At 44.5% G+C, this 57,671-nt stretch carries 55 protein-coding genes, 1 tRNA gene and 1 pseudogene (1 of these 57 only partly in view); 30 read left to right on the top strand and 27 right to left on the bottom strand.

The features are described 5' to 3' along the window. The 12 genes from QUA56_RS02280 to QUA56_RS02225 all read left to right on the top strand — a co-directional run. A protein-coding gene (locus QUA56_RS02280; RefSeq protein ID WP_333032731.1) for a fasciclin domain-containing protein crosses the window boundary here: on the top strand, nt 1–191 show its 3' end. Its footprint begins 211 nt before the window's first position; 191 of the gene's 402 nt are visible here — the last part of the coding sequence; the start codon falls outside the window, past its left edge; its stop codon occupies nt 189–191. Between the two features lie 331 nt (nt 192–522). Then, on the top strand, nt 523–5,628 hold the full coding sequence (locus QUA56_RS02275) for a PAS domain S-box protein (protein WP_333352612.1): 5,106 nt from the start codon (nt 523–525) through the stop codon (nt 5,626–5,628). A 311-nt stretch (nt 5,629–5,939) separates the two neighbouring features. Then, on the top strand, nt 5,940–6,167 hold the full coding sequence (locus QUA56_RS02270; RefSeq protein WP_333352609.1) for a hypothetical protein: 228 nt from the start codon (nt 5,940–5,942) through the stop codon (nt 6,165–6,167). Nucleotides 6,168–6,463: 296 nt separating this feature from the next. Further along, nucleotides 6,464–7,549 (top strand): amino acid ABC transporter substrate-binding protein, encoded by a 1,086-nt coding sequence (locus QUA56_RS02265; RefSeq protein ID WP_333352606.1) that lies wholly within the window; start codon nt 6,464–6,466, stop codon nt 7,547–7,549. Between the two features lie 336 nt (nt 7,550–7,885). Next, nucleotides 7,886–9,046, top strand: a complete 1,161-nt coding sequence (locus QUA56_RS02260) for an ABC transporter permease subunit (RefSeq protein WP_333352603.1) — start codon at nt 7,886–7,888, stop codon at nt 9,044–9,046. Nucleotides 9,047–9,215: 169 nt separating this feature from the next. Continuing rightward, the gene (locus QUA56_RS02255; RefSeq protein WP_333352600.1) at nt 9,216–9,737 is read left to right on the top strand and encodes a DUF29 family protein; all 522 of its coding nucleotides are present in this window, start codon (nt 9,216–9,218) and stop codon (nt 9,735–9,737) included. 118 nt (nt 9,738–9,855) lie between these two features. Continuing rightward, nucleotides 9,856–11,055, top strand: a complete 1,200-nt coding sequence (locus QUA56_RS02250; RefSeq protein WP_333352597.1) for an amino acid ABC transporter permease — start codon at nt 9,856–9,858, stop codon at nt 11,053–11,055. Between the two features lie 54 nt (nt 11,056–11,109). Next, a complete protein-coding gene (locus QUA56_RS02245) occupies nt 11,110–11,862 on the top strand; it encodes an amino acid ABC transporter ATP-binding protein (protein ID WP_333352595.1) in 753 nt (250 codons plus the stop codon). A gap of 17 nt (nt 11,863–11,879) precedes the next feature. Next, nucleotides 11,880–12,242: a papain fold toxin domain-containing protein gene (locus QUA56_RS02240; RefSeq protein WP_333352592.1), complete on the top strand. Its 363-nt coding sequence runs from the start codon at nt 11,880–11,882 to the stop codon at nt 12,240–12,242. 30 nt (nt 12,243–12,272) lie between these two features. Further along, a complete protein-coding gene (locus QUA56_RS02235; RefSeq protein ID WP_333352589.1) occupies nt 12,273–12,626 on the top strand; it encodes a hypothetical protein in 354 nt (117 codons plus the stop codon). 169 nt (nt 12,627–12,795) lie between these two features. Beyond that, nucleotides 12,796–14,835 carry an excinuclease ABC subunit UvrC gene (uvrC, locus tag QUA56_RS02230; protein ID WP_333352586.1) on the top strand — a complete coding sequence of 680 codons (2,040 nt, stop codon included), beginning with the start codon at nt 12,796–12,798 and terminating at the stop codon, nt 14,833–14,835. Nucleotides 14,836–15,030: 195 nt separating this feature from the next. Beyond that, nucleotides 15,031–15,101: transfer RNA gene (locus QUA56_RS02225), tRNA-Gly, on the top strand. 213 nt (nt 15,102–15,314) lie between these two features. Here QUA56_RS02225 and QUA56_RS02220 read toward each other — a convergent pair. Next, complete coding sequence (locus QUA56_RS02220; RefSeq protein ID WP_333352583.1) at nt 15,315–15,617, bottom strand: flagellar alpha dynein; 303 nt, start codon at nt 15,615–15,617, stop codon at nt 15,315–15,317. Between the two features lie 602 nt (nt 15,618–16,219). Here QUA56_RS02220 and QUA56_RS36715 point away from each other — a divergent pair. The 3 genes and pseudogenes from QUA56_RS36715 (at nt 16,220) to QUA56_RS02215 (ending at nt 17,204) form a co-directional block, all read left to right on the top strand. Beyond that, nucleotides 16,220–16,354 (top strand): transposase family protein, encoded by a 135-nt coding sequence (locus QUA56_RS36715; protein WP_445242866.1) that lies wholly within the window; start codon nt 16,220–16,222, stop codon nt 16,352–16,354. A gap of 34 nt (nt 16,355–16,388) precedes the next feature. Continuing rightward, a complete protein-coding gene (locus QUA56_RS36710; RefSeq protein WP_445242868.1) occupies nt 16,389–16,472 on the top strand; it encodes a hypothetical protein in 84 nt (27 codons plus the stop codon). Nucleotides 16,473–16,487: 15 nt separating this feature from the next. Beyond that, nucleotides 16,488–17,204: pseudogene (locus QUA56_RS02215) on the top strand (ISL3 family transposase). A 452-nt stretch (nt 17,205–17,656) separates the two neighbouring features. Here the strand turns inward: QUA56_RS02215 and QUA56_RS02210 are convergent. From QUA56_RS02210 to QUA56_RS02180, 7 genes are all read right to left on the bottom strand, one after another. Beyond that, on the bottom strand, nt 17,657–18,334 hold the full coding sequence (locus tag QUA56_RS02210; RefSeq protein ID WP_333352580.1) for a cysteine hydrolase: 678 nt from the start codon (nt 18,332–18,334) through the stop codon (nt 17,657–17,659). Continuing rightward, nucleotides 18,325–18,687 carry a cupin domain-containing protein gene (locus tag QUA56_RS02205; RefSeq protein ID WP_333352577.1) on the bottom strand — a complete coding sequence of 121 codons (363 nt, stop codon included), beginning with the start codon at nt 18,685–18,687 and terminating at the stop codon, nt 18,325–18,327. The genes QUA56_RS02210 and QUA56_RS02205 overlap by 10 nt, the downstream gene beginning before the upstream one ends. Before the next feature lie 111 nt (nt 18,688–18,798). Further along, nucleotides 18,799–20,406: an ABC transporter ATP-binding protein gene (locus QUA56_RS02200; protein ID WP_333352574.1), complete on the bottom strand. Its 1,608-nt coding sequence runs from the start codon at nt 20,404–20,406 to the stop codon at nt 18,799–18,801. A 111-nt stretch (nt 20,407–20,517) separates the two neighbouring features. After that, a complete protein-coding gene (biuH, locus tag QUA56_RS02195; protein WP_333352571.1) occupies nt 20,518–21,207 on the bottom strand; it encodes a biuret amidohydrolase in 690 nt (229 codons plus the stop codon). A gap of 29 nt (nt 21,208–21,236) precedes the next feature. Beyond that, nucleotides 21,237–22,163: an ABC transporter permease gene (locus tag QUA56_RS02190; protein ID WP_333352568.1), complete on the bottom strand. Its 927-nt coding sequence runs from the start codon at nt 22,161–22,163 to the stop codon at nt 21,237–21,239. A gap of 41 nt (nt 22,164–22,204) precedes the next feature. Beyond that, entirely contained in the window at nt 22,205–23,314 is a 1,110-nt protein-coding gene (locus tag QUA56_RS02185; RefSeq protein WP_333352565.1) for an ABC transporter permease, read from the bottom strand. A gap of 192 nt (nt 23,315–23,506) precedes the next feature. Continuing rightward, complete coding sequence (locus tag QUA56_RS02180; RefSeq protein ID WP_333352562.1) at nt 23,507–24,688, bottom strand: BMP family ABC transporter substrate-binding protein; 1,182 nt, start codon at nt 24,686–24,688, stop codon at nt 23,507–23,509. Between the two features lie 1,138 nt (nt 24,689–25,826). Here QUA56_RS02180 and QUA56_RS02175 point away from each other — a divergent pair. The 3 genes from QUA56_RS02175 (at nt 25,827) to QUA56_RS02165 (ending at nt 26,948) form a co-directional block, all read left to right on the top strand. Further along, entirely contained in the window at nt 25,827–26,009 is a 183-nt protein-coding gene (locus tag QUA56_RS02175; protein WP_333352559.1) for a hypothetical protein, read from the top strand. 196 nt (nt 26,010–26,205) lie between these two features. After that, nucleotides 26,206–26,406 (top strand): hypothetical protein, encoded by a 201-nt coding sequence (locus QUA56_RS02170; protein WP_333352556.1) that lies wholly within the window; start codon nt 26,206–26,208, stop codon nt 26,404–26,406. Between the two features lie 95 nt (nt 26,407–26,501). Further along, nucleotides 26,502–26,948, top strand: a complete 447-nt coding sequence (locus tag QUA56_RS02165) for a hypothetical protein (protein ID WP_333352553.1) — start codon at nt 26,502–26,504, stop codon at nt 26,946–26,948. Between the two features lie 358 nt (nt 26,949–27,306). Here the strand turns inward: QUA56_RS02165 and QUA56_RS02160 are convergent, their stop codons facing one another. Then, a complete protein-coding gene (locus QUA56_RS02160) occupies nt 27,307–27,483 on the bottom strand; it encodes a hypothetical protein (RefSeq protein WP_333352551.1) in 177 nt (58 codons plus the stop codon). On the opposite strand from QUA56_RS02160, the gene QUA56_RS02155 reads away from it, so the two are divergent. The 5 genes from QUA56_RS02155 (at nt 27,474) to QUA56_RS02135 (ending at nt 32,793) form a co-directional block, all read left to right on the top strand. Then, nucleotides 27,474–28,652, top strand: coding sequence for a pirin family protein (locus QUA56_RS02155; protein ID WP_333352547.1), 1,179 nt, complete (start codon nt 27,474–27,476; stop codon nt 28,650–28,652). The genes QUA56_RS02160 and QUA56_RS02155 overlap by 10 nt on opposite strands. Nucleotides 28,653–29,407: 755 nt before the next feature. After that, the gene (locus QUA56_RS02150) at nt 29,408–30,481 is read left to right on the top strand and encodes an IS630 family transposase (RefSeq protein WP_333352544.1); all 1,074 of its coding nucleotides are present in this window, start codon (nt 29,408–29,410) and stop codon (nt 30,479–30,481) included. 154 nt (nt 30,482–30,635) lie between these two features. Next, complete coding sequence (locus QUA56_RS02145; RefSeq protein ID WP_333352542.1) at nt 30,636–31,811, top strand: DNA cytosine methyltransferase; 1,176 nt, start codon at nt 30,636–30,638, stop codon at nt 31,809–31,811. A 34-nt stretch (nt 31,812–31,845) separates the two neighbouring features. Continuing rightward, on the top strand, nt 31,846–32,472 hold the full coding sequence (locus QUA56_RS02140; protein WP_333352539.1) for a PmeII family type II restriction endonuclease: 627 nt from the start codon (nt 31,846–31,848) through the stop codon (nt 32,470–32,472). A gap of 96 nt (nt 32,473–32,568) precedes the next feature. Continuing rightward, entirely contained in the window at nt 32,569–32,793 is a 225-nt protein-coding gene (locus QUA56_RS02135) for a hypothetical protein (RefSeq protein WP_333352537.1), read from the top strand. Nucleotides 32,794–32,838: 45 nt separating this feature from the next. Here QUA56_RS02135 and hisB read toward each other — a convergent pair whose 3' ends face one another. Both hisB and fabI read right to left on the bottom strand, forming a co-directional pair. Beyond that, nucleotides 32,839–33,477: an imidazoleglycerol-phosphate dehydratase HisB gene (hisB, locus tag QUA56_RS02130; RefSeq protein WP_242725824.1), complete on the bottom strand. Its 639-nt coding sequence runs from the start codon at nt 33,475–33,477 to the stop codon at nt 32,839–32,841. A gap of 271 nt (nt 33,478–33,748) precedes the next feature. After that, nucleotides 33,749–34,525, bottom strand: coding sequence for an enoyl-ACP reductase FabI (fabI, locus tag QUA56_RS02125; protein ID WP_333352535.1), 777 nt, complete (start codon nt 34,523–34,525; stop codon nt 33,749–33,751). A 337-nt stretch (nt 34,526–34,862) separates the two neighbouring features. Here fabI and ntcA point away from each other — a divergent pair, with 337 nt between their 5' ends. Both ntcA and QUA56_RS02115 read left to right on the top strand, forming a co-directional pair. Continuing rightward, a complete protein-coding gene (ntcA, locus tag QUA56_RS02120; protein WP_006634020.1) occupies nt 34,863–35,528 on the top strand; it encodes a global nitrogen regulator NtcA in 666 nt (221 codons plus the stop codon). 77 nt (nt 35,529–35,605) lie between these two features. Continuing rightward, nucleotides 35,606–37,318: a DUF3084 domain-containing protein gene (locus QUA56_RS02115; RefSeq protein ID WP_333352532.1), complete on the top strand. Its 1,713-nt coding sequence runs from the start codon at nt 35,606–35,608 to the stop codon at nt 37,316–37,318. Nucleotides 37,319–37,995: 677 nt separating this feature from the next. Here QUA56_RS02115 and QUA56_RS02110 read toward each other — a convergent pair. From QUA56_RS02110 to QUA56_RS02100, 3 genes are all read right to left on the bottom strand, one after another. Next, a complete protein-coding gene (locus tag QUA56_RS02110) occupies nt 37,996–38,838 on the bottom strand; it encodes a hypothetical protein (protein WP_194068178.1) in 843 nt (280 codons plus the stop codon). 1 nt (nt 38,839) lies between these two features. Then, on the bottom strand, nt 38,840–39,868 hold the full coding sequence (locus tag QUA56_RS02105) for a hypothetical protein (protein WP_333352529.1): 1,029 nt from the start codon (nt 39,866–39,868) through the stop codon (nt 38,840–38,842). A 114-nt stretch (nt 39,869–39,982) separates the two neighbouring features. Further along, the gene (locus QUA56_RS02100) at nt 39,983–40,300 is read right to left on the bottom strand and encodes a hypothetical protein (RefSeq protein ID WP_194068180.1); all 318 of its coding nucleotides are present in this window, start codon (nt 40,298–40,300) and stop codon (nt 39,983–39,985) included. Between the two features lie 365 nt (nt 40,301–40,665). Between QUA56_RS02100 and QUA56_RS02095 the strand changes: the two genes are divergently transcribed. Next, on the top strand, nt 40,666–41,061 hold the full coding sequence (locus QUA56_RS02095) for a pre-16S rRNA-processing nuclease YqgF (protein ID WP_333352525.1): 396 nt from the start codon (nt 40,666–40,668) through the stop codon (nt 41,059–41,061). A gap of 133 nt (nt 41,062–41,194) precedes the next feature. On the opposite strand, the gene QUA56_RS02090 is transcribed toward QUA56_RS02095, so the two are convergent. Together QUA56_RS02090 and QUA56_RS02085 are read right to left on the bottom strand one after the other, a co-directional pair. Beyond that, a complete protein-coding gene (locus QUA56_RS02090) occupies nt 41,195–41,665 on the bottom strand; it encodes a hypothetical protein (protein WP_333352522.1) in 471 nt (156 codons plus the stop codon). 425 nt (nt 41,666–42,090) lie between these two features. Beyond that, nucleotides 42,091–43,671 carry a photosystem II high light acclimation radical SAM protein gene (locus tag QUA56_RS02085; protein ID WP_333352519.1) on the bottom strand — a complete coding sequence of 527 codons (1,581 nt, stop codon included), beginning with the start codon at nt 43,669–43,671 and terminating at the stop codon, nt 42,091–42,093. Between the two features lie 374 nt (nt 43,672–44,045). Here QUA56_RS02085 and QUA56_RS02080 point away from each other — a divergent pair, with 374 nt between their 5' ends. Both QUA56_RS02080 and QUA56_RS02075 read left to right on the top strand, forming a co-directional pair. Next, complete coding sequence (locus QUA56_RS02080) at nt 44,046–44,435, top strand: DUF1830 domain-containing protein (protein WP_333352516.1); 390 nt, start codon at nt 44,046–44,048, stop codon at nt 44,433–44,435. Nucleotides 44,436–44,671: 236 nt separating this feature from the next. Further along, a complete protein-coding gene (locus QUA56_RS02075; protein WP_333352513.1) occupies nt 44,672–45,259 on the top strand; it encodes a hypothetical protein in 588 nt (195 codons plus the stop codon). A gap of 108 nt (nt 45,260–45,367) precedes the next feature. Here the strand turns inward: QUA56_RS02075 and QUA56_RS02070 are convergent, their stop codons facing one another. The 8 genes from QUA56_RS02070 to QUA56_RS02035 form a co-directional block, all read right to left on the bottom strand. Beyond that, nucleotides 45,368–46,453: a DUF3474 domain-containing protein gene (locus QUA56_RS02070; protein WP_333352511.1), complete on the bottom strand. Its 1,086-nt coding sequence runs from the start codon at nt 46,451–46,453 to the stop codon at nt 45,368–45,370. 231 nt (nt 46,454–46,684) lie between these two features. Next, nucleotides 46,685–46,972: a hypothetical protein gene (locus tag QUA56_RS02065; protein WP_333352508.1), complete on the bottom strand. Its 288-nt coding sequence runs from the start codon at nt 46,970–46,972 to the stop codon at nt 46,685–46,687. Between the two features lie 219 nt (nt 46,973–47,191). Further along, nucleotides 47,192–48,658, bottom strand: coding sequence for an amidophosphoribosyltransferase (purF, locus tag QUA56_RS02060; protein ID WP_333352505.1), 1,467 nt, complete (start codon nt 48,656–48,658; stop codon nt 47,192–47,194). Nucleotides 48,659–48,793: 135 nt separating this feature from the next. Then, a complete protein-coding gene (locus QUA56_RS02055) occupies nt 48,794–48,994 on the bottom strand; it encodes a hypothetical protein (RefSeq protein ID WP_333352502.1) in 201 nt (66 codons plus the stop codon). A 270-nt stretch (nt 48,995–49,264) separates the two neighbouring features. Then, nucleotides 49,265–49,561: a transposase gene (locus tag QUA56_RS02050; RefSeq protein WP_333352499.1), complete on the bottom strand. Its 297-nt coding sequence runs from the start codon at nt 49,559–49,561 to the stop codon at nt 49,265–49,267. Continuing rightward, on the bottom strand, nt 49,558–49,950 hold the full coding sequence (locus QUA56_RS02045) for a winged helix-turn-helix domain-containing protein (protein WP_333352495.1): 393 nt from the start codon (nt 49,948–49,950) through the stop codon (nt 49,558–49,560). Before QUA56_RS02045 ends, QUA56_RS02050 begins: the two co-directional genes overlap by 4 nt. Continuing rightward, a complete protein-coding gene (locus QUA56_RS02040; RefSeq protein ID WP_333352493.1) occupies nt 49,928–50,158 on the bottom strand; it encodes a helix-turn-helix domain-containing protein in 231 nt (76 codons plus the stop codon). The genes QUA56_RS02045 and QUA56_RS02040 overlap by 23 nt, the downstream gene beginning before the upstream one ends. A gap of 805 nt (nt 50,159–50,963) precedes the next feature. After that, nucleotides 50,964–51,230, bottom strand: a complete 267-nt coding sequence (locus QUA56_RS02035) for a Uma2 family endonuclease (RefSeq protein WP_333352490.1) — start codon at nt 51,228–51,230, stop codon at nt 50,964–50,966. 111 nt (nt 51,231–51,341) lie between these two features. Between QUA56_RS02035 and QUA56_RS02030 the strand changes: the two genes are divergently transcribed. Both QUA56_RS02030 and guaD read left to right on the top strand, forming a co-directional pair. After that, nucleotides 51,342–52,223 (top strand): Uma2 family endonuclease, encoded by an 882-nt coding sequence (locus tag QUA56_RS02030; RefSeq protein ID WP_333352487.1) that lies wholly within the window; start codon nt 51,342–51,344, stop codon nt 52,221–52,223. Between the two features lie 405 nt (nt 52,224–52,628). Continuing rightward, on the top strand, nt 52,629–53,984 hold the full coding sequence (guaD, locus tag QUA56_RS02025) for a guanine deaminase (RefSeq protein ID WP_333352484.1): 1,356 nt from the start codon (nt 52,629–52,631) through the stop codon (nt 53,982–53,984). A 67-nt stretch (nt 53,985–54,051) separates the two neighbouring features. Here the strand turns inward: guaD and QUA56_RS02020 are convergent, their stop codons facing one another. The 3 genes from QUA56_RS02020 to QUA56_RS02010 all read right to left on the bottom strand — a co-directional run bounded on the left by QUA56_RS02020 (nt 54,052) and on the right by QUA56_RS02010 (nt 57,600). Continuing rightward, nucleotides 54,052–55,488, bottom strand: coding sequence for an NCS2 family permease (locus QUA56_RS02020; RefSeq protein ID WP_333352482.1), 1,437 nt, complete (start codon nt 55,486–55,488; stop codon nt 54,052–54,054). 34 nt (nt 55,489–55,522) lie between these two features. After that, complete coding sequence (locus QUA56_RS02015; RefSeq protein WP_333352479.1) at nt 55,523–56,575, bottom strand: aromatic ring-hydroxylating dioxygenase subunit alpha; 1,053 nt, start codon at nt 56,573–56,575, stop codon at nt 55,523–55,525. Between the two features lie 356 nt (nt 56,576–56,931). Further along, nucleotides 56,932–57,600 (bottom strand): 2OG-Fe dioxygenase family protein, encoded by a 669-nt coding sequence (locus QUA56_RS02010; RefSeq protein ID WP_333352476.1) that lies wholly within the window; start codon nt 57,598–57,600, stop codon nt 56,932–56,934. Between the last annotated feature and the right edge of the window lie 71 nt (nt 57,601–57,671).

Genomic DNA, 57,671 nt, shown 5'->3' with positions numbered 1-57,671 from the left:
ATGTCGTCTCGGGCAAGTTTATGAAAGCTGATTTGGCAAAACTCGGTTTTGTTACTTCCTTGGAAGGTTCGCCGATTAAAATTGATTGTTCTGACGGTTTTGAGGTGAAAAATGCTACAGTTGTCGCTGCGGATATCGAAGCTGATAACGGTGTCATCCATGTAATCGATAACGTGATTTTAATGGGGTAGTTTCACCATCCCTCGATTTTTAATTTTCGATGTTCGATTGACTCAACACATGAATTTGAGGGTTTGAACTTTGGTCTAAAATTTTTTGAGTTCGATCGCGTAAGTCGGATCTTGCATCTGTGTTTGGGTGTGAGCTTAAGTGTCGCAGCGGGAGCGAGAGCTTGCATTGAGCAGTGTCTCTTTGCTCCCGATCGCGCCCTTGTTTTTTAGCGGTTGAAGGTAATATCAATATCAAAAAGTTGTCTTTTGGCCGCATATCTTTTAAAATCATTGTTTACAAAAGTTTGAAAATCAATAATTATAATATAAGCAAACCAGTGTGGTGAGCACTATGCAAATCCTAGCCGTCAACCTCAAAGCAAAAGTCCGCCAGGGGACCTTGGAACTGCAAGTTCTCAACGAACTTACGGAGAAAGTACAACTCGCCGCTGGCGCTGATGAAATTTGGTCTGCGTGTCTGGCACATCTCGATCGCCTGATTCCTGGCGCGGCGATCGCAATTTTGACGCCACCGGACGATCGACTATACCTGCAACACTTACAGCCCTTAACTGCTAGCGCCAGAGCCGAAATAGAAGGGCGCTTGCAAGCAGCTCGCGCGGAATGGCTCGCCGGCAATCGGGACTGGGCGCACAACATCGCTCCGCCACCAATTGCTCAGTTTCAGTCGGTCTTGATGGCACCAGCCAACCCGGATGAAAGTGAAGAATTGTTGGGAGTATTTTTCATTGGTGCAGAGCAGACAAATGCTTTTAATTTGGAACACCTTTGTTTGCTTCACACTGTCGGTCAACTTTGTGCCAAATCGTTAATTAACTTAGCAGCTAAAACGACCACTTTCAAGGGGAAAACTAAAAATATTTTTGCTCTCGATTCGGAAAGTCAAGAACTATTGTTGCGGGCTTTAATGGAAGGTGCGCCGGACAGAGTTTTTGCGAAAGATAAAAATTTTAGATACATTTTTGTCAATCAAAGTTTTGCTGAATATTTGGGAAAAAATGTTGAGGAAATTATCGGGAAAGATGATATTGAATTAGGGTTTTCATCCGAATTAGTATTTGGCGATCGCAACGGCCGGGTTAGGGGCATCCGCGAGGAGGATCGAGCTGTGCTGGCTGGGGAGATTGTTCGCAATCCCTACCAGGCGATCGCCTTTGAAGGGGGAAAACAGCACGTCTTTGACACGCGAAAACTCCCGCTGTGCGATGCCGAGGGCAATATATTTGCGGTTTTGGGTTTTTCTCGGGAGATTGCTCAATTGCAGGCCGCAGATGAAGCCAGGAATCAAAGCCAAGCCAAACTGCAAAAAATTACTGCTAGCGTACCGGGTACTGTATATCAAATTGACTTGCATCCAGACGGCTCGATGGCCTTCTCGTTTGTGAGCGCCGGCTGCCGAGAATTGTATGAAATAGAACCAGAGGCTGTTCAGGAGGACATTAATGTAATTGTTGACATGATTCATCCCGAAGATCGAGATGATTTTCTGAACTCTGTGAGGCTTTCTGCTGAAAATTTGCAGCCTTGGCGGTGGGAAGGAAGAATTGTCACTCCGTCGGGAAAACTTAAATGGGTGCAAGGAGCTTCCCAGCCAGAATTGCAAGCATCGGGGGAGATAGTTTACTACGGCTTGTTCACGGATATTAGCGCCCGGAAACAAGCTGAGTTGAAGCTGCAACTTTATCAACAAATCTTTTTGAAATCCAACGATGCGATCGCCATTTTAGACCCCCAAGGCTATTACTTAGAAACAAATCAAGCTCACACGGCTTTGCTGGGTTACAGTTCGTCGAAATTGTGGGGAAAAACCCCTGCAAATCAGATGGGAGAACAGGCATTTGCGTCGGTACTGCAAAGCTTGGCAGAAACTGGAAGTTACCGAGGCGAAATGACCTGTATTAAGGCTTTGCAAGGGGGAACAGTTGAGGTGGAGCTTTCGGCTTTTGCTGTTCTCAATGATGCTGGGGATGTAGTTTGTTACGTAATCGTCAAAAGGGACATCACCGAACGCAAGCGAGCTGAGCAAAAATTAAAACTTTACCGAGAAATATTTTTAAACTCCAACGATGCGATCGTCATTATCGATGCTGACGGGTTTTTCCTCGAACAAAATCGCGCTCACCAATCGCTTCTAGAATACACAGACGCGGAATTACAAGCAGAAGCGTCGCCGCTGGTTGCGGGGGAGCGGTTTCCGACAATTGCTAAAAGTTTAGCGAAAACTGGAACTTTTCGGGGCGAAATTACTAACTCTACTAAAAACGGTCGCACGCTGGCGATCGACGTTGCGGCATACTCTGTGATTAACAACGCCAACGATGTAATTTGTCACGTCTGCGTCAAGCGCGACATTACCGAACGCAAAAAAGGAGAAGAAGAACGGCAAAAATTTGTGTCGCTGATTGAAAACAGCAGCGATTTTATCGGTATGGCTACCCTAAAAGGCAAAACGCTTTTTGTCAACGAAGCCGGACGAAAACTGGTGGGTGTAGAGAATGTTTCGGCAGTGTTTTATGCAGAAATATGGGATTATATCGGCCCTACTTTTAAACAGAAATTCAGTGAAGAGATTTTGCCAAAAATTATCAGTCAGGGCCAGTGGCAAGGAGAATGTCAAATGCAGCACTTGGGCAGCGGAAAAGGCATTGATGTTGTGATGAATGCTTTTCTGGTCAAGCACCCTCAAACCAGCAAACCGCTGTGCTTTGCTGCGGTAATTCGCGATGTCACCGAACGCAAGCAAGCTGAGAGAATGCTGCGGGAACAAGCAGAACAAGAACGGCTGGTTTCGGCGATCGCCCAGCGAGTCCGGCAGTCTCTCAACCTCACTCAAACTTTGGGCACTGCCGTACAAGAAGTGCGACAGTTGCTGGCAACTGACCGCGCGGTAATTTATCGTTTTGATTCCGAGGAAACAGCGAGTGTTGTTGTGGAATCTGTAGGGGATGATTGGATTCCGTTGCTGGGCATAAAAGTTCCAGAAATATCTTTTGGCGAAAATTATCTATCGCTATACCGCGCCGGAAAAATTCAAGCAAGGGCAGATATTTATACGGCCAGTTTGACCGACATCCACCGAGATTTCCTGGTTAGTTTCCAGGTAAGAGCTAATTTAGTTGTACCAATTTTTATCGGCGATGAAAGTCAGGAGTTGGCAACAGAATATTCGCCGGAAACTCCCAGAATTGAGTCGGCGATGGGGAGTTTGGAAGCGAGTAAAAATCGATTGTGGGGATTGCTGGTTGCCCACCAGTGCAGCGGCCCGCGCGCTTGGACTGATTCCGAAATGGATTTGCTCGGAAGGTTGAGCGTGCAGTTGGCGATCGCCATTCAGCAATCTACTCTTTTTGAACAAGCACAGCAGGCCCGAGAAGTAGCCCTGGAAGCGTCTCGAATGAAGTCGCTATTTTTAGCAAATATGAGTCACGAAATCCGTACTCCGATGAATGGAGTGATGGGGATGACCGATTTGCTGCTGAAAACGAATCTGACTCCCGAACAGATCGACTTTGTGCAGACGCTGAAACTCAGCGGCCAAAATTTGCTGTCCATCATTAACGATATTCTGGATCTGTCCAAACTGGAAGCAGGAGAAATGCGCTTAGAAACGATCGAATTTAACCTCAGTATCTGTCTGGATGAAGTGCTGGATTTGTTGGCAAGTCCCGCACAAGAAAAAGGTATAGAAGTGGTGGCGCTGATTGACAGCGACGTGCCGCTGCAAATTAGAGGCGATGCAGCCAGGTTGCGACAAATACTCACTAATTTGATCAACAATGCTATTAAGTTTACCGAAGCAGGAGAAGTGGTAATTGAGGTTTCTCATGGCAGGAATCCGGGGTTGTTGGCAGCCAGCGACGACCAGAAAAGTTTAGATGATATCCAACCTTTAAAAAACGGCAGCGGCTCGATGTTTCTGCTTTTTAAAGTCACAGATACAGGAATCGGAATTGCGCCAGAAGACCAAAAAAAGCTGTTTCAATCTTTTACTCAAGTTGATGCTTCTACGACAAGAAAATACGGTGGCACAGGTTTGGGTTTGGCTATTTCTAAGCAGTTGGTGGAGTTAATCGGTGGTCAAATCGGTGTGGAAAGTACCCCTGGCAGAGGCTCGACTTTTTGGTTTACTGTGCCGACAGTCGAGGAAAATTTAACTGCTGCAGGGACAGCGTGCGAAGTGAATTTGGAAACGGTGCTGGCGGGGCGAAAAATGTTAGTTGCCAGCGACAAGCCGACAGTGCGAAAAGTGTTAGCGAGAATGGCTGTTGTTTGGGGAATGGAGGTTGAGGAGGTTGAGAACGGTTGGATGGCGATCGCATCTCTGTACAAAGCTGTCAGCGTTAATTGCCCTTACGATATCGTTTTGGTTGATATTCAGTTGCCGGAAATGGTGGCGGGAAGTCTGGAACGCTTGATGGTTTCTGAGCCGGCAATGCAGCAGACAAAGTGGGTGGTGCTGACTTCAATGACTCAGGTTGCAGAGGCGAAACGCTTGGTAGATATCGGTTTTAGCGGCTATTTAACTAAACCTGTTAAGGCTCATCGGCTGTTTGATTGTTTGGTAAATGCGATCGCCCCGAGTACGCCGATTGATGAGCCGCTGGCAAATCCAACGTCCAATCGAGCCTCAGCTATTGACAACCGGGAGTTAGCGAGTTTAAAGATTTTGTTAGTTGAAGATACTCCAATCAATCAAAAAGTTGGTCTGAATCAACTCAGAGTTTTGGGATGCGCGGCGGATGTTGCGAATAACGGCGCAGAGGCGCTATCTATGGTTGCTCAGAAAAAATATGACATTGTGTTGATGGACTGTCAGATGCCGGTTTTGGACGGTTACGAAGCTACGCTGGAATTGCGCCGCTTGGAAGCCGCAGGCGCTGTGGCTGACAAGATGGAGCCGCATCAAAAGACGGTGGTGATTGCAATGACGGCGAATGCTTTGAAGGGCGATCGCGAAAAGTGTCTGGCGGCGGGCATGGACGATTATATTAGCAAACCTATTTCGATCGAAAAGTTAAAATCTGTACTAGAAAATTGGTCGGCACAGTTAAAAATTGAAACTCCCAATTTTAATGGCGAGGAACTTAAAAACTCTGAGCCCGATATCGAATCTGTAGTCGATATGGCACGTTTGCACGAAATTGCCGGCGCTGATTTAGAGTTTGAGCGGGAAATACTGCAAGCTTTTGTGGTGGATACTCCCAGTTATTTAGAAGCTGCTAAGGGGGCGATCGCCTCGGGAGATATGGAAACACTGGCCCGCCGCGCTCATCAAATTAAAGGTGTCAGCGCTACGGCGGCGGTGCGGTTAATGCCCGAGATGGCAGATCGGCTTCAAAGTCTGGCAGAATCAAATGATTTGGAGGGGGCGACGAAAATCATTGCTGAATTAGAAATAATTCTGGCGGAGGTTCAAAAGTTGGTGGCTGCTGAGTAATCAATTTTCTTTTAAACCGGGCGGGAGTACGATCGCGCACAGCTTCTGGCAGCCCCCGCGATCGCTCGCGTGTAAAGATTTTTAATTTTTTATCAAGATGTTTATCTCAATGTGACGAAATTGGGAACTCTTATAACATCTTGTGTGTTGTAGCTTATGACACTACTACATTAAGTTATTGTGGTCAAATATAAAATAATCATTAAGCCGATCGCCCTGAGTGTGCTTTTCGTCGATCGGCTTGAGACACCAAGACCAGCTTTTCGCTATGCCAGCCCATTAAGTGCGTATTTACGCTCCAGGAGGTTTTTATGACTCCAGTCATGTTACGTCAACTCTGGTCGTTAATTGAGACCACCCAAGCCACTCTGTTAGTAAATTTGGACGATGCCACCCTGGTACAGTGGCTGCTGAAGCAGTTAAAGACCAACTCTGGGCTTAATGGCAAAGAAGCAGATTTGTTGAACGAGTACATCGAGTCTCGGCTGTCCCTAATCCGCGATTTAGCTGAGCAGCGCCTAGCACCAGAGGTACTGTGAGCGCATTCAATCAAAATCGGATCGATAGTCAAGGGCGATCGCTCGCGGTGGGCAAAAATAGCAGAAAAGAAACCCGGTTTCAAGGATAAATCTTGGGTTTGAGGGCGAGGCCTTCAGCCAGAAACCGGATTTCTAGCTCTCCGCGGCTTGCTCAAAAAAAAACAGGCGGGTAGTCGGTGCAGTTGGCACCATGCAGAATGGCTAATTTGAAGCCGCCAGCTTTTGTGCGCTGCCGATCGCAACAGTTCTCGACAGCTACAAGGTAGGATTGTCAGGAAAGCGTTCTATTAAAATCTATGCGTAAATGGGGATTTCTGCTGCTAGCAAGCGTGTTATTTGCCGCACCGTTGGCATCTTGTAGGGATCGATCGGCACAAATCGGACAAACAGGAGCAACAACTACTGCAGAAGGCAAATCGCAACAAGGTTCGAGCCGGATCGATACAATTGTCAGCCGCGGCAAACTGATTTGCGGCGTCAGCGGCGAACTGCCGGGTTTTAGCTTTGTAGACGAAAAAGGCAAATATTCGGGACTGGATGTGGATGTGTGCAGGGCTGTCGCGGCGGCAATATTTGACGATCCCGAAAAAGTCGAATACCGAAAGCTCAACGCCAAAGATAGATTTACAGTTTTGCAGGCCGGAGAAATCGATATTCTCAGCCGAAATACCACCTACACGGCGAGTCGCGACAGCACTACCGGACTGGAATTTGCCCCGGTGATCTTTTATGACTCTCAAAGCATCATGGTCAAAAAAGACAGCGGCATCAAAAGTTTAAAAGATTTTGCGGGCAAATCTATCTGCGTGCAAACAGGTACGAGCACCGAACAAAATTTGTCCGATCAAATGCGAAAATTAGGAGTTAAATACACTCCTGTCGTGTTTGAAGATGTGAATACTACCTTTGCTACCTATCAAGAAGGTCGCTGTCAAGGTGTTACTGCCGATCGATCGCAACTCGTTTCCAAGCGCACAACTCTGCCGAATTCCGATAACAATGTTGTTTTGCCGGTCGTGATGTCAAAAGAACCGTTAGCCCCAGCCGTGAAAAGCGGCGATTATAAATGGTCGGATGCAGTGAGATGGATCGTTTTTGCGACGTTTGAAGCTGAAGATTTGGGAATTAATTCGGGAAATGTAGACCAAACTGTGGCAAGCACTACAGACCCGAACGTCAAACGTTTGCTAGGAACAGAAGGAGATTTAGGTAAAGGTTTCGGACTCCCGAACGATTTCGCACTCCGCGTTGTTAAGAAAGTGGGGAATTACGGGGAAATGTACGATCGCAACCTCGGCCCCAAAAGTACACTCAAGTTAGAACGGGGTCAAAACAGACTCTGGAAAGATGGCGGTTTGCTTTACTCGCCGCCGTTCCGCTAATTTTTGTTAGTCATTAGTCATTAGTCATTAGTCATTAGTCGTTAGTCATTAGTTATTAGTCATCAGTCATCAGTTATTAGTCATTAGTCAGTTTTTGTTGTAAGCTGTTGAGTATCTAAATTGTATTTTTGGGAGGTCAGACACCCTCCCCACCAGAAAAATTTCATCCAACTTGACTCTAAGATTTAGATGCGCCTGGGCTTACTAACTGATGACCGATGACTGATGACTGATGACTAATAACTAATAACTAATAACTAATAACTAATAACCAATAACCAATAACCAATAACCAATAACCAATAACTAATAACTAATAACTAATAACTAATAACAATGATTAAACTGCTGCGGGACGATCGCTTCTGGAAAATTGCCGGACAGGCGATATTCGTAATTTTAGTAATCACTGTCATCGCGATTCTCTGGGACAATCTCAGTGCCAATTACGCGCAATTGGGGATTGCCTTTGGATTTGACTTTCTCAACTCCCAAGCATCCTTTGATATCGGCGAAAGTGTCATTCCCTACAGTCCCGAAAACAGTTACAGACAAGCTTATTTTGTCGGTTTAATCAACTCGCTGCGGGTGATGGGTATCGGCATTATTTTCGCAACAGTTGCGGGTTTGACTGTAGGAATTGCGCGCCTTTCCGACAATTGGCTGCTGCGGAGTTTGGCTGGTTTGTACGTAGAAATTCTGCGAAATACGCCTTTATTGCTGCAATTATTTTTCTGGTATTTTGCAGTTTTCATTTCCCTGCCAAAAGTGGAAGACAATCAGCAGATGAGAGGGCCTATTTACTTGACAAATCGCGGCATTGCTGTACCTTGGCCGGTGGCTTTGCCCGGTTTTGAGATTTGGTTGATTTTGCTAACTATCGGAGTTTTGGCTGCAGCGGGGCTGTGGCAGTGGCGGGCGCGGGTGATGTTGGAAGAAGCTAAGCCGGGAAGACAGTTGTTTTGGGCTCTAGGTGCGATCGTCCTGAGTGCAATTTTAGCTTTGATTATTACCAAAAATCTGCCTTTTCGCCTAGATTTCCCCCGCTTGACACCAGAATTGCAACTCGAAGGAGGATTAAAATTAACTCCAGAATTTGCAGCCTTGGTTACAGGACTTAGCTTGTATACTGGCAGTTACATTGCCGAAATTGTGCGGGCCGGAATTCAATCAGTATCGAGAGGCCAGTGGGAAGCGGGAAAGTCTTTGGGACTGAAGTCTGGAACAATGATGCGGATGGTAATTTTGCCGCAAGCTTTGCGGGTAATTGTGCCGCCTTTAACCAGTCAGTATCTGAATTTAGCTAAGAATTCGAGTTTAGCGGTTGCGGTTGCTTATCCCGACGTTTATTTTGTGGTGGGATCTCCGACGTTGAATCAGACCGGTCGGGCGATCGAAGCAATGATAATTATCATGGTAACATATCTAACAATTAGTTTGATAGTTTCTCTGTTCATGAATTGGTACAATCAAACCGTACAAATCAAGGAAAGGTAAAGACTTTAAATTTAACCAAATTTACTGGGAATCAAAGGATAGCGCATAAAGTGGCATACAGTGACTTTAGCTTAGACAGAGGAACGAAACTTGTTAGTTGACTATTAAGCAATAATAAATAAGTCACAACTATCTTTGGCTTGTTAGTATCAAATTTAAGGAGAATCAAATGACACAAGAATTAATCGATCTTAGAACTAGCATATTGGAAGGAAGGTATACAGATGCTTTGGCAATAGTCGATGAGTTAGATGGAATGAGCAAACAGGCAATTTTGCGACAAATCCAATCTTTTTTAAATGTTTTGCTGATTCACTTGATTAAAAATCAAGTTGAACAGCGATTAACTGGTTCTTGGGCAAGTTCGATTCGCAATTCAATCAGAGAAATTAAGAAGGCAAATATTAAAGATAATAAAACATCTTATTACATCAATTCTGATGAATGGGAGAGTTTTATAGAGGAGGAGGTGATTGAGGATGCTATTGCAGAGGCTGCGGAGGAAGTATTGAATGGTTTTTATACTCAATTTCAACTTGCAGAAATGATGGATAGAAACCTGATTATTCAAACTGCTGTGAGGTTATTGAACTTGACTTATATCCATTCCGCCAAAGATTTACCCGCAGTGTTAGCCCAGCATTTAAGTCAGTTACCAGGTGGAGAAGATTGGATAAATCGGCGAAAATAAGTAGAATTTTTTTTAGCCTTGGCGATTGGAAATCGCGTCTACACAAACAAAACCCACTCCAAGCGGGTTAATAAAATAACTGGTTGTTACTCTACGTCATAGGATTGAAAACTGCTATATGGAAACTGTCCCCATATTACCGCCCCCAGCCACCGAATCGCCTACCCCTTGGAATTGGGCGCGCAAAAATTTATTTAGTACCTGGTACAACAGCATTCTGACAGTAGTTTGCCTAATTATCGCCTTCCAAACTATTAAAGGAATTATCGTTTGGGCGACAACAAAAGCTCAATGGCGCGTGTTAGAAGCTAACTTGCCACTATTTTTCGCCGGCAGATTTCCCAGCGATTCTTACTGGCGACTGTGGATAGTAACGGCTATAATTGCTTTGTTGGGAGGATTAACTTGGGGAAACATTCAGCGGCAAGAACGTCTTTGGAATCCGCCTTTACTAATTATACTCGGTGCTGCGGTTGTGGGTGCGGTCATTTCGCCGATCGACCTAACCTCTCGCCTCTACCTCTTAGGAATTATTATCGCAGCCGCCGCCAGCTATGTCATCGGAAGACAAATTAACCCTAAAATAATGGGTTGGATGCCCGCAGTTTGGGCTCTTTCCTTCCCCATAATTTTGTGGCTAATTAAAGGCGGGTTGGGTTTGGCCGAAGTATCAACAAATGATTGGGGCGGTTTAGTGCTGACGCTGTTTTTAGCAGTTATTAGTATTGTGCTTTCCTTTCCTTTAGGAGTATTGCTCGCCCTCGGAAGACAAAGTTCTTTGCCAGTTGTCAAACTGTTATCAACATTATACATTGAAATTATTCGCGGTTTACCATTAATTGGCATTTTGTTTTTAGGTCAAGTGATGCTGCAATTATTCTTGCCGCCAGAATATCCTAAATTAGATAGAGTCATTAGAGCCATTGCTGGATTAACGTTATTTAGTGCTGCATACTTGGCGGAAAACGTGCGCGGTGGCTTGCAGGCCGTGCCCAGAGGACAAATAGAAGCAGCTAGGTCGATCGGGCTAAATACACCCCTACTCACAATTCTCATTGTACTGCCTCAAGCACTGCGAATAGTCATTCCTGCGATCGGCGGTCAATTCATCGGATTATTCATGGATACTTCCCTGCTATCTCTATTCGGAATGTTAGAATTAATCGGAATATCCCGCCTAGTTTTAGCAAATTCATCCTATATCGGCAGGTACGCCGAAGTTTACATATTCGTCGGCATCATTTATTGGGTATTTTGCTACTCAATGTCATTAGCCAGCCGCAAAATCGAGCGAAGTTTAGAAGTAGGTCAAAGGTAAAAAAAATCTGCGTTCATCCGCGTTCGTTCATCAGCGGTTTAAAAACAAAAAAATATGGAAACTAAAACCACAATCCCAGAACAAGTAATCGTAGCAGAAAACGTCCACAAATGGTACGGACAATTTCACGTACTGCGCGGCGTCAGCATGACCGTAAACCGGGGCGAAGTCGTTGTCGTGATGGGGCCCTCCGGTTCAGGTAAATCGACATTTATTCGCACGTTCAACGCATTAGAAGAATACCAACAAGGTAAAATTACGATCGACGGCATCGAACTTTCCCACGACTTACGCAACATCGAGACAATTCGCCGCGAAGTAGGAATGGTGTTTCAGCAATTCAACCTGTTTCCCCACTTATCAGTTTTGCAAAATGTCATGCTAGCACCAGTATGGGTGCGCCGCTGGCCGAAGAAAAAAGCTGAAGAAGTGGCGATGCAACTATTAGAAAGAGTGGGAATTTTGGAACAAGCACAAAAATATCCCGGACAGTTGTCTGGGGGACAGCAGCAGCGGGTCGCTATTGCACGTTCTCTGGCCATGCAGCCTAAAATCATGTTATTTGATGAACCGACATCAGCGTTAGACCCGGAGATGGTGCGGGAAGTTTTAGATGTAATGCGAAATTTGGCTCAAACAGGAATTACAATGGTGGTGGTAACTCACGAAGTCGGGTTTGCGCGCGAAGTTGCCGATCGCATTGTATTGATGGATGGCGGCGTTTTAGTTGAAGAAGCGAAGCCGGAAGAATTTTTTCAGAATCCGAAGGAAGAACGCACCCGCAAGTTTTTATCTCAGATATTGTGAAGTAAAAATATGATAAAATGCCCAGCAATCCACAAGTTTCTGACGAAGAAATCTATCAGCAGATAGGATCGATCGTAAATAATTTTAAGCTCTTGCAGTGTGCCGAATGTGCTGAAGCTATTAAAAATTGGCTAAAAGCTAACGCCATTAGCGGGACTCATCTTCAACTCAAGTTGGTAGGACGAGGGTATTTTATTGTGAGTCAACGTTGGGAAAAAGGTAGAACACCGATTACTCAGAATGGCACACACTACGGGATTGAAGTTCGTCGCAAAGTGTTTGATAATTTGTCAACAACCGGGCTGACTAGAGAAGAATGGATAAAAGACTTTGACTGTCCGAGCGGTCAGTTTATTATCGAAGAAATTGAGAGCTTTTAATTGTAAAATTTTACTAACGGTTAATAAATAATGACTAAATTTTACGAATTACTCAACCGCATTCAAAAGAAACCGGCAATGTACATCGGTTCCCGTTCTATCAGCAACTTATTTATGTTCTTGTGCGGCTATCAACACGCTCGCGACCTACTAGAAATCCCCGTCACAGAACAAGAGAAAGAATTTGCAGAATTTCAGCCTTGGTTGCAAAAAAAATTTGCTCTTGTTACCTCTGCTTCTTGGGCTAAAATTATTCTATTTAATTCAACCGATGAAAGTCATGCTTTTGATAATTTCTTTGATTTACTGGAAGAGTTTATAAAAGCGAAGTATCCCCTAAATAAGGCAGGCGATAATCAGTCGGCGGTTTTGACTTTGGATTGATTCGTTTGACCCAGACGGCAGCGTTATAATGGTATATAGAACTCACTCCGAAACAGTTTTTTTTTACGAAAATTGTGGGTTTTAGCCCTTGACTCTGGTTGCAAATCCGGTTTCTTTGCTTGGAGTGCGTAAGTCCCGCTATACATAAATCTAAAAATCTCAAATTTATATGCCATCCACAAAAAATCTGCCGTTAGTTAAAGACTCGGAACGCCTAGAAAGTCGCCTCAAAGAAATTCCGGCGGTTCCTGGTGTATATTTAATGCGCGATGAGGGCGATCGCATCCTTTACATCGGCAAATCCAAAAAACTCCGAAACCGCGTCCGTTCCTACTTCCGCGAAAGCCAAAATCTCAGTCCCCGCATCGCGATGATGGTGCAGCAAGTGCGCGAAATTGAATTTATCGCCACCGACACAGAAGCGGAAGCTTTAGCGTTAGAAGCAAACCTCGTAAAACAGCACCAACCTTACTTTAATGTACTCCTAAAAGATGATAAGAAATATCCTTATTTGTGCATAACTTGGTCGGAGGAATACCCGCGCATTTTTATCACCCGCAAACGCCGCGCAGGTAGTGCAAAAGACCGCTATTACGGCCCTTACGTCGATACAGGGGCGCTGCGGAGTACGCTGCATTTAATTAAGCGAATTTTCCCCCTGCGGCAGCGCCCTCAACCGCTGTTTAAAGACCGTCCCTGTTTGAACTACGACATCGGGCGCTGCGTTGGCGTTTGTCAAGGGTTAACTTCGCCTGAAGAATATCGAAAAATCATCCAAAAAGTAGCGATGATTTTCCAGGGAAGGACTCAGGAATTGCTTGATATCCTGGAGCCACAAATGGAAGAGGCAGCCGCGGATTTAAACTTTGAAACTGCGGCGCGCCTTCGCGATCAAATTAAGGGTTTGCAGTCTTTGAGTGCGGGTCAAAAAGTGTCTTTGCCCGACGATACGGTTTCCAGAGATGCGATCGCACTTGCGGCCGATATTCAGCACGCTTGCATCCAATTGTTCCAAATTCGTGCCGGTCAATTGGTCGGAAGATTGGGATTTATGGCGGAAATACCCCCCCAACCCAAAGCGGGCACGGGGGCACCGCCCCTACAATCGGCGGAGCAAGAGTTATCTCAACTTTCTCTTTCCTCCCCCCCTTGGCAACGGGGGGAACGAGGGGCGGTAGAGGCCGGAGCGATTTTGCAGCGAGTGTTGGAAGAACACTATCAAAATGTCGAATCTGTAGAAATTCCCAGCGAAATTTCAGTGCAGTACGAATTGCCAGAAGGGGAAATATTAGCAGATTGGTTGAGCAACCGTAAAGGGCGAAAAGTTACCATTTTGACACCGCAGCGGCAAACTAAGGCAGAGTTGATTGAGATGGTGGAACGCAACGCTGAGTATGAATTGGCGAGAATGCAAAGATTGAGCGATCGCAATTCTCAAGCAATGGAAGATTTAGCAGAGATTCTCGATTTGCCAGAAGTTCCTCGCCGCATTGAAGGTTACGATATTTCTCATATTCAAGGTTCTGACGCCGTAGCTTCCCGCGTCGTATTTATTGACGGTTTGCCGGCCAATCAACACTACCGCCATTACAAAATTAAAAATCCTGAAATTAAATCAGGGCATTCTGATGATTTTGCTAGTTTAGCAGAAGTTATCGGCAGACGTTTTAGAATGAAATCAGCAGAAGGAAAAAGCACGAAGGAAGATCAATTTAGTGATTTAGAAGAATCGCAAGAACTCAGCAATTTATCGTCAGATTCTCCTACTATTTCCGACAAACCCGACTTAATTATGATAGATGGCGGCAAAGGTCAACTGTCAGCGGTTGTGGCAGTTTTGCGGGAAATGAATTTGCTAGAAGAGTTGCGCGTTGTCAGTTTGGCAAAGCAGCGAGAGGAGATATTTTTGCCGGGGGAATCTTTGCCGCTGCCAACTAATTCTGAGCAACCGGGCGTACAATTATTGCGCCGGGTGCGGGATGAGGCGCACAGATTTGCTGTGAGTTTTCACCGGGATCGAAGAAGCGAGAGAATGAAGCGATCGCGCCTTGATGAAATTCCCGGATTGGGACACCACCGACAAAAACAATTGTTGGCACATTTTCGGTCGATCGACTATCTCCGTTTAGCGACTCCCGAACAGTTGGCAGAAGTTTCTGGGATTGGCCCGCGTCTGGCCCAGCAAATTTACGATTATTTTCATCCGTAAAGCCCGGAGGGCAACTGCGGGGTATTGCACCTACCTGCTACGCAATTTGGGGCAACCAATTGCAAAACCGAGTATTTCTCCTTGTTTCTCCCCCGTTGGCAAAAGCCTTTATTTTGAGGCTGTGGTGAGGCTGTAAATTTTTTTGACAAATCACTTGCAATTTTCAGAACTTTAGAGTATCGTTAGAGATTGTGTGCGGGCATAGTTTAGTGGTAAAACTTTAGCCTTCCAAGCTAACTATGCGGGTTCGATTCCCGCTGCCCGCTTGCGCCTATAAGAACCTCAAACCAACGGTAAATCAACGGTTTGAGGTTTTTTATTGCTGATTTTTTCGGTTTCTGACGGGTGTAGTTGACTAGAAATTGAATACAAATTGGATACAAAATGACCAAACTGAGTATCGTTTGAATAGAAATTGAATAGAAATATTCACTTTCTATTCAATTTCTCCTCAATTGCTGCTACCCGCAGTCGGCAAGTCAAGATGCCCTGACTACTTGTCCGCCCAACAATCCTAAAATTGCCTCAACGTCTACCCGGTCAGCCCTCGTCTTTTTGCGCTGCGCTCTCAACTGATTGAGCAAGTCGGCCGGCTCTGGAAATTCTGCGACGGTCGGAGCCGAGTTTTTAGTTTCCTCCCGTGAGCGCCGCACTTCCTCGAACTCTTGCTCCAGCATCTGAACCTTCAGTCCCAAATCGCCGTTGCGATCGTGCAACTGATTCAGTTCTGCATCCCATTCTGCAAGCTGCTTGTTGGCTGCTTTCAATTCAAGCCTGAGCAATTCATCGTTGCCCTCGCTCAGGCTCTCAATTTTCCCAGCCGTTCCTCAATGGCGGCCATCCGCTCTATCACAGGGTCAAGGCTGTAGTGTCGCTTAGTGTAGACGGTGTAGACAGCGTTGTAGACGTGCCTGAAACTTCCTTGAGAATGCGTTGTGCAGCTTGACTTATCGACCTGGCGGGGTGACAACCCCGTCGGAAACCCATACAGAGCAAAGAGTTGAGCGACTTGTGTTGAAAAAAGATAGGAGTAATGAAAGTTACACTCGACCTATCAGAATATATGTTAATCTGTCAAACATCTAAACTGCATTAACTCGCGTTGCCTTTATTTTTTATCTTTCGGTTCCATTTCATAATTAGTCCTTCTTCATGGCTCTTCCGGCAACTTGGGGTAAAATGTAGCTATAGCTACATTTTACCCTCTGACTACATATGGATTTTAATCTAGATAATTTATTAAATTTGCCGAATGTCACTGTTTTTGGTTATTCAACAGAATTAGAATTTATTATTTTAAATTTACACGCTTATTAATGAAGGTATTGCCTGCCATCATTGTAATAGCTATACAGATACAGTTCATCAGAGTCGGACAAAATTAGTGAGAGATTTATCGATATTTGGCAGGTTAGTTTATTTAAAAGTACCTCGTCGTCAGTTCTATTGTGGTGAATGTAAAAAATTCCCAACCGAATCACTGACGAAAGCTAAATCATCACCAAAGGCAAACAAATAGATATCAAGAATATATCTATGAAAGAGTCAAAGAATTGACCGTGGAACAAGTGAGTAAAAATGAAAGCATAGGCAGAGATTCAATTCAAGGCATCTTTCACAAAGTCGCTCAATTTTAAAAAAAAGACTGGGGAATGCCTAAACGCGATCGCCTTGATGAATTTAGTAGAAGAAAGGGACAAGGAAATTTGGCAACTATTGTAACTGATTTAGATAAAAGCTCTTTATTAGAAGTAATAGATTCTCATAAAAGCGATGATATTATTACGGCTCTCAAGCAGCAGCCTCAAAGCATGAGGGAGCAAGTTGAGGAAGTTTCTGTTGATATGTGGGGAGGTTTTCCCAAAGTAATTAGAGAGGTTTTTCCCAATGCTAAAGTTGTAATAGATCGCTTTCACGTTCAAAAAATAGTCAATAAAGCTTTGAACAAAATTCGCCTAAAACTCGATTTAAAAGGATTGAAAAATCGCTACTTATTGATGAGCAACTCTCGGAATTTGAAGGCACAAGAGCAACAAGAATTAGCAGGGCTGCTTCACTTGTCACCGAGCTTGGCAATTGCTCATGAATTAAAAGCAGAATTAATTAGTATTTACGAAAGCGATATCACTCCATTAGGGGGCATCAGAAAAATTTAAAAATGGTTGATATCCGCTCAAATTTTATTCGGAAGTGCTGCCAATACTCTGGATTCTCATTTAACAGAAATTGCTAACTATTTTCATAATAGGACAACCAGTGGAGTTACTGAAGGTATCAATACAAGAATCAAATTAATTCTGCGTCAAAGCTATGGATTCAAGAGTTTTGATGCCATGAAAGAAAAGCTATTAGCATGCTTATTTAAATAAGTTCCGCTTTCTCTCTCCCTTTTAATAAGCATTACTTATCACCGGAAGTACGAGAGAGCCTCTTCTCTATTGAGCTGCTGTGCCATCTCCATTGAAAAAATTCCCGGATCGTGCTACCTGCGGAATGTGGGTTGTACGATTTCTCACGAGCCGTATTGCGAAGTAAAGCTACAGACGTAGTTACCTATTTGACTTAGAATTATAAAATGTTGGGTTTGATTAAACGGAACTTCCCCGCTTTGAGGGCCGTTCCGTTTGAAGGTTTTCAGCCTTCAGTGTCCCGAAAAAATATATAGCCTTTCTCAAAAAGATGAGGTATGACTGACAGCTTACATAACCACCCAGACGCTTGAGGGCCGGGGCCCAACAACGTCCGCGAATCTTTCTGAGAACCGCTATATCAGCCACTGCTTTTTACCCCAAACATCCGGGATAGCCGACAGTTTTTTAATTTAAGGCTGCGATTTTTCCAAAGCTTGTATTACTACTTCAGCCCTCGCAGTCCAACCAATAATACCGCCTTGAGCGCGAACCATATCGATCGCACTCTGTTTAAACTGTGGAAAGTAGCTGGCTGTAGCATCCTCAACGAGTAAACATTCAAACCCCCGATCGTTAGCCTCACGCATAGTTGTTTGAACGCAAACCTCAGTCGTGACTCCAGTAAAAATTAGGTGAGTAATCGCTTTTTCACGAAGTATTAATTCCAAATTAGTGTGATAAAAAGCGCCCTTGCCTGGTTTATTAATTACTATTTCATCAGGCATAGGTGTCAACTCCGAGATAATTGAATTGCCAGGTTCACCCAAAATTAAAATTCGTCCCATTGGGCCTCGATCGCCAATTTTTAGTTTACTTTGACCCCGTTTTTGCTTAGATAGAGGACAATCAGAAAGGTCAGGTTGATGACCTTCAATAGTGTGAACAATAGGGAGATGGCGATCGCGAAATGCCTCTAACAACTGCTTTACCGTTGGCACGATCGCCTGTAGTTGGCTGACATCATTGCCTAAAGCTTCACCAAATCCCCCAAGCTCCAAAAAATCTCGCTGCATATCGATGATAACCAAAGCCGCACCGCCAGAGACTGGCAGTTCATAATCATAAGGTTGGGCAGATATTAAGACCATAGCGATATAGGTTTTTCCCAAATTACTAGGACTATGCAGCCAGCTTCGCTGACAACACTGTGGTTACTGTTAGGGGGGTTAATAACAAAGGTTCCGGCTTGGTGTTCGCCATTCTGGTCAGTTTGCGATCCAGTTAGTACATAAATATGTTCAAAACCAGTATGCGTGTGCCTTGGGACACTCGCTCCCGGCTCATACCGCAGTAGAGCAGCAGCCGATCCACTTGTGTTGTCACCATAAAGTCGGTAGATTTCAACCCCATCACGAAATGGTTGCCAAGGCAAGTTATTCTGCCACGTCGCGATATTAGGTAGATCCTTAAGGATCGAAGCTTGGTTCAGTAGTTCAGTCATAGGTATGGCTCGAATGAAATATACACGGAGACAGAAGGACGCGGAGAATGGCAAGAAACTATGAAGCGCCGCCGCGTCCTCTTCGTCAATTAATCCAAAATCCAAAATTGATTAGTGTCCTGCCATACTCTTACCTATCTCAACAAAATCTGCATCTGCGATCGCACTTTCATAAGTAAAATTCCCGCCACTGATTACCAAAACCCGATCGGACAATTTCAGCAGTTCATCTAAATCTTCGCTCACCAGCAACACAGCTACTCCTCGGTTGCGAGCCTCAACAATCTGACCGTGAATATACTCCACAGCAGCAAAATCAAGACCAAAGCAAGGATTCGCGGCAATTAGTAACTTAATATGCTCGGCGGAGAGTTCCCGCGCTAGCACTGTGCGCTGTACATTTCCCCCCGACAGATTGCCTATAGGGGTATCTGGCGAAGGCGTTTTTATTTTGAAAGTATTAATTAAGCTCTTAGCCGCCTGCCTAATTTCTTTCAGGATGAGTAAGATACTTGCTTTAGCTTGAGGAGGGCGGTCAAACGTCCGCAGGGCTAAATTTTCTGCCACACTCATGTGTGGCACGCAAGCATTATGAAGGGGTTCTTCTGGTAGTGCGAAGACCTGATGTTTAAACATCTCGGCTCGTGTTGCTGTATAAACTTCGCCATTAACCAGCACATCTCCACCTGTAGCAGAACGCTGACCTGCCAACACCTCCACCAGTTCCCGCTGACCATTGCCAGAGATACCTGCAATCCCAACAATTTCGCCGCTGTGAACTGTGAGATTTACTCCTGTCAATACCTCCAGACCGTTGTCTTTATTGGCATGAAGGTCTTTAACTTCAAGGACAGGAATAGTCGTTGGGGGGGCGGTCTTTTCAACTTGTTTTGGCTCGCGCCTTTCACCCATCATCATTTCAGACATATCCGAGACTGTCAGATCCTTTACCAAACCCTGACCTGCAAACTTCCCTTTACGCAGCACCGTGATGCTATCGCAAAACGCCATCACTTCCCGGAATTTGTGGCTGATAATTAACACGCTTAATCTTCCGGCAGTAACTTCTGCGCGCAGTAAACCTAAAACCTCATCGGCTTCCTGCGGAGTAAGCACCGAAGTAGGTTCGTCCAGAATCAAGATCCGACTCTGAAGATATATCTGTTTGAGAATTTCTAGCTTTTGTTTTTCCCCGGCAGCTAATTGAAAGATTGGGGTATCTAGAGGAACTCGGAAAGGAGCAGTTTTCATAAAAGCCTTTAACTGCTCGTACTCGGCTTTCCAATTAATCAAATTGGGGCTATCAAAGCGTGACAAAACCAGATTTTCCGCTACAGTCATCGCAGGCACAGAGGTGAAGTGCTGGTAAACCATGCCAATGCCGTACTTATGAGCATCGCGAGGACTTGCGATCGCGGCTTCCTGCTTATCAATCAAAACTTGGCCTGAAGTAGGATTATAGAAACCCATGACACATTTAACAAGGGTACTTTTACCTGCTCCGTTCTCGCCCAGCAAAGCATGAAACGTTCCCGGTTTTAGCGTCATCGAGAAGTTATCAAGTGCAGTCATCGTGCCAAACCGCTTAGTCATGTTAACCACCTCTAGTTCTGGTGGTTGCAGAAAGTTTTGAGTTGTGAAGTTTGAGTTTTGAGTGTCTAGATAATTTTGAGTATTTAGTGCTGAGTTTTTGGCTAGAGAGTCCCTCACTTCTGTCATTTTTTTATCTCCCTGTAAAGTTTACAGTTTATTGGCTATTTATGAGCTTTGATTCTTTAGTTAGATTGCGGAATTCATTTCAAGGCTTGAACTATTTACTTTATTGTTTCCTCACAGTTCAACACTTAAAGCTTTGATAAATGCTTCTGAATCAGCGACGGTTCCAAACACTCCTCCCTGCATCTGGATCATCTTGAGCGCCGCCAGATGGTTGCCATAATCTGTTGCGCCCGTACAGTCAGATAAGAGCAAACATTCATAACCGCGATCGTTTGCATCTCGCATTGTGGTATGGACGCAGACATCGGTTGTAATGCCAGCCAAGACAATATTTTGAATGCCTTTGCGTTTCAGTAGCAAATCTAAATCCGTGGCATAGAAGGAGCCTTTGCCCGGCTTGTCAATCACCGCTTCCCCAGGCAAAGGCGCGAGTTCTGGAATGATTTCCCACCCTGCTTCGCCTCGAACTAGAATTCTGCCGCAGGGGCCGGGATCGCCAATTCCGGCGTTAATTTGGCGCGATCGCCACTGCTTGTTTTCTGGTAAATCTGCTAAGTCGGGGCGGTGTCCTTCGCGGGTGTGCATGATATGGAAGTGCTTCGCCCGTGCGACTTCTAAGACTTGCTTGATTGGCTCAATAGGAGCGCGAGTCAGTGACAAGTCGTAGCCCATCTTATCAACATATCCACCAATGCCGCAGAAATCAATTTGCATATCAATTATCAGCAGCACCGTATTTTCTGGCCGCAAATCGCCATTGTAAGGATAAGGATATGGTTCAGCTTCTACAAAACGTCCCATGTTTATCTTCCTTGCGATAAATTCCTGTTTTACGTGTTACTTCCTAAAGATCCAGGCGCGCCTGTTAAAGTTCGTTTCGGCGAACAAGTAATAATCATGATCGCCAGCGTCAGGATGTAGGGCGAAGCATTGAATAAGTAGTAATAGGAATCCACTCCTACTGATTGCAAAGCGGGGCCGATCGCCTGTGCTCCCCCAAATAGCAACGAGGCGTACAAGCACTGAACTGGATTCCAACGGGCGAAAATTACCAGCGCTACCGCCATCAGTCCTTGACCGCTAGAGATGCGTTCTGTCCAACTACCGGGATAGTAAAGGGATAAATAAGCACCACCAATTCCAGCTAAAAAACTGCCCGCGATAATGCAGAGCATACGAACTTTATTAATGGAGATTCCCATTGCTTTGGCAGCATCGGGACTATCACCAACTGCACGAATAAATAACCCCCAGCGAGTTGATTTAAAAAACCACTGCATTAGAGGGGCGATCGCTACACCTAACAAAAATAAGGGACAAATTTGTAGCGCTGATTGCACCGGAGGCAAATCACTCCAAGCACCCAGAGGGAAACTAGGCAATTGGGGGGCACTTGGTTGAATAAAAGGTTTGCCAAAAAAGAACGCAATGCCGCTACCAAAAATAATCATGGCGATGCCTACGGCAATGTCATTTACTTTTGGTTGTACGCACAGCCAAGCGTGGATAAAACCTAGTACCATGCCAGCTAGACCAGCAGCTAAAACACCTAACCAAGGGGAGCCAGTCAGATAAGAAATAGCATAGGCACTCATCGCACCCGTTAACAGTGTCCCCTCTAACCCCAAATTAATCTTGCCGCTTTTTTCAGTTAGGCATTCGCCCAAACTGACGAACAGAAACGGAGCGCTACCCCGCAAAGTTCCTGCTAAGATACCCAAAGGTACTCCCCACCAACCTAATACTTCTGCTGCCATTGTGGATTCCTCCGATTTGAGATTTTGGCTTAACGTATTGCTCAGACAGCGGCTGCTGATGGCTGCTCGCTAGAAGGTGGTTGCTGAGGGCTATCGGTTGACCGTTCTTTGAAAAATGGCAAACGTCCGTAGAGCGATTCGCTATACAGAACTACCAAAAAGACCAATCCTTGGAACACTAAAACCGTTGCATCGGGCAGTCCGTGTGCCCGTTGCAAGATGCCGCCACTAGCAAGAATGCCGCCAAGCAGAATTGCCACAATAGTCGCAGCAAGAGGGTTGTGTCGAGCAATGAATGCGACTAAGATACCGCTGTAGCCATAGTTAGCATTAAGTGATTCGTTAGCTCGACCGTGCACGGCTGCGACTTCCACCATGCCTGCCAAACCCGCACAAGAGCCAGCTAAGAAACAGATTGCCATTGTCAACTTGCCGACAGGAAGTCCGGCAATTCGAGCAGCGCGGATGTTACCTCCTGCTGTTCTAGCTGCAAAGCCAAAGGTAGTGCGCTGGATCAGGAAGTAGGCGATCGCACAAGCAACCAACCCATAAATTAGGCCGTAGTGAACGCGGGTTCCTGGAATACTCCCTAACATATCCACATCAGGAATCGGGTAACTAGAAATTTTATTGACACTGCTGGGGTCGCGCATCACGCCGCCGACTAAATGATTCAGCAGGGCGATCGCAATATAGTTCAACAACAAGCTGCTAATTGTCTCATTCACTGCCCGGTAATAGCGCAAAGCTCCCACTGCACCAATCCACAGACCTCCACAGACAATTCCTGCCAGCGCCATTGCAATTTGGACTAACGTCGGCGGTGCAGAAGATAAAGCCAGTCCAGCGGCTACAGCCCCCAGACCCCCAACTACTAAAGCGCCTTCGTTGCCGATAATCATTAACCCCAAACGGGCAGGCAAAGCCGTGCACAAGGAACTCAACATCAACGGTGCAGCCCTGATCAGGGTGTTTTGGAATGAATGCCAACTGCCAAACGCTGCTTTGTAGATTGAGGCATAGACAGCAAAGGGATTAGCTCCCGCTGCCGCACAAAAAATTCCAAACAATACCAATGAGAAGACGATGGCGGCGATCGGGATACAAACCGCTTCCAAAGTTGTACGCCAGTTTTGACGGTTAATTATCATCAGAATAAAAGATGAATTACTAAGAAAATGATGAGTGTTGAATTAAAAACTTGCTTGTATAGCAGTTGCCGACGGGCGTGAAATACTCGCTTAGCGAAAGGAAGGGGTATGTAGGGACAAACCTGCTCGCCCCTACTAAGCTAATCAGCGTTTAAGTTGTCCGCTATACAATTTTGAATGCACATCAGCTAATTAACTCGTAACTTTGCCGATGACGCCTGATGCCAGCCAATTCATCTTTTCTAGTTCTGCGTCTTGCTGCTTGTAATCCTTACCTTCAGCAATCACAACTTTCCCGGTGTTATCTTTTATTTCCCCCTTATAAATGACCATGCTGCCATCTTGAAACTTACTCTTAGCAGCATCAGCATCCTTTTTCGCTTCCGCCGTTACGGCGCTACCGTAGGGCGACAGCTTCAAAAAACCATCCTTCAAACCACCGCGTACTAAATGGGGAATGCCTCCGTTCATTAGCGTCTTGCCAGCATTAAGCATTTCAGCATACTTAGAATAGACATTCGTCCAGTCCCACTCGGCACCTGTTAAATATCCTTTGGGCGCAAGTTGGGCTTGACTCGCATGGTAGCCAGTACAGAAAATGCCTCGTTTCTCAGCCGTTTCCATCACTACTTTGGGGCTATCTACGTGACAGGTAATTACATCAACACCCTGGTCAGCCATACTATTAGCAGCATCAGCTTCTTTAACAGGCAAAGACCAATCTCCTGTAAAAATCACCTGAGTTGTAACTTCTGGCTTAATGCTACGTGCCCCTAATGTAAAGCTATTGATATTGCGTAATACTTGCGGTATGGGTTTAGCAGCAATAAATCCTAATTTTCCGGTTTTAGAGGCGTGGGCGGCAACAATTCCTGCTACGTACTCACCCTCATCAATGTAGCCAAAATAGCTGCCAACGTTATTTGGATGCTTACCTTCCTGATAAAGTCCACCGCAGTGAAAGAATTGTACCTCCGGGTAATCCTTTGCCAGTTTCAGAATATGCGGGTCAAAGTACCCGAAGGACGTAGGGAACAGAACCGTTGCCCCATCCTGTTCAATCATGTTCCTCATGGTTTCTTGTACCGCCGTAGTTTCAGGAACATTTGCTTCCTCTACGGTTTTTACCCAGGCTAATTTTGAAACCCCAGCGTTCCCTTCTGCTTGGGCTTGATTGTAGCCGTAGTCATCTTTGGGACCAACATAAATAAATCCCATCACAATTGGCTTATCTTTGCCAGATGAGCTGGCTTGAACCTCTTTAGCAGGAGTACATCCAGTCCAAAGGCGCGATGTGACTGCAAACGCTGTAGTAGATAAAATCCCACGAATTACTTGACGCCGAGGTATAAACAATGACTTTTTGGTACTCATTCTCTATGTTCTCACTAAAAGTCTTTAAGAGGAATCCATAGCTAAGCTTTAACGCTTATACTTGCTGGGAATTGCTAGATATATTCACGCTAAATTTGTCAGCTTTTAGTCTATCTATTCAACAATGAGATTAAATGCGTCAATAGCTATTTACATTTAAATCACATCTTGAATTGAATGTAAAAGATACATGATAAAAGCAAACTAATTCTAATATAAAATTAGTTTGTGCTGGAAATTTTGTGTGTGTGAGGGAAGTCTAATACCCTAAAATCAATGCTGTTTATTTTAGCCCAATTACTTTTAGTAGTAAGTTTTTTTATAAAAACTTAATAATCTGAGCAAAATTGCCTCCCAAAAAGTTCGCTAGGAACAAAATTAAACAATAATGTTCACCACAAACAAAAAATTATTTTGAGTTCTGGCTTGCAACTAGCTTTTCAGTCTTGGATGCAACGTAAAAATAAGTCGAGTCTGAATTAAAAACAATAGAAATCGTATCCGCTCAATAAATCGGGGTAACAGCAAAAAAGAAGGTTCACAATCTAGGCACAGCACGGTAGAATATGATTCATGACGCAAGAATCATCTCCTCAAAAATTAGTAGAGACCTTACTGCAAAGCATTGAGCCATCTGAGATTGCCGACGAATCATTGCGTCGTACTGTGTCCATATTGCTGAACCTAATGCGAGCAATTACAAGCAGAAACCAGAGAATTAAGGTCAGAAAATCAAAGATTAAAATCCGAAAACAATCGCCTGAAAGGAGAACAAGGCAAACCAGAGGTCAAAGCTAAGGGAGCGAAAAAGTTAAAAGAGAACTACTCATCCGAAAAAGAGCGAAAAGCACCAAAAAAGCACATTAAAAGTAGTAAAAATGCTCTCGTCAAAGTTGAGAGAGAAAAAATCCGGGAGTATCCTGAAGCAGAACTACCATTCGATTCAGAATTTAAGGGTTATGAAGAGGTAATAGTTCAAGACATTTTACTGAAAACAGATAACGTGTTATTCCGGAAACAGAAGTATTACTCACCTTCAGAAAAGAAAACATACGTTTCACCGTTACCATCCGGATCTGATGGGGAGTTTGGTCCCGGAGTAAAAGCCTTAGTTATCAGCCTTTACTACGGAGGCAACATGACTCAAGGAAAGCTGTTAGATTTTTTAAGCAATATTGGGATTTCGATGTCAGCCGGTTATTTATCAAATCTACTGCTGAAAAATTCATCAAAGTTTGAATCAGAATTTAACGAAGTGTATGTATCCGGATTAGCAAGTAGCCTGCAGGCAACACTTAGACCAAACAAGTGCGCGTGTTAAAGGAGTAAATCACACTACAAATATAATTTGCAACCCATTATATACAGTTTATTCTACAACTTTAAGAAAAGACCGATTAAGCGTACTTGGAGTATTACAGAACAACCCAAAACTTGAGTTTATTCTATCTCCACTTACTTACCAGCTATTAGATAAGTTCAATGTACCCCAGAAGTGGAGCCATCAAATTAAAGGATTGCCTCAAGAAATTCCGTTGAAGGGTGATGAGTTTAACTCCTTGCTGAATCAGAATCTGAGCCAAGTGGGTTCTCAACATCGTACCAGAATTTTTGAGGCAGCAGCGATTGCTTTTTATGCTCAGCAATCCCAGATTCCGGTAATAAAAACTCTGGTGACTGATGATGCACCCCAGTTTAAATTACTCACAGATGATTGATCTTTATGTTGGGTGCACGAAGCAAGACATTATAAAAAGTTAAGCCCATTTGTTACTTGTCATCAAAAAAGTTTAGACAAGTTTCTTGATGATTTTTGGGATTACTACCGAGAATTATTAGCTTACAAAACTCTCCATCTGGGTTAGAGAAGCTCAGACTCAAATCAAATTTTTGGGAAACTTTTGGCAGTCCCTCTGGTTATGAACAATTAGATGAACGAAAAAAATTAACTTTGAGTAAAATATCTGAGTTGCTTTTAGTTTTGGAGCATCCGGAATTACCTTTACATAATAACCCGGCCGAATTAGCTGCTAGAAAATCGTGCAGCGACGAAATATTAGTTATGCAACCCAAACTTGTGAAGGAACGAAGGCGATGGACATTTTCATGTCTCTGGTTGCCACAAAGGAGTAAATTAGGAATTAGCTTTTTTGAATATATGAACGACCGTATTTCTCACCTGGGAAATATTCCATCTTTGGGGATGATTATTCGCCAACAATCTTCGGTTTATTCTTTGGGTGTGTCCTGGTCGGATTGAAGAAATTCAAAAAAATATAAAGGCTCTGAATTATTGGCTCTTGATTCCTTTAGTAAGTGTCGTATAAACCCACGGTTAATTGTGACTTGAGTGGCTCAAAAAGACTATGACATCATTAATTTTATGATTAATAATACGTCATATTCTACCGTGCTGTGCCTAGATTGTGAACCTTCTTTTTTTGCTGTTACCCCGATTTATTGAGCGGATACTTTTGTAGGGTAATCTCCCCGATCGCCCCCCATATCCGCACTTAAGCAAGTCCGACATCACAAAGACCGATCGCCCCTACCCCTCACCTCCTTCAACCCATCCTCCAGCAGCATCCGCATTCTGGTCCACTTTCTTGCGCTCCGTTTTAGCAGCCAGCACCGACAGCTTGCGGTGCTCTCCCGACGGACATATCGACAGTAAACCTGACAGTCGCTTCTTTATCGGGTGCTTGCAGGCGGTGAGTCAGGCTACTTTCCTTTGATTGAACGGGGATGGGTTCTGGCACGGGTGCTTCCGGTATTGGCAGTGTTAATGCTGGCACGGGTGCTTCCGCTGCTGGCAGTGTTTCCGATGTTAGTGATGCTGTTGGTTTTGCCGATGGCGGTAGAGCTTCCGTTTCCACTGGCTGTGTTTCCAGCGCGAGACGAACTCTCCACCGTTTCGCAAGCAGAAAACTGGTTGAGAACTCGACACTCTACAGCGGCTTTCCGTTGGGAAAGTTTAAACAAGTCACCGATACAACTCTCTAGGGATAGCTTTTTGTATAATGCACTCTTGACACAGACGATTAACGTTCGCAACTTCACCAACATCATGACGGATAGCATCCAGCATCTCATCGAACCGCACATTCAAGATTTGGGTGGATTCCAAGCCCGCCGCCTGCTTCCCTCAGACGTTCTAACGCTGGTAGGCCCCTTTATCTTTTTTGACCATCTCGGCCCTGCTGTGTTTCCACCCGGTCGGGGCGTGGATGTCAGGCCGCACCCGCACATCAACTTAGCAACCGTCACTTACTTGTTTGAAGGCGTTTTGCTGCACCGCGATAGTGTCGGCAGCGTTCAAGAAATCCGCCCCGGCGCGGTGAATTGGATGACGGCAGGGCGAGGCATCGTCCACTCGGAACGCACGCCAGACAACGAGCGCAGTAAAGAAGCCATCCTGCACGGCATCCAAACCTGGATAGCACTTCCCGACGAATACGAAGAAACCGAACCTTGGTTTCGGCACCATCCAGCAACCGAGCTACCTGTTTGGGAGGACGCAGGAGTTTCGTTCACCTTGATTGCAGGCGATGCCTGCGGTCGCACTTCCCCAGTCCAAATATTTTCACCCATGATTTATCTGGACGTGCAACTGACTCCAGGCTCGCAATTTACCTTACCGGGCGATTACAGCGAACAGGCGGTTTACAGCGTTACAGAGGGGCTTGCGATCGATGGAGTGCCTTTAGCACAGCATCGGTTGGCGGTTCTAACTTCAGGCACATCGGCAAACATTTCTGCTTCAGGCACGGCTCGGTGTATTGTGATTGGCGGCGAACCTGTCGGCGATCGGCATAAGTGGTGGAATTTTGTTTCGAGCCGGCACTCGCGCATCGAACAAGCCAAACTCGATTGGAGGGAGGGACGCTTTGGTCAAGTTCCTCAAGAAACAGAGTTTATCCCGCTGCCAGAAGAACCGCCTTTGCAAGCAGAGCAGCCGCTGTGAATAACCGCAGCGATTTAAATTAAGGAACTGTTTTTCGATTCAGAATCCGGTCTTTTCTCCTCCACTCTTAGCGGATATTATTCTTAAACCTTACTTTAGGTGGACAACGGTGCGTTTTGTCCTCCGCTGAGATTTACTCAAGCTAGACTATGCACTGCGGTGTTTCGTAGAGCCAGATTTTCCCTATTGGGCTTATAAACTAGCGGCAGAATATGTAGAGCGTTATGGTTTGCAGTCTGGTTCGGGTATCGTTGCTGAATCCGTGCCCGCGTTGTTAAGCTGTCAAACATCTAAACTGCATTAACTCGCGTTACCTTTATTTTTTATTTTTCGGTTCCAGTTCATAATTAGTTCTCCTTCATTTCAATACTCCGGACAGTTTTTAAGCAGCCAAAGTACCATAAGACAAGACTAAAGGAAGGTTAGGGTGATTTAAAATCAAATCCGGGTCTAAATCTAACTTATCAATAAAGGTAGAAAGTAGATGCGCGATTTTATTCCAGACGTTTATAAGAGGCCATAGAAAACACAAAAGATTTGGCAGATGAATGACAACTAGAAAGTTCATGTTTGGCTAAGTTTAAGGCAATTAGACTGGCATTAAAATGAAAATCAAGCCGCGGTAAATGACGAGCTTGACAATCAGACAATCCCGTAAATTGCTTAGGATCGCGAAAAATAAATTCTATAGCAATCCTAAATCATTATCAAGACTGTGATACAATTATATGTAATACTCGATCGTGAATAAAAAAATGAATAACTTACAACTGCAACAAAAAAAAGATATGGAAAAAGAAATAGCCCAATTAGAATCTTTCATTAAAAGCGATATCGATGCCAGAGAACTAAAACGAGCAATAGCTGTAAGGATGGCTATCTCAGGTAATATCTACCATGAAATTAGCCTGATTTTAGGTGTAAGTAATTTTTTTATTGGTTATTGGAAAAAACAATTTAAAATCAAAGGCATCGCCGGAATAAAACTCGGACATAAAGGGTCAAAAGGGTATTTAACAGCTCGACAAAATACTGAAGTAATCGAGTGGCTAAAGAATAAAGAATATTGGAATTTAGATGAGTTGGTTACTTATTTAGAACAAGAATTTGGTGTGATATATAAATCAAAACAGAGTTACTATGAACTTTTCGACCGGGCGAAAATTAGTTGGAAAAAAACTCAAAAAACCAATCCTAAATTTGATAAAGAACTGGTAAAAAAAAATCCGGAAGAAATTAACGATATTTTATTTAAAAACAAGTCAGGTATAGAATCTGGGGAAATAATAGTATTGTTTTTAGATGAATGTCATCTACTTCATGGCGATCTGACTGGTTATGTTTGGGGTCAATCAAAAATCAGAATTGAAGTCCCAATTACCAATGAAAAAGATAGACAAACTTCTTTTGGCGCACTCAATTATCAAAGCAAAGAATTCCATGTTCAAAGTTATCCATCTGGTGATGGAAAATCAACGGTTGAATTCATAAAATACTTACAAAATAAATATAAAAATCGCAAGATTATCTTGACTTGGGATGGAGCTAGTTATCATAAATATGGAGAATTTAGAGACTTTTTATTAGAACTAAATGGTGACAAAGAACCTGAGAATTGGTCAATTACTTGTATTTTATTTGCTCCCAATGCGGACCAACAGAATCCCGTTGAAGATATTTGGTTACAAGCTAAAAACTTTTTAAGAAAGTATTGGTATTTATGTAGGTCTTTTAAGATTGTCAAATTTTTGTTTAATTTTTTTACTAACGAACATAAATTTGATTTCCCCAAAATACGTCAATATACTTACACACAGAAAATCATTTAGGATTGCTATAGAGGTTCTGCGTAAGTCCTATGTTCTCTTATATTCTCTCTCTTTTCTTCCTCTGCGTCCTCTGCGCCCTCTGCGGTTCATTAAAAGAAGTTCTCATAAACTTAATTTTGAGAAATTATCCAACCTGTTCTTGAGGCTAAAACCTGTGATTAACAACAAACCGATAACTATTAGCCTCTTTGCTGGAGCCTACGGTTTAGATTTAGGTCTGGAAAAAGCCGGACTCCAGACAGTAAGTTTAGTAGAAATCGAACCTGATGCTACTAAAACAATCTCTCTAAATCGTCCTCATTTATCCCCATCTGCGGTACCGAGAGATATTTGCGAAGTCAGCGCCCAAACTCTATTACAAGAAGGCGGACAAATCTTAGGTTTAGATAGGCCTCTGCGCGCTGATGAAGTAGATTTAGTGACTGGTGGCCCCCCGTGCCAACCTTTCAGCACAGCCGGAAAACGGGGGTCTGTTGGCGATCCGCGCGGTAGCTTATTTATGGATTTCATACGCATTGTTGACGAAATCAAACCGCGCTTTTTTATCATGGAAAATGTTAAGGGCTTGCTGTCAGCTCCAATTCGACATCGACCTCACGATCGCAGAGGTTTAGGTTGCCCCCAGTTAGAAGCTGATGAGATGCCCGGTGCAGCTTTACAAGTAATTTTGACCGAGATGAAACGCATTGGTTATGAAGTTGTTTACGATCTGCTCAATACTGCTGACTACGGCGTTCCTCAAGCTAGAGAAAGAGTAATTTTTATTGGTTATAAAGGTAATGATTCAGTTACTTTGCCGCTGCCAAATTACAGTCAGAAAGGTACTGGTAAAAAACCCAAATGGCTGACTCTTAGAGAAGGATTAAAGGATTTAGTAGATTCTCAGCCCGAATTTGTCCCTTACTCAGAAAATCGCCTCAAGTATCTGCGTCTGTTAACCGCAGGTCAAAACTGGAGGGATTTACCCAGCGAATTAAAGCAAGAAGCAATGGGAGGAGCTTATAAATCTGAAGGCGGCAAAGTTGGTTTTTATCGGCGCTTGGCATGGGATAAACCGTCGCCTACTGTCACAACGAGTCCCCATCAAAAGGCTACAGATATGTGTCATCCCGATGAATTGCGTCCTTTGAGCGTCAGGGAGTGCGCCCGAATTCAAACGTTTCCAGACGATTGGGTTTTTTATGGATCGACTGCTTCTAAATATCGACAAATTGGCAATGCAGTTCCGGTATTATTGGGAGAGGCGATAGGTCAATACCTTTGTCAGGTAATTAAGGGCGATCGAATTAGAGGAAGAGAAATAAGTCAACAGCTTTCTCTTTTCAGTTAACTAATATTTAAAATAGAGTTGAGGAGAAATAAAAGTGTCAGAGCAACTTCATGATTTAGCATTTGTTTTAGAAAAAGAAGTAGGACTGCCTGCCAGCAAGTCTCGCTCTTTCGCCAGTCATTTTGCGGAGTTAGAAGAATTTTTTAACTTACAAGCAGAAACACTCAGAAACGGCATCAGCAGCATATCTGGCAAAAGAGCGCTCAGATTTACTCCCGATGAGATTGAACGCATTTTAGCATTTATATCTTCAGGCAAGCTTTCGCTGCAACTTACTATCGCTGAAAATTTTTTAGCCAGTATTTGTCGGGATTTTACTGGGCGACAGCTAGTTATGGTTGAAAATCTGACTTTAGGGAAAATTCATCCCAACCCATTTTTAATTAGGGCGTTAAATCTAGACACTCCTGAAGAAGTTGTCAGGCTGAATGTTTATATGACAGCTACTAGGTCTATTGTCACATCAATGGGATTTTTTATTCAAAAACTATTGATATCTTGCTCTGAAAGTGCAGAAAGTCCACCCGGCAAGTCAGGATGGGACGCAATTAAAACTACCAGTGATGGCGAGAAATGCTGGATACAGGTAAAAAGCGGCCCGAATGATATGGATAAAGACCAGATAGTATATTGGGCTGCCAAAATTGAGGAAAAAATTTAGGAGGGCGATCGCGCTTATATTGGTATAGCTTACGGTAAAAGAACTAATAAAACTGTAACACTTGGTTTACTGAAGCAAATTTTGCCAAATTCGGAAATGATAACTTTAATAGGTCGAGAACTGTGGGATTTTGTCAGTGAAGATACTCGCTATACTGTGAATCTGTTTGAAGTTTTGCGTCAGTCGGCTCGTCAAGTTTTAGCACAAAGTTCTATTGATGAAGCTATAGAAAGGTGTAGCGATCGACTAATCGCTGAATTTATCGGAAAATACGGCGAGGGAAGTCAAGGTGTTTTTAACTATATAGCAGATATTTTTTGATTTACAGGTTTGCAGTAGCGTTTGGGCGCTACTGCAAACTCCATACTACAAAACCCCTTTAGAACTCGGAATCCGACTGGCGCGCCGCGGATCGATTTCTACCGCCATCCGCAGAGCCCGCGCAAATGCTTTAAACGCCGCTTCCACAATGTGGTGAGAATTTCCCCCCTGCAACTGTCGAATGTGCAGTGTCATCTGAGTGTGGTTCACCACCGCTGAAAAAAACTCTCTCACTAATTCGGTATCGTAAGTGCCGATCCGCTGGTTGGGAATTTCCAAGCTGTAACTTAAGTGAGGCCGTCCCGAAAAATCTAGCACTACTTCAATTAAAGCTTCATCCAAAGGTGCGATGAAATGTCCGAAGCGAGAAATGCCCGATCGATCCCCGACAGCTTTTGCCAGCGCTTGGCCTAAGGTAATTCCCACATCTTCGTTCGTGTGGTGGTCGTCAATCTCCAAATCCCCGATCGCCTGCACGTCCAAATCGATCAATCCGTGAGAAGCAATCTGGTGCAACATATGGTCTAAAAACGGAATCCCCGTAGACGCCTTGCAAGTTCCCACACCGTCGAGATTGAGGCTAGCAGTGACATCCGTTTCCAGTGTCGTGCGTTTCACCAAGGCGGCCCTAGCTGGTTGAACTGAACTTGCAGGAGGCACAGAAGGGCGATCGATTATCTCCATAATTCGCAATTGGTCATTCATTAGTTATTGATAATTAGTAATTTGAGAACGGGACTTTTTGAGCCTTGAACTTAAAGTGTCGAGTTAAGAAACTTATGACAGGACGCTTGGCAAGCGTGTCACACAGGAATCAACTTGTAAGGTGCGTCAGACTCCGTTATCGAGCGATTATTTAGGGTTTTGACATCTGACGCACCCTACTAATTCCGATCGCGGGCGGGCACTCTTGACACCGCCCCTACAATTAACAACTCAAAATTCTCGCCAGATGCTACATTCCCATGATTTCGTAACCGGCATCGACATACAAAACTTGACCCGTAATCCCGCTAGCGAGATTGCTGCACAGAAAAGCCGCAGCATTTCCCACTTCCTGCTGAGTCACCGTCCGCCGCAGCGGCGCCACTTCCTCAACGTGGTGGATCATGTCCAGAATACCGCCAACTGCTGACGAAGCCAGAGTCCGAATCGGGCCAGAAGAAATCGCATTTACCCGAATATTTAACGGGCCCAGTTCAGCAGCTAGATAGCGAACATTCATTTCCAAAGCCGCCTTAGCAATTCCCATCACATTATAATTAGGAACTACCCGGACGCCGCCCAAATAAGTCAGCGTCACAATACTGCCGCCGCTTGCCATCAGGGGTTTAGCAGCAGCACAAAGCCGCACCAGCGAGTAAGCGCTAATATCCAAAGCATTGGAGAAACCTTGGCGCGAGGTGTTGGTGAAATCTCCCGACAACTCGTCCTTGCCGGCAAAAGCCAGACAGTGGATCAGGATATCTAACTTGCCCCACTTGTCGGCGATGGTTTGAAAAGCAGACTCAATTTCGCTCTCGTCTTGGACATTGCAGGGCACATACAGACTGGGATTGAGCGGTTCCACCAGTTCAGCGACTTTGCGCTCGTGCTTGCCTTTCTCGTCCTTCAAAAAAGTTATGCCGAGATTGGCCCCAGCTTTGTGGAGCTGCTGAGCGATGCCCCAGGCGATCGAGCGATTGTTGGCAATGCCCGTAACAAGAGCATTTTTTCCGGTCAAATCTATCATCTGTATTTCTTCTAGAAGCAACTTGCACCGTTCTCATTGGCTCTCTGCGACAACCCCGCCAGTTTAGACACAACTGATTCAGATTTAACTGATTCAGACACAATTGAGACATTGAGACACAATTGAGACACAATTGATATTAATTTTGCTGTGGAGCTACATGGAGGCGGAATTGAAAAAGTTAAGAGAAGGGCTAGATTTAATCATACAGCGTGTGTTTACCTTAACATTAGATGGAAGTAACAGAATCCCTATATATTGGAGGTTGGGAAGTATATTTACTCAATAAGCTTAATCGGCAAGTTATAAAGTATTGATTAGTACAAAGGATCTAGTCGTGACGCATGATAGACCGCTAGCAGCCGTGTTCCGCCAAATCAGCGGCGGGGCGTTTCCACCCATTGTGGAAACCTTTGAACGGGGCAAGACAATTTTTTTCCCTGGAGACCCGGCTGAGCGCGTCTACGTTCTCATTAGAGGTGCTGTGAAGCTCTCCAGGGTGTACGAAGCAGGGGAAGAAATTACAGTCGCCCTCCTGCGCGAAAATAGCGTATTTGGGGTGCTGTCTCTGATTACGGGACACCGATCGGACAGGTTTTACCACGCGGTAGCCTTTACGCCGGTAGAGTTGATCTCGCTGCCGATCGAACAAGTCGAGAAAGCGCTCAAGGAAGACCCGGAACTGTCGATGGTGATGCTGCGGGGACTGTCGTCTCGGATTTTGCAAACCGAGATGATGATCGAAACGCTGGCCCACCGAGATATGGGTTCGAGACTCGTCAGCTTTTTGCTGATTCTGTGCCGGGATTTTGGCGTGCCGGGTACAGAGGGGATTACGATTGATTTGAAGCTGTCCCACCAAGCGATCGCCGAAGCGATCGGCTCGACGCGGGTAACTGTGACTCGTTTGCTGGGGGATCTCAGACAAGAAACCATGATCTCGATCCACAAGAAAAAGATCACAGTCCACAACCCGGTGGCTTTAAGCCAGCAATTCACTTGATGCCGAGAAAGTATAGGATTTTGGATTTTGGATTTTAGATTCAATCCAAAATCCAAAATCCAAAATCTAAAATCGGAATGACTGCTGGATACATCCTGGTATTTGTAATTTTAGTGTTGGGGGGTGTGATCGCCACTGTCAGCGATCGCCTTGGGACGAAAGTCGGCAAGGCAAGGTTGAGTTTGTTCAAACTGCGCCCCCGCGATACTGCTGTTGTTGTGACAGTAATGGCCGGCAGCATCCTGTCAGCACTGACTCTGGGCATTTTGTTTGCTACCAGCAAGCCTCTGCGAACCGGGGTTTTTCAAATAGACGAGATTCAAAAAAGGCTCAACCAAGCCCGCAGAGAACTCAAAGAAACCACTCAAGAAAAAAATCGAGTTGAAACTGAATTAAATGGAGCCAAAACCGCTCAAGCGCAAGCTAAATCCAAATTAGAGCAAATTAATCAATCCCTCCAAGCAGCTAATGCCGAGCAAGCTCAGACGGAAGCCAAATTAAACTCGCTGCGGGCCCAGCTCAACAGCGTACAAGCAGCCAAGTCTAAAACTGAACAGCAGTTAAGTCAGGTAGAAGCGGCTAAATCCGAGACAGAAGAACAGCTCAGCAGCGTGGCAGCAGCTAAATCCCGCACCGAAGAACAATTGAAACTGGTTGAAACGGCCCGATCGAGTACAAAAGCTCAGCTCGATCGCACCGAGAACCAATTGAAAACAGTTTCCGATCAAAAAACGACTTTAGGATCGGAAATTGCCCAACTGCAAGAGGAACGCCAACAGTTAATCGAGCAGCGAGAGCAGGTAAAAACTCAAATTGCCCAGCGAGACGCAGAAATTGCCAAGCGAAACGCAGAAATTGCCAAGCGAGACGCAGAAATTGCCAAGCGAGATACAGAAATTGTCGATCGCAACGAACTAATTGCCCAGCGAGACAAGGAAATTGCCCAGCGGGTGCAAAATCTCGCCGAGCGCGATCGAACAATTGTCGATCGCGACAAAGTAATTGCCGAGAGGGAAGCACTCTTAGAAACCTTGGCACAGCAACAAGCTCAACTCGAACAGCAACAAACTTTATTGCAGCAGCAAGTGCAAGTTTTGGAACGCGATTTTCAGGCAATCCGCGAGGGTACAGTTGCCATCAGGCGCGGTCAAATTTTAGCTGCTGGCGTCGTTCGCATCCTCGATCCCGGTATGGCAAGTGGCGCGATCGATCGACTTTTGCAAGAAGCAAATAAAACCACCGTCGGACTGATGCAGCCGGAGAATAAGAAGGTTAGAGACCAGGTTATTCAAATTACTAAAGCAGAAATCGATCAACTAATTAGTCAGATTAAAGACGGTGAAGACTACGTGGTGCGAATTGTCGCCGGCGCTAATTACCTGCGGCAAGAAAAGCTAATTAAGGTATTTGCAGAAGCAGAAATCAATCGAGTTGTGTTCCGCGCTGGAGATGTGATTGCAGGGGTTGCTGTCGATCCGGTGACTTTGACCGACGAACAGGTGCGGCAGCAGTTGCTGCAATTGATAGAAGCTTGTCAATTTCGCGCTCGCCTGATCGGCGTTGTCGGCGGTAGAGTCCAAGTTGCCGACAGTGAGATTGAAACTTTGGCTGGTTTTATCGCTCGGTTGCAGCAGTACGAGAAACCGCTGGACGTTCAGGCGATCGCCGCAGATGTCACTTACATAGCCGGCCCGCTTAAAATAGATTTAGTTGCTCTTGAAAACGGAGCCGTTGTTTTCCGCACCGGACAACAAAAACCAGGCCAAGGAGACTTGAAAATTAAAAAATAAGTGCGATCGATATATTGAATTTGAGCAAAAGTTTTGGGCGATAGAATCACAATTTTGCTTGACTTTTTCGCGCCCTTGACATATTATTAAATAATCGGAATCCGTGCCGCCATATATAGAGCAATCCTAGGGTGTGTCGCCACCAAAAATCTGGAAGCACCACCAACAATCTCACAGCGACGCACCATACCCAATTAGTAGGGTGTGTCGCCACCAAAAATCTGGAAGCACCACCAACAATCTCACAGCGACGCACCGCACCGCTAAGAAGGCAAAGAAAGAAACTAAGAATCGAACCCTGAGATATTGACATCACAGAACAAAATTTTGCTCAATTCATAGCATTTGTAATAATTATTGTAACAGTATATTGTTGAGTTTGTCGATCGTACAACTTGGCGCTTTCTGTGCGTTTACCATAATTTTGATATACTCCCTGTCTAGTAGCTCTCAGTTTGGGTAAGCAGGCTTAAGCTCTGCTTTTAATATCGGCTTTGCTGTGGGTTCTAACTTCTATATTAGGAATGCTTTTCTCAAAGGTGGTTGAACTTTAGGGTAACTTTAGATCCGAGGTTGTTCCCTGCCCCCGGTGAGGGTTTTGGGATCTGTTGGGTTTTTGGGTGCTGGGTGATGAGGGTATGGGAGTAGAGATTAAATTTAACTGATGATAGGCTTGCTCAATTTGGGTTACAGTAGGAACCGGAGCAGAACCCATCTGTCCAACTGATTTTCAACCAATTATCACCTAAATTTTCATTAATTATCGTAGTAATTCTATCCTCATAACCTGTAGTGTGATAAAATCCCAAGCTTTTTAGCAAAAACACTAAAACTTCTTGGCATTTTTGCCCCTCATGTTCATCTGGGTAATATACCTTTACTGTAATTCCTACTCTATCTGCTGATATCCCTAACTCTTCTCTTTCTGTAATAGTTTTAACTTTTTCTTCTTGATTGTCCTCCGAATTTCTGAGAGTATTTATAATCAAAGAGTTTTCGTCTGATTCGTTCCAATCACAAGAATGCCAATTAAAACCTACATATCCATACTCCGGTATAATATTTTTACTTAACATTTTTACGCAACCGAAAAATTGTGGTTTTATAACCTTCCTGTGAAGATGATCGAAGTATTTAAAACGAGACACAAGAACAATTTCGTTGTGTTTCAATCCCAGTACCTTGACTATGTTACTTTGGGGATTAAAACAGACAATTGGAACATAAAAGTCTTTTCCCTCAACACTAAACTTGGTATCCCCCATGTAAGGAGCCGTACTTAGTATTACCTCGGTTCTATAGTACCGGGATGTAAGCATATTATTTTGACTCATGAATTCTTTGTAAAACCATCCCCATCCTTTTTCCCTAAGCCTTTTATTTAATTCACAAGCTTTTCTCGGTGTGATTGGGAAATCTATATTATGTATTTCAGTGTTCCATTTTACGCTTATTGGTTTATTTTGAGAAGTAGGCTTCCTATAATTAGGAGTTTGCTTGCGGCGTTTTGCTTTTCCCATGTCAATATCCTCTTCCCATAGTTCTTTCTATATCTTGTACAACTTGTTCAACAGCACCAACAAAACTTAAATCTTTGCGCCAGTAATGACACGCAAGAGAAGCACCTAAAACTGTCTCAATAAAATCATCAGCAGTAGGCATCAAGTTTCTTGTCAGCACTGTGACGATTATGGAGCGGAACTCTTTAATCTGTGCCTGGGTATATTCAGCATACTCAGGATTACCGGAGCGACCAACATCAACAACTTTAATCGTTACCATGTTGTGACTATCACCTTGTACCTGCGTTTTGATATCTGAAGAGAGCGATTCTGGCTTGACTACTTTTATTTTGGCGACTGGAGAATTTGCTATAACTTTTCCGTTAGAATCTGCTATTATTATTGTATCAAGGGGACGACCTAGTGTCTTGAGATAAGATTCATTTTCCTCGCCAGCTATAGCTAAAGAATAGATTTGGTCATAATGGTATGACAAATTATGATCGGAATGGTATTGACGGCCATTCCACATTTTGGGGTATAAGTAAGTGCAAATTTTTATGCAAGCAAAAGCCATCCTGTATTCTCGAAATAGGCATAACAGTTTCGCAAGACCGTACCAAAGCATAAACCATGTCTGGTTATGACTAAATACTTGATCGTAGTATTTGAAGGCTTGATTGAGATCGCCATCTCTCTTTGACATAATCGACTTATCCACTAGGCTTAATAAATCGCTCTGAATTTCAGTGAGGTCAGACAATGACTTCACTTTATTTAGAATGTAAGTAGCAGTTTGCTCTTCCCGATCAACGGCATTTTGAATAAACTGAAAAAGTTGACTTTCTGTAACGGATCTATATTTATGGTCTTTAGGAAGACTTTCTTCAAAAGCCCCACCCTGATTTAGATAAAAATCTAAATCTCTGAAATACTCTGCACGTTCTCCATAACACTCATAGTTTTCTTCTAAGCCTATTGGCTCATTTTGAGAAGTCGGCTTCTCATAATTAGGATGAACTTTCTTACGTCGTTTTGCCTTTCCCATAAATTCAACCTTGCTTTAATTAAAGTTTGAACTTGTCTACTTAACTAAGTGTTAACCAGCAAATGCTGCATAAAAACCTGCTCTGACCCAAACTACCGTCCATGTTGTGTGCTGTCAATTTCTACGAGTCAAACGAAAGATAAGTGCAGGAGGATCTGGAGGAGAGTTCTCCCGGAAACTATCAATTTGCCATACTTGACCTTGAGTGTCATGAAAAGTTAAATATTCAGTATGCTCTATTCTTTCCCCATTAACCCTCATTTGGTTAATCTCAGAAAAAAAGACTAAGGCATGAGCATCGCAAGAATCATATTGTTCAGAGTAAATACGAAACAGAAAGCATCTCAGCCTCTGCTTTAACAAAATTCCAGATCTTATGGTAATGTTTAACTCAATATTACTTAAGTCACTATCTAAATTTTGCTGATTCATAAATTAATCTTTTGTTTCATGGTTTAAAGCTTAATTTAGATGTTGGTCTACATTTTCAATAAAAATATGATTTGTTATTATAATACCGCATATTTTCTTCCCTGTCAAGAGCCAATAAAAAAAATGAATATTTTCCAGTCTCTATGATTTGCGGTAAATCGAACGGAAATGATTTTATATTGCTGCACGGATTCCCATGATATAATATGTCAATCCCACAAAAAAGTTAAGTAAAATAAGTACGATCGCCCGCAAAGATTTTGAGACATTCAAGAATGCAAGTATCAGATGATATCTAGGTTGGCGATGGGTTTCCTCGACTACAACAGCGCAACTACAAACTTATTAACTCAGAACTAATAAATATGATTTTAGGTTTCGATCCAGGTAAAGACAAGTGCGGCATCGCCGTCATGAGTACAGACAACAATGTCTCCTACCATCAAGTTGTACCCTCCGAGAGTGCAATTTCGACTATTCAATCTCTGTGCGAACAGTTTTCAATTGAGTTATTAGTCATGGGAGATCAAACGACTTCTAAAAGTTGGAAACAAAAACTGACGCAGAGTTTGTCGCCTGCGCTCAAAATTGTTCAGGTTGACGAGAGGTACAGCAGTTTAGAAGCGAGGGAACGCTACTGGCAAATGTACCCTCCGACGGGACTTTCGCGCTTGATTCCCGAGGGAATGCGGACGCCGCCGAGACCGGTGGACGATATCGTGGCGATCGTCTTGATTGAAAGATATTTGAACAAAAGTTAGTCAATTTTATAACCGTTACCGCTGATTCTCTTTGATTATTAAGGAATCAATATATTTTTGCTGGTATTGAATTTTTAACTTAAATAAAATACACCCTAAATTTATCCGATCGATCGTTGAATCACAATTAGTGCTACTTGATAACACCTTCGGTCAAAATTACCTTACCATTCTGCCGGACTTGCAGGCGTTGGGGGTTAATCGAATAGATAATATTGCCGTTAGTCGCTTCATAAGTTCCGTCGTCACCTGTAGTTACTTGCATGACATTGATTTGGCTGCCATTTATTTTGCTGAGGCCGCGGTAAAAAATATCGCCTTCCTGGGTTTTGCAAATGTATATAGAAAAGTTGGCTGTTGCGAAAGATTGCACCATTTCGGCCCTCGGACATCCCTCAACTTGAGCAATTTGCAGCGGTCGATCATTGCCCAAAGTCTTCGGTGCGATCGCCCGAACTTTGCCAACGGGTTGATTTAGTGCAGTTGCTTGTGCTGAAGCGGTCAAAAAGCCGTGAAGCGAAGCTATCCCGAAGGGAATCGCACTAATGCCAGCCATAACTAGAACTACTCTTTTAATGCCCTTAACTCTATCTTTAGAAAACATCTTGTCACTCCTGGTTTTAACTATAGCCTTTCTCAAAAAGATGAGGTATGACTGACAGCTTACATAACCACCCAGACGCTTGAGGGCCCAAGCCCAACAACGTACCTCATCTTTCTGAGAACCGCTATATATAATTATATCTTAAGCGATATTTGCTCGATCTGCGATTTTTAATAAACTTATTGCCTAAATCTTTGATTGATAGGTCAACCGCAGATTTAAGGCTGATAGACGCAGATGAACGCAGATAATTTGAAGATTGTTTTCGACTTTGGCAATCTGGTCTAATGATTGGTATAAGATTGATGATTGTAGCAAGAGTTTCTTACATTTTGATTTTTTAATGATAAAAAGGGAAATGGCAGATACATTCTCCCTCCCATTTCCCCTTTTTTAAACGGTCGTCCTGACTGCGAACCTAGTAATTAATTAACTGCTGCCAACTGTTTATCTTTGGTTTCCACAGGCGCAGATAATGCTTCTTCCAAATCCGCACAGCCGAGTTTTTCCTCCAAAATTGCCATCACTTCACGGCCGAAATCATTGGAATTCCGCTGCCAAGCTTCTAAACAAATTTGTCCGAAAAACGAGCCCAAAGGCTCGGGATTCCACAGCAATTTGCGCGCTGTCCAAGGCATCAAACTCATCGGATCGTAACCTGGTTGCAAAATATCCTGTTTAAAGGCGTATTCTTCCAAAATTGTGTGCGGTTGCAACCCGATAAAGAAAATCGCGGGTTCCACTTTATCGGCTCCGAAAATTCGCTCTAATTCTCGGTGATAAGCAATAGTTTGCCGGATGGTTTCAAAGGTTTCATCAATTACGTTAAACGAGTAATTCACGGAAACCACATCGTTGTAACCGGCTGCTTTTAAATCGCGGCAGTTTTCCAAAACTACTCGCAAGTTGTAGCCCATCCGCATTTTCCGAACCAATTCCTGGGAACCGCTGGTGATGCCGATTTCAAAGTAATTCATCCCCGTTTTTACCATCAAATCGCACAATTCGGGTGTGAGATTGTCCGCACGGATGTAAGCAGCCCAGTGGATGTCGTCCATGCCGGAGGCGATGATTTTTTGCAATAATTCGATCGCATCGTCGATGAATTTGCGTGCCGGGATAAATTGAGCGTCGGTAAACCAGAAATTGCGGATACCTCGATCGTACAATTGCCGAATCTCCGCCACCACCTCATCCGCCGGATTGATCCGCACTTGTTTTCCTTCAATCACCGTATAAATGCAGTAACAGCAATTGTGAGGACAGCCGCGCTTGGTTTGCACTCCGACGTAGAAGTCCATATCTTGTAGATAATAGGAAAATTCCGGCCAAATTGTTTCGATGTAGTTGTAATCGCAGGCAGTTTTCTCGATGTTGGCTGGCTTTTCGTGAATTAGCTTCGCGCGCGGCACAGTTTCGCCCACCACATAACACCTTTCCTCGGCCAAATCTTCGCCCTTAATCAACTTCTCCAGCAAAGCTTCGCCTTCCCCCACCGAAACCACTGTTCCCGCCGGCAAACTGCGCCCCAACTGCTCGTAAAACACGCTCACAGCACCGCCACCGACCACTGCACGAGCTTCCGGGCGGTATTTCCGGGCCCGCTTCAATCCGCGCGCAACCAGTCCCAAATTGCGCCAGAGTTCGGTATAGTAAGACACGGCCAAACGCAGTCCTCCGAGTGCTCCTCGGAACTTAGTCAGCAGATTTTTGGCGTAGTAGAACTCGAAGGCATTTTGCAGCGGATTGCCGCCCCTGCCGCCCACGGGCGCGTAAATTTGAATGTCCCGCCAAGAGAAAACTAGCAGCGTCGGCTTAAACTCGTCTATGCTGGCATCCAAAGCTTTAGCGAAATCCAGGGGGGGCACTGCACCTAAATCGAAAATGCGCTGTTCGACATCGGGAAACAGCTTGTGTACGTGATCCGAAAGATACACTACTCCGATCGGGAAAATCGGATTGCAAGGGAGGCGAACGTACAGGACTCGGTTTTCTCGGTTTTCCATGATTGCTATATCCTAAACTGGAACTTTTTCCGCTATGTTAATATTCTTTTAATATAACTTTACAATATCTCTAATTTTCGCAATTTAACATTAAATATTTTTAAATTTTTATAACTGGCTCAAGGCTCAGCGTATTGGTGCAGATCGCCAACAGCAGCAGGAAAAAGCTAATTTTTAAGTAAATACAGCGTATTTTGACTGAAAATCCCAGCAGGCAGTCAAAAAGCCGATATTTATCCGATAAAACTTAAATTTAGGTGCGATCGGTCTCTAATGTGTTAGGGAGTTGGTAGTCGGCTTTACAGTAGCCGGGATCGCCTAGTGTTAGCCTGAGAAGATAACTAAAACTTTTAGGCAAGGCTCCCTCAGCAGTTATGGCTCAAATTCTTGACCCCCTACCCTCAGACACCGACAGCAAGATTCTGTGCTGCTACGTCAACGCCACGAGTCAAATTCAGATTGCTCGCATCTCCAACATTCCTAACTGGTACTTTGAACGAGTGGTGTTTCCCGGACAGCGCTTAGTCTTTGAAGCGATGCCGGCGGCTGCATTGGAAATTCACACCGGGATGATGGCCAGTGCAATTTTATCGGATAAAATCCCTTGCGATCGCTTGCAGATTAACGAAGGCCCCTATTCAAACCTCAATCCTAGCAGAGCCCGAGATACAGCTCAGGGCGATCGAACAGCAATTGCCGGCCGCCCCAAATCCCGAGAAATCTCAGAACCTTTGACTGTACCGGCACTAACCGCCGTCGATTAATTGGAGTTGTGAGTTTTGAGTTATAAATTGTCAGTGAATTGATAACTCCCCGCTCAAAATTCCAACTTCTGCAAAGCGTAAAAACTCAACACTTAAGAATCAAAGTTTCTGAAATGAATTTTAAATCAAAACTGTAAACTGCAAATATTTTCCTGTTTTTCATATTTGCCTGAGTTTGGTTTACCAGTCCGACAACTGTGCAAAAATAGCATTAAACAGCTTCTCGAATTTCACCCATGTCTGCACAACCGATCGCCTCTTCCCCGTCTTCCGCTCGAGTATTTGAGCCGGGGATATTCCGGCTTTCTCCCCTGATTAGAATCACGCTGTTGAGCTTGTACGCAGCCCTGACAGTTCCGTTGCCGTTTTTGTCGGAAGTAACGAAAGCACCGGTTCCCCCCGCCGCACTCTGGGCGGCAATTGTTGTCGGCGCTGCGGGCCTGTACGGCGTGCTTAGTGAAAGGGTAATTGTCAGCGAGGAAGGGATTGAAGTTACATATCCCAACTGGTTTCCGCGTTTGTTTCGCAAGGGTTGGTCGCTACCTTGGACTGAGGTAAAAGCTCTCAAACCTCGATCGACCGGTCAAGGAGGTTTAGTTTACTATTTTCTCAGTCATTCGGGTGAAGGTTATTTGTTGCCAATGCGGGTGGCTGGATTTGCTAAATTAGTCGGTTTGGTGGAAGCAAAAACAGGTATTGATACTAGAGATGTTCGCCCTTTGTCGCAGCCTTGGATGTATCTTATTTTACTGGGATGTACGCTGCTGTTGCTGTTGGTGGATGCGTGGACTATTGTCACGGCGATCGGGCTTAAAGGTAATTAGTCAGGTGCACGGCTGCACCCTACTCATTAAATGTCAAACACGCGCAAGAATGAAAAACCCGGTTTCTTAAAGAAGCCGGGTTTTTGCGTATTCTATTTTTTACTGAAGCTACTTAACTTCAGCAGATCGCCGACTGTTAGGCGATTCGTAGCAAACTCCAGAACCTGTATCCGAGACAAAATGACAATCCCAGTAAGAGCGAATAAAGCTCTTCCAAATTGGATCTTTTGACTTGCGATAATAATCGCCCAACACTGGTTTAATTGCTTCCGTTGCTTCCTTCAAGTGATAGTGCGGCATGGTCGAGAAAATGTGGTGGGCTACGTGAGTCCCGATGTCGTGATGGATGGAATTGATGATTCCGTAGTCGCGATCGATCGTAGATAACGCACCTTTCAAGAAATACCAATCTTTACCGCGATACCAAGGAATATCGGCTTCTGTGTGGTGCAGGAATGTTACCAAATCCAGCCACATCACGAATACTACATAGGGAACCAAGTAGAATTTCAGCAAAAACAGCCAACCAAACTGATAGGTTAGCGCGCCTAAAAAGCCTACCATCAGTACCAAGGATGCGGAACTCGTCAACACGTCCCATTTTTCGGAAGGACGGAAAAGCGGGCTACCGGGCACGAAGTGAGAACTTACCTCATCGCCCGATCCGCGAAACAGATAAATTGGGTAGGCAAATAACATCAAATGGAAGCGCCCCAGCTTTTCGGACCAGTGCATTTGATTGTATTTCGTCTCCGACACCGGATACCAGCTTTCATCGTTATCCAAGCTGCCTGTATTCGCGTGGTGTGTTCTGTGACTGATCCGCCAACCGTGGAAGGGCACGAGAATTGGAGCGTGGGAGAGGTGTCCGATCAGGTTGTTGAGCCATTTGATCTTAGAAAATGAACCGTGCCCGCAGTCGTGGCCGACTACAAACAATGCCCAAAACATGGTTCCCTGCATCAACCAGAAAATTGGGTAAAAGAACCAGGAATCGAGGGTGTAGGCGATCGCATACAAACCTGCGATGATGCCAATATCTAAAAAGAAGTAAGCCAGAGATTTCCAGGGCGAGGGTTCAAAACAGTGGGCTGGGATGGCTGCCTTGATATCTTGAAGAGTAAAAGGTAACTCTGTTGTACGAGAGGACGAGCCTCGATCGATCGGGTGATTGAGAACAGTATTTGATTGCACGAAGTTTCCGATTTAAGCTGACTTGAGAAACCGCATTCCGCCTTTTAACAGTCAATCGATTTTAGATTTTAGATTTTAGATTTTAGATTCACTCCACAGATCGATCTGGGGGCTTAAACTAATATCTAAATTTTTTGGCTCTCCCGGACAGGAGTCGGGGGGTTGTATCCCTATGCAGGTAAGGTAACATTCAAACTGCAAGGAGCCATATTTTTTACTCTGCAAGGGTTCCTAAAGTTCTTTAGTTCGCATGAACAGCCCGTCCTCGATTCTCAAGCAAGTTGGCTTGTGGAATACTTGTGTGGGAAAAATTAGTGCGATCGACCTTGTTGCCTGAAAAAATTTCATGTACCCGTTGTTGGTGCGAAATGCGACTTCAATCTGAGAGTGGACATCTGGAGAAACTACCTCCAGTCCACAGGTAGCATACAGCGTTTCGAGCAGGAATTGTGAACGAGATTGCAGGGAAAGGCCTGTCGATTTTAGATTGGCGATTTGAGATTTTAGATTGAAGGACAAATCTAAAATCTCAAATCCAAAATCTCAAATCGGAGTGTTGGGTTTCACACAAGTTCTACCCAACCGAATGTTCGCTACAGTTCACAAATCCTGCAATAATTGCTACAGCTAAGTTAATTTAACATTTCTACACACAGTCTGGCAACGAGTTACCAGAAAAAATTGAAAATCCATAAATCGGGGAAAGTGACGGGGATCGCTTTCTCGTTTTTTGATTTTCTAGGTGGTAGCTTTTTCTAATATGAGCTTAGACCGTTTTACAAATTCTGGAACGTCGATCGGATAATTGCCCGTGAAACACGCCGAACAAAAACTCATCGGGTCTTCGTTAGTGGCCTTCAGCATTCCATCCCAACTCAAGAAAGCTAAAGAATCTACCCCAATTTGGGCGCCAATTTCGGCGACTGACTTAGTAGCAGCAATCAACTGATCTTGATTGTCGGTGTCGATCCCGTAGAAACAAGGATGAGTCACCGGCGGCGAGGAAATTCTCATGTGAACTGCGGTCGCGCCCGCATCCCGCAAGGCTTTAACGATTTTACGGCTGGTAGTGCCGCGCACGATCGAATCGTCGATAATGATTACCCGTTTTCCTTCCAACACATCTCTGAGAGGGTTGAGTTTCATGCGGATTCCTGACTCCCGCATTGTCTGAGTCGGTTGAATAAAAGTGCGCCCGACGTAGCGGTTTTTAATCAATCCTTCGGCGTAAGGAATGCCGGAAGCTTGAGAAAAGCCGATCGCCGCCGGGATTCCCGAATCTGGAACGCCGATGACTATATCAGCATCAGCGGGAGATTCTGCTGCCAACAAACGCCCGATCCGCAGCCGGTAGCTGTATAAACTTTCACCTTCCATCTGGCTGTCCGGTCGAGCAAAATAGATCATTTCAAAGATGCAAAGTTTGCGCTTCTGCTGCTGGCTCCAGTGGAAAGAAGCCATACCTTCCTCTGTAATCCAAACTAATTCCCCCGGTTCTACGTCCCGCAAAAATTCAGCACCGATTATATCCAAGCCGCAAGTTTCCGATGCTAAAACGTACCGTACCGGAGTTGTGGGGAGGATGCCAATTACCAGCGGGCGGACGCCGTGCGGGTCTCGGACTCCCATCACGCCTTTGGGGGTGGCGATCGTCAAACTAAAGGCTCCTTGGCACATAGCAAAGGCACTGATCGCTCCTTCCAGCCAGTCTTTGCCCTTGTCTACCTCCGAGCCGATCGCCACCGCGATCGCCTCTGAATCCGTCGTGCTCACAAACTCGCAATTGCGAGACATCAGCTCTTCCCGCAATTCTTTAGTATTGACAAGATTCCCGTTATGTGCTAGAGCCAGACTTCCCAAACGAGTTTCGACGACAACAGGTTGAGCGTTGACAACCCGCGACGAGCCGGTCGTAGAGTAGCGAGTGTGGCCTACGGCTAAGTTACCGGGCAAGTGACCTAAACTCGATTCGTTGAAGACTTGGGAAACCAGTCCCATATCTTTGTGCAGGTGTACTTTGTTACCGTCAAAGGTAGCAATCCCTGCAGATTCCTGACCGCGGTGCTGCAAAGCATACAAACCGAAGTAGGTCAATTTGGCGACATCTTCACCCGGTGCGTAGATACCGAAAACGCCACAAGCTTCCTCGGGCTTGTCGGGTTTGCTAGAATGCTCGTCAGCCGCGAAGGAATGGTTGGGAATCATAGATGGGTGGGTTCCTAATGGGGAGGGTGGGTTAGCGGGACAGTTTCAGCGGTTCTGTTAGGGAAGATGCCACAGAACTTAACACTTTCTTAATGTTGCCACGGATCTGTCATTAATTCCAACTCGTGTAGCATTTCAGACAAAAGCTATGCGGCATTTAATGGCATTGTAGTATCGATCGCCCGAAAATTCTATATTAACCTTGATTAAGGGCGGGCGATCGGGCGATCGGGCGATCGCGGGGGAACCCCCCCAACCGCCCCAATGGGGCATTGCCCCTACTGCATAAACTTTCGTCCCCAAGAAGCGGAGACTAAGAAATAGGCGATCGTGCAATAGAAAATAAATTATAAACTTGCTTGATGGACTTTTTGAAATATTAGAATTTAAGAGCGATCGAGCTTGATTTTTTTAGGTAATTGACATAATACCAATTTACTATGAAGTTGCACTTAATATAGCTTCAAGGATATAGTCCCAACCACAGAGAGATAAAACTTCTTCATTCGTGAGAGATTTGATAATTGTATTTACCTGTTCTTTGAGTTTATCTAAACTCGAAGAATTTTCCCACTTGAGGTCTTTTTTTGTATGCTCCCACAATCTTTAGATCGGATTTAATTCAGGACTATAGGCAGGTAAATATATTGGCATTACATGGTCATCCCAGTCTAATAATAGAGCTTTATGGAAGCTACCATTATCCATGATAACGAGATTGAAATTCTCTGAGTATTTTTGACAAAATCCCTTTAAAAACTCTTGAAAACAGTTGTAATTGAGCTGAGAAAATTCTTGATAATATTGTTCACCTGTTGCTGGCTCTACGACTCCATAAATATAAAAATTTCCTCGTTTCCATTGCTTTTTGCCAATGGGTTTTACCCCCTTTAATGTAATCATTCTGCCCGGCGCATAGTAATCAATCCAAATCTACTCTCGTCCTGACACCATATCCTTACAGGCTTGGAGTTTCCGAAATATTTAATCATTACTTTGATGAGCTCACATAGTTTTTTTTTGAAGCTTGCCTGCACCTCTTCGTTTGCTTTGTCACTTTGGGGTTTTGGGACTTTCAGGTCAGCTTTCAATTTATAATGAACTAGGTCATGTACCACTTTATAGCTCACTTTAATTCCGCATTCTTTTTCTAGCCAGAGCTGTAATTTGCCATAACTTGTTTCTCCCTGTGGTTCTTGCAGTTTTTTGATTAATTTTTCTCTCACTGATGGTGGGATATGTGGAGTCTTCCCGGGAGCTTTTTTTATACTAAGTAATGAGCGTAATTCCACCTTTTTTGTAAGCTCTTAACCAACGATATATTGTTGATTCATCTCGTTTCAACATCGTGGCTAATTCTGCTCTTTTTTGGATGTTTTTGGTGACTAGCCAGTATAATACCAGTAATTTTTTTTTATTTACGGCGGGCGCATGACCTTCGAGTCGATGCTCTAGTTCCTCAACCGTTTCCTTGATTTCTACCTGAAGTTTGTTCGCCATATTGGATTTCCTCTACTTTTACCCTATATTTTAGTGTACCTTCATAGTGAATTGGTATTACCAAAGATTTCAAGACATACTAAAATGCAGGGAATTCTGGCAGAGATAGGACAAAAATTAGGCTATAGAGTATGGATTGCTCGAAACGATCACTCAAAGGACTATAGATTCGGAGAGTATAGATTCGGGGACGATACTTTCGAGGACTCTAGGTTCGGTAAACTTAAAGAATTAACAATGGAAGGATTCTCTATTGGTGGATTATAAAAACAAGTTGAAAAAATTAGTAAATTAATTGATGTAATATGGCTCAATGAAAATTATCAGTTTAAAGTAGTAGCATTATTTGAAATTGAATGCACTACTGATATCCACTCTGGGCTATTGCGTATGGGTGATTTTGTGGTTAATGTCAAATTAAATCCCGTAACATTTATATACCCCAATTTTCCAATTTATGTCGTAATTACTGAAACAAGAAAAAAACATTTACAATCCCAATTATCTCGACCAATATTTCAATATCTTGAATTGCACAAAAGTTGTGAAGGTATTAATATAGAAGATATAGAGAGGTGTTGGGAAAATATTATCAAGCAGAAAATAAAGATCCAGCAAGAAATAAAGCCGAATATTATTGATCTTATAGGTTTGAGCAATTTTATCGAGTCTAAAAAACAGTTTTTAAATTTTATGTGATTGGTCAATCAAAGCGTGGAGTGGTTGATCTTGCGGTAATCCCTAATTGACTTGCGCGTACCCAAACAATAAGACTCGTCCGGTTCCTTCCGCGCGCCTAATTTCTTCATCCCGATAGTTGTGTACTACCGCGCCCGTAGAAACGAATGTCTTTCGTCCGCATATAAATATCTAAAAGCTGCTCTAAAGTGTTTCTAGATTCTTCATGTTCCTCAGAAAAAGGAGCCATAATTTCTAAACACCCATCCAAATAAGTTAAATGCGCCCCAGTTTCCGCCAAATCTGCATCCAACTTTTCTAGAGTCTCCCATGTCACGTTTGACAGGAAAGCCGCACCTGTACCCAATCCTGCTTTAGAAATTGCGACAACCATTTGACTTACCTTTTACGATCGCTCTTCCATATTAGCGAATATTAGCTGAAGTCTCAAATCAGCTTGCTAAAATTTCGCAGTACAATTACAATAACTGCACGGAAAACGACGATGAACGAGACAATAACTGCGACAAATCTGCCTCCTGCATTCCCCGATCATACCCAACTGCCAGACGAAGACGGTACATTTGTGAAAAATTTTCAGGAGCATCCCCAGAGCATCATTCTGACAGATTCGATCGGGCCGGTTGTAGAGAGGCTGCATCCAGACGGACAATACGCGATCGGGCAAGATTGCGGCATTTACTGGCGAGAAACTGACCCGCCAGAGAAAGGTGCAGAAGCACCGGATTGGTTTTACGTGCCCAACGTACCGGCAACTCTCGACGGTTTTCGCCGCTCTTATGTACTTTGGCGGGAACACATGGCGCCGTTGATTGCTTTAGAATTTGCTAGCGGTAATGGAGATGACGAGCGCGATCGTACTCCCCTGTCTGTGGCGGCTGACGGTACAACAACCAAACCGGGTAAGTTTTGGGTCTACGAGAAAATTATCCGCATTCCTTACTACGGCATTTATGAAATTAAAACTGGCAATTTAGAAGTCTATCACCTGATAGATTTGGTGTATCGAAGGATAGAGCCAAACGAACGCGGTCACTATCCCATTCCTTTATTAGAAGTAGAATTGGGACTTTGGCAGGGAAGTTATCAAAATCAAGAAATGCTTTGGCTGCGGTGGTGGGATTTGCAGGGGAATTTGCTGTTAACTGGCTCCGAACAAGTTGAAATTGAGCGGGCTAGAACCGAGCAAGAACGGCAAAGAACCGAGCAAGAACGGCAAAGAACCGAGCAAGAACGGCAAAGAACTGAACAAGAACGGCAAAGAGCCGAACAAGAACGGGAAAGAGCCGAACAAGCAGAGCGAAAACTCGCCCAGTTAGCGGAGCGGCTGCGAGCAATGGGACTCGATCCCGATGCTGAGGATTGATATCAAATCCGATCGTAGTAGATACCGAGCCGGTGCGTCGCGATCGACAATCTACAACTAAACTCGATTTTCTGCCAGCGACGCACCATACAAACTACAAATCAACTCGAATGCTCGAGCGGAATGTGGGTTAATACTGCTAGTCCTAGACGCACGGGGGCTCAGAAACCGGGTTTTTTTACGAAAATACTCCGTTTTTACCCGCAGATTCGGTAAAAAACCCGGTTTCTCTGTCGGAGTGCGTCCAGGACTGTTCTATGCAATTTTATAAATGCTAAAGCAGTAATAATGCGATTAGATTAGTCTTAAAATTATTTTTGTAGTAAATGTAACTTACAAATCTGACATTACAAGCAATCATTTTAAGAGGATTGAGCAAACCTCCCAAACCAAACAAATTTTCACATGGCAATTAACAAACAGTCCTCTGTATCTAAAAACTCAATTAAAGCGTTTCGCGGTGCTTTTCTAGATTTTGTGGAAGATCCTTTTTATGTTGCCCAAAATCAAAGCGTTCGCTATGTTCCAGATGGTCTGCTGGTTGTAGAAAACGGAATAGTAAAAGCTTTTGGAGCTTACGATCGCCTGAAAGAGCAGTTCTCAGACATCACTGCGTCTGAATACCCAGGAATGCTGTTGATGCCTGGATTTATTGATAGTCACGTGCATTTCTCCCAAACTGGAATGATTGCTGCTTACGGAAAACAGCTTTTGGATTGGTTGAATCAATATACGTTTCCAACCGAACTGAAGTTTAAAGACCGAGAATACGCCGAACAGGTTGCAGCTATTTTTCTTGATGAACTATTACGCAACGGCACCACGACGGCAGTTGTTTTAGCAGCGGTTTTTTCAGCATCAGTCGATGCTTTTTTTGAGGCAGCGAGCCGTCGAAATCTGCGGATGATTGCGGGTAAAGTGATGATGGATCGCAATGCACCGAAATATCTGACCGATACGGCCCAAGAGTCATATCAAGATAGCAAACAACTGATTGAAAAATGGCATCACAATCAACGATTGTTGTACGCGGTGTCGCCTCGGTTTGCACCGACTTCAACCCCGGAACAACTGAAGCTAGCAGGGAAACTGTTGCAAGAGTATCCTGATGTTTATCTGCACACGCATCTATCAGAGAACGTTAATGAAGTTGCTTGGGTAAAAGAACTTTTTCCCGAGTGCAAAGGCTATCTCGATGTGTACGATCGAGCCGGATTAGTCGGAGAGCGATCGATCTTTGCACACGGCGTACAACTGACGAATGCAGAATTTCAACGGCTCTCTGAAGCAAAATCCACGATCGCATTCTGTCCTACGTCAAATTTGTTCTTAGGCAGTGGGTTGTTCGATCTTGAAAAAGCGAAGTCGATCGACGTTCCGGTTAAAGTAGGGCTTGCCACAGATGTTGGTGCAGGAACGAGTCTTTCGATGCTGCAAACGGCAAATGAAGCGTACAAAGTCGCGCAACTGAGACAATACTCTCTCTCTGCATTTCAAGCATTGTTTCTCGCTACGCTGGGCAGCGCTAGAGCGTTATGTCTGGACGATCGCATTGGCAATTTCGAGGTGGGTAAAGAAGCAGATTTTGTGGTGCTGGACTTGCGATCGACGCCGATCATGGCATTTCGCAATTCTGCAGCACCCGCAACAACGCTGGAAGAACTTGCCGATCGTGCCTTTAGTTTAATCATCATGGGCGACGATCGAGCCGTTCAGGCAACCTACATCCTGGGGGAACTCGCCTACAGCAAAGCAGATTAAACTATCGGCGTCGCCTAAACAACTGGTAAGTCATTCAAACCTAGCAGTTGGCTCTCGCCATGCCGGCTCAGGCTGCTGAATGATGAAACCGCAGTGACATAAAGATGAACCGAATCACGAAGATGCCCGCAATGATCCAAGTTCCCCCAGACACTTCCTTGGCTCTACCTTGGCAGGTTTTCACAATCGGATAGGCAATGAATCCGACCGACAACCCTTCCGCGATCGAATACGTCAATGGAATCAGGAATATCGTTAGAAACGCTGGAATCACTTCCGAAATATCATCCCAGGGAATTTCTTTAACCTCAGCCAACATCATCGCGCCAACAATGACCAGCGTCGGCGTCGTTGCAAAAGCCGGAATCGCTTTAAACACCGGAATGAAAAACAGCGACACCGCAAATAATGCTGCCACAACTAAAGCGGTAAATCCAGTTCTACCGCCTTCGGCAACGCCTGCGACGGATTCAACATAAGCCGTCACGCTCGACGTACCAAAGATTGGGCCGACTGTAGTTCCAATTGCATCTGCCATCAGTGCTTTATTTGCACGCGGCAACTCGCCATCCGGGCCGATATAGCCTGCCCGCATTCCCACACCCGTTAACGTCCCGATCGTGTCAAAAATATCAACAAACAGAAATACAAACAGCACTGCAATCCAGTCAAGAAAATTGTCGGCATTCAGATGAGCAAGGCCCAGAATTGCTTGACCAAAAATGTCTTTTGGCAGTTCCGGCAGCGCAAAAAATCCTTGAGGTGGGGGTGAAACCTTGAACAGCCAAGCCCAAATTGCGGTGCCAAAAATTCCAAATAGTAACGCACCTCTGACGCCCCGAACCACCAATCCGGCTGTCATCGCTAAACCCGCCACAGCGAGTAGCGTGTTCGGTTCTGCTAAACTGCCAAACGCCGTTTTTGTCGCTGGATTTGCCACAATCAATCCGGCTCCCCCTTTGGCAACATCTCCTGACATACCGATGTAGGCAATAAACAAGCCGATCCCTGCTGCGGTTGCGTGCTTGAGCGACCTGGGAATTGCGACGATCAATAACCGACGTACATCCGTGAACGTCAGAACGATAAAAATTAACCCCTGAACAAACACGCAGGACAGCGCCAATCGCCAATCGATTTTCAGTCCGATTACAACTGAGAAAGCAAAAAAGGCATTCGTTCCCATTCCAGGCGCCAGCCCGAACGGGTAGTTTGCTAAAATTGCCATACAGAAGGTTCCAACTGCCGCCGCCACAGCGGTTGCCACAGCCAATTGCGAAAACAAATCTCCAGGCTGTTGTAGAAAAATCGCGTTTGACAGCACGATCGGATTGACGACTAAGATGTATCCCATCGTCATGAACGTGGTGATACCCGCGAGCGTCTCTGTTTTGAAATTGGTTCTGTAGAAATCAAACTGGAAGAACTCTGCCAGTGTCGCTTGCCAACCTGTGTAGGATTGCTTTGGCGGAATGGGTTTTTGAAATTCTAAATCAGCGCTCATGGTTTGGATCTCCGAAATTCAATTGAGATTGGAGTTAGGCGGTAAACGATCGTCCTAGACCCAATGCCGCCAATCCTTTGCGATACGCGATCGAGCTTTTATCCCCGGCAATGTGGACTTCATCTTGCAGCGCGATCGGTAAATCTTCGGGATACTGTTCCTCAACAATGTCCTTATCTTCGCCAAACACTTGATCGTTAAAGTCCAGCGTGTCTTGCAGCGGTGCATCTTTGTCAAAATTGCGGCAAATCGGCACAAACAAGCGCGTTTTGCGGGCTGAAACCGGACAGGCAGCATTCAGAATGTGTAACTGCCCGTTGGGAAAGGTAACGGTTAACTTCGCTGTGAACGGCAGCCACACTTCAAACAATCGACGCCACTTAAACCCAGGCGGACTCAGATGCTTTAGACCGTGCGGATAGTTGCTCACAGTGCTGACATAATCAGCGCGAAACCCGTGCGGTAGTCGCTCAACGGGATAATCTGGCACTTCTTGATTTTCGCGCTCGCCAAAGGATTCGGTGTGAACAAACGCAAAATGACTCACATCCAGAAAGCCTTCGACTTGACGACCTGCGGCAGCTTCGATCGCCACGCTGCCTGGCAGAACCTGAATATAGTCTGGATCGTTCCATTCCTTAAAGGAGGGAAAATGGACTGAACCGTTATCCACAAGCCTTACCCACACTAAACCATAGCGTTCGGTGACAGCGTAGGTCGTCAATTTCAGCCGAGCGGGAATTGCGGCATCCGGTTGAGCGGGAATACGAGTGCATTGACCGCTTTTGTCGTAGCAGACGCCGTGATATTTGCATTGGAGTTCATCGTTCTCAACCCATCCCAAACTCAGAGGAGCACCGCGATGCAAACACAAATCCCGTGCTGCCACGATCGAGCTATCGGAAAGTCGAAACAGCACGAGCCGTTCATCGAGCAGCTTTGCGGCAAACGGTCGATCCGTGACTTCATGCGAGAACGCGATCGGATACCAAAACGGCGCAAGGGCTTTCCAATCAGTTTCAGTAAAGGTGCAGTTTCGAGGCAATATAAACGCAGAATTGCACGATCGTTCTTGTGTAGTGTGCATAATGATGTATGCGAAATACCGCTGAAGCTTAAAACATTAGAAAGCTTACTTCTGTACGATTTACTACATATGTAAATGTATGGCAATGATTGCAGTAGTTAAATCGCGGCACTGTTGGGATGGAACTCAACAATTTCCATCACGCCGTACTCGACCTCAATGTCTTCTGATAAAAATCCCTGGCTGGTTAGTTGTAGTTGTAGGTTGGGTTGAGGAACGAAACCCAACTCTCTGGGGCTAACTGGTGGCTCGCTTGTATGAATGATTTAGACGCGATATAGCGGATTCCAGCAAGATGAAGTTTGAGAAACCGGGTTTTTCCAAAAAACCCGGTTTCTGCGTCCAGGACTGTATCCTCAATCGCAAAGCAAACTCGGAGAAGTCAGCACAAAAACATCCCTCGTCCCCACCCCTTCCGATTCCGGTTTAATCGGCGTAGTAAAGTGGAAAAACTCGTGGTCGTTAACTAACAGCAATTCCCCCGGATGCAGAACTTTATTAAAAACAGGCTTTTCCTTTTTAGCCAAATACAAATGCGTTTCCCCGCCCACAATATTAGTTCTGTCAACCGAGAAAATCCCGATAAAATCAGTACCGTCTTGGTGAATGCCTTCCGGTGCGGGGTTGCCGAAATTGTGCGGCGAACAAGTAGTCCTGATTTGATGGATGCCGATTTCAGCTTCGGGGTGAATTTTGCAGGAATCGAAAAAAGCAAAAATCATCTGTTTGAAATTATCGAGGGCGATTAGCCGATCGTCCAATTCGGCAAATTCGCGCCGGATATCGCCCACTAGCGGATTGTATGTTTTGCTTTGAAACAAGTAGCCGTGAGGCAACTTAACCAACTCGTTCCCGTTCACGACAAACCGCGACAATCTTCTCGATCGATACTTTCCTCTGATATAAGGATCGATCGGCATATCGTCAAAAAATTCCTTGAAACCTTCTAGCTTAATCGAGTTTACTTTTTTGAAAGTAAACATGAAAGCATAATCCAAATGAATGGATTCTAATACCGTTTTCATATATTTTTCTCCTTGAAGCCTTGCTCCCCTCCCTAATTTTGCCTTAAGGAGGTGTATGCTTCTACTCTAGC

Origin of the sequence: Microcoleus sp. N3A4 (assembly GCF_036701805.1) — a bacterium.
GTDB lineage: Bacteria > Cyanobacteriota > Cyanobacteriia > Cyanobacteriales > Microcoleaceae > Microcoleus.
Note: the sequence above shows the minus strand (reverse complement) of the source record. Positions and strands in the feature narration are given on the sequence as shown.

Bases quoted from the DNA above. Each gene is read 5' to 3' on its own strand.
- QUA56_RS02180 (WP_333352562.1), bottom strand. From the start codon at position 24,688: ATGAGTACCAAAAAGTCATTGTTTATACCTCGGCGTCAAGTAATTCGT.
- QUA56_RS02260 (WP_333352603.1), top strand. From the start codon at position 7,886: ATGATTAAACTGCTGCGGGACGATCGCTTCTGGAAAATTGCCGGACAG.
- QUA56_RS02270 (WP_333352609.1), top strand. From the start codon at position 5,940: ATGACTCCAGTCATGTTACGTCAACTCTGGTCGTTAATTGAGACCACC.
- QUA56_RS02095 (WP_333352525.1), top strand. From the start codon at position 40,666: ATGATTTTAGGTTTCGATCCAGGTAAAGACAAGTGCGGCATCGCCGTC.
- QUA56_RS02265 (WP_333352606.1), top strand. From the start codon at position 6,464: ATGCGTAAATGGGGATTTCTGCTGCTAGCAAGCGTGTTATTTGCCGCA.
- QUA56_RS02090 (WP_333352522.1), bottom strand. From the start codon at position 41,665: ATGTTTTCTAAAGATAGAGTTAAGGGCATTAAAAGAGTAGTTCTAGTT.
- QUA56_RS02190 (WP_333352568.1), bottom strand. From the start codon at position 22,163: ATGGCAGCAGAAGTATTAGGTTGGTGGGGAGTACCTTTGGGTATCTTA.
- purF (WP_333352505.1), bottom strand. From the start codon at position 48,658: ATGATTCCCAACCATTCCTTCGCGGCTGACGAGCATTCTAGCAAACCC.
- QUA56_RS02155 (WP_333352547.1), top strand. From the start codon at position 27,474: ATGCTGGCACGGGTGCTTCCGCTGCTGGCAGTGTTTCCGATGTTAGTG.
- QUA56_RS02175 (WP_333352559.1), top strand. From the start codon at position 25,827: ATGACTCAAGGAAAGCTGTTAGATTTTTTAAGCAATATTGGGATTTCG.
- QUA56_RS02240 (WP_333352592.1), top strand. From the start codon at position 11,880: ATGCCCAGCAATCCACAAGTTTCTGACGAAGAAATCTATCAGCAGATA.
- QUA56_RS02110 (WP_194068178.1), bottom strand. From the start codon at position 38,838: ATGGGAAAAGCAAAACGCCGCAAGCAAACTCCTAATTATAGGAAGCCT.
- QUA56_RS02050 (WP_333352499.1), bottom strand. From the start codon at position 49,561: ATGATTACATTAAAGGGGGTAAAACCCATTGGCAAAAAGCAATGGAAA.
- QUA56_RS02020 (WP_333352482.1), bottom strand. From the start codon at position 55,488: ATGAGCGCTGATTTAGAATTTCAAAAACCCATTCCGCCAAAGCAATCC.
- QUA56_RS02235 (WP_333352589.1), top strand. From the start codon at position 12,273: ATGACTAAATTTTACGAATTACTCAACCGCATTCAAAAGAAACCGGCA.
- QUA56_RS02105 (WP_333352529.1), bottom strand. From the start codon at position 39,868: ATGGGAAAGGCAAAACGACGTAAGAAAGTTCATCCTAATTATGAGAAG.
- QUA56_RS02035 (WP_333352490.1), bottom strand. From the start codon at position 51,230: ATGGTTGTCGCAATTTCTAAAGCAGGATTGGGTACAGGTGCGGCTTTC.
- QUA56_RS02075 (WP_333352513.1), top strand. From the start codon at position 44,672: ATGTCTGCACAACCGATCGCCTCTTCCCCGTCTTCCGCTCGAGTATTT.
- QUA56_RS02185 (WP_333352565.1), bottom strand. From the start codon at position 23,314: ATGATAATTAACCGTCAAAACTGGCGTACAACTTTGGAAGCGGTTTGT.
- QUA56_RS02080 (WP_333352516.1), top strand. From the start codon at position 44,046: ATGGCTCAAATTCTTGACCCCCTACCCTCAGACACCGACAGCAAGATT.
- guaD (WP_333352484.1), top strand. From the start codon at position 52,629: ATGGCAATTAACAAACAGTCCTCTGTATCTAAAAACTCAATTAAAGCG.
- QUA56_RS02135 (WP_333352537.1), top strand. From the start codon at position 32,569: ATGATAACTTTAATAGGTCGAGAACTGTGGGATTTTGTCAGTGAAGAT.
- QUA56_RS02200 (WP_333352574.1), bottom strand. From the start codon at position 20,406: ATGACAGAAGTGAGGGACTCTCTAGCCAAAAACTCAGCACTAAATACT.
- QUA56_RS02255 (WP_333352600.1), top strand. From the start codon at position 9,216: ATGACACAAGAATTAATCGATCTTAGAACTAGCATATTGGAAGGAAGG.
- QUA56_RS02250 (WP_333352597.1), top strand. From the start codon at position 9,856: ATGGAAACTGTCCCCATATTACCGCCCCCAGCCACCGAATCGCCTACC.
- QUA56_RS02275 (WP_333352612.1), top strand. From the start codon at position 523: ATGCAAATCCTAGCCGTCAACCTCAAAGCAAAAGTCCGCCAGGGGACC.
- QUA56_RS02150 (WP_333352544.1), top strand. From the start codon at position 29,408: ATGAATAACTTACAACTGCAACAAAAAAAAGATATGGAAAAAGAAATA.
- QUA56_RS02205 (WP_333352577.1), bottom strand. From the start codon at position 18,687: ATGACTGAACTACTGAACCAAGCTTCGATCCTTAAGGATCTACCTAAT.
- QUA56_RS02100 (WP_194068180.1), bottom strand. From the start codon at position 40,300: ATGAATCAGCAAAATTTAGATAGTGACTTAAGTAATATTGAGTTAAAC.
- QUA56_RS02010 (WP_333352476.1), bottom strand. From the start codon at position 57,600: ATGAAAACGGTATTAGAATCCATTCATTTGGATTATGCTTTCATGTTT.
- fabI (WP_333352535.1), bottom strand. From the start codon at position 34,525: ATGATAGATTTGACCGGAAAAAATGCTCTTGTTACGGGCATTGCCAAC.
- uvrC (WP_333352586.1), top strand. From the start codon at position 12,796: ATGCCATCCACAAAAAATCTGCCGTTAGTTAAAGACTCGGAACGCCTA.
- QUA56_RS02030 (WP_333352487.1), top strand. From the start codon at position 51,342: ATGAACGAGACAATAACTGCGACAAATCTGCCTCCTGCATTCCCCGAT.
- hisB (WP_242725824.1), bottom strand. From the start codon at position 33,477: ATGGAGATAATCGATCGCCCTTCTGTGCCTCCTGCAAGTTCAGTTCAA.
- QUA56_RS02085 (WP_333352519.1), bottom strand. From the start codon at position 43,671: ATGGAAAACCGAGAAAACCGAGTCCTGTACGTTCGCCTCCCTTGCAAT.
- QUA56_RS02210 (WP_333352580.1), bottom strand. From the start codon at position 18,334: ATGGTCTTAATATCTGCCCAACCTTATGATTATGAACTGCCAGTCTCT.
- QUA56_RS02245 (WP_333352595.1), top strand. From the start codon at position 11,110: ATGGAAACTAAAACCACAATCCCAGAACAAGTAATCGTAGCAGAAAAC.
- QUA56_RS02115 (WP_333352532.1), top strand. From the start codon at position 35,606: ATGACTGCTGGATACATCCTGGTATTTGTAATTTTAGTGTTGGGGGGT.
- QUA56_RS02015 (WP_333352479.1), bottom strand. From the start codon at position 56,575: ATGCACACTACACAAGAACGATCGTGCAATTCTGCGTTTATATTGCCT.
- QUA56_RS02040 (WP_333352493.1), bottom strand. From the start codon at position 50,158: ATGGCGAACAAACTTCAGGTAGAAATCAAGGAAACGGTTGAGGAACTA.
- biuH (WP_333352571.1), bottom strand. From the start codon at position 21,207: ATGGGACGTTTTGTAGAAGCTGAACCATATCCTTATCCTTACAATGGC.